56 protein-coding genes and 2 pseudogenes are annotated in these 55,335 nt (G+C 65.6%); 26 read left to right on the top strand and 32 right to left on the bottom strand.

The window, feature by feature from the left end:
* Positions 1-202: 202 nt before the first annotated feature.
* The gene (locus C477_RS06875; protein WP_008893731.1) at positions 203-1,624 is read right to left on the bottom strand and encodes a sulfatase family protein; all 1,422 of its coding nucleotides are present in this window, start codon (positions 1,622-1,624) and stop codon (positions 203-205) included.
* Positions 1,625-1,788: 164 nt separating this feature from the next.
* Here C477_RS06875 and C477_RS06870 point away from each other — a divergent pair, with 164 nt between their 5' ends.
* Together C477_RS06870 and C477_RS22820 are read left to right on the top strand one after the other, a co-directional pair.
* A complete protein-coding gene (locus C477_RS06870; RefSeq protein WP_193366254.1) occupies positions 1,789-3,315 on the top strand; it encodes a sulfatase in 1,527 nt (508 codons plus the stop codon).
* A gap of 547 nt (positions 3,316-3,862) precedes the next feature.
* Positions 3,863-4,810, top strand: a complete 948-nt coding sequence (locus tag C477_RS22820; protein WP_083870254.1) for a halocin C8-like domain-containing protein — start codon at positions 3,863-3,865, stop codon at positions 4,808-4,810.
* An 891-nt stretch (positions 4,811-5,701) separates the two neighbouring features.
* On the opposite strand, the gene C477_RS23435 is transcribed toward C477_RS22820, so the two are convergent.
* Positions 5,702-5,926 carry a hypothetical protein gene (locus tag C477_RS23435; protein ID WP_152423289.1) on the bottom strand — a complete coding sequence of 75 codons (225 nt, stop codon included), beginning with the start codon at positions 5,924-5,926 and terminating at the stop codon, positions 5,702-5,704.
* Positions 5,927-6,381: 455 nt separating this feature from the next.
* On the opposite strand from C477_RS23435, the gene C477_RS06865 reads away from it, so the two are divergent.
* The 3 genes from C477_RS06865 to C477_RS06855 all read left to right on the top strand — a co-directional run bounded on the left by C477_RS06865 (position 6,382) and on the right by C477_RS06855 (position 11,198).
* Complete coding sequence (locus C477_RS06865) at positions 6,382-7,047, top strand: LUD domain-containing protein (protein WP_008893729.1); 666 nt, start codon at positions 6,382-6,384, stop codon at positions 7,045-7,047.
* Positions 7,048-7,178: 131 nt separating this feature from the next.
* Positions 7,179-8,579 (top strand): WD40/YVTN/BNR-like repeat-containing protein, encoded by a 1,401-nt coding sequence (locus C477_RS06860; protein ID WP_049914382.1) that lies wholly within the window; start codon positions 7,179-7,181, stop codon positions 8,577-8,579.
* Between the two features lie 84 nt (positions 8,580-8,663).
* Positions 8,664-11,198 (top strand): heavy metal translocating P-type ATPase, encoded by a 2,535-nt coding sequence (locus tag C477_RS06855; RefSeq protein WP_008893727.1) that lies wholly within the window; start codon positions 8,664-8,666, stop codon positions 11,196-11,198.
* 341 nt (positions 11,199-11,539) lie between these two features.
* On the opposite strand, the gene C477_RS06850 is transcribed toward C477_RS06855, so the two are convergent.
* Entirely contained in the window at positions 11,540-12,901 is a 1,362-nt protein-coding gene (locus C477_RS06850) for a restriction endonuclease (protein ID WP_049914381.1), read from the bottom strand.
* A 117-nt stretch (positions 12,902-13,018) separates the two neighbouring features.
* Here C477_RS06850 and C477_RS24475 point away from each other — a divergent pair.
* Positions 13,019-13,419: pseudogene (locus C477_RS24475) on the top strand (hypothetical protein).
* Between the two features lie 26 nt (positions 13,420-13,445).
* Here C477_RS24475 and C477_RS06840 read toward each other — a convergent pair.
* The 5 genes from C477_RS06840 to C477_RS06825 form a co-directional block, all read right to left on the bottom strand.
* Positions 13,446-15,020 carry a DUF5305 domain-containing protein gene (locus C477_RS06840; protein ID WP_008893724.1) on the bottom strand — a complete coding sequence of 525 codons (1,575 nt, stop codon included), beginning with the start codon at positions 15,018-15,020 and terminating at the stop codon, positions 13,446-13,448.
* 6 nt (positions 15,021-15,026) lie between these two features.
* Positions 15,027-16,184 carry a signal peptidase I gene (locus C477_RS06835; RefSeq protein WP_049914363.1) on the bottom strand — a complete coding sequence of 386 codons (1,158 nt, stop codon included), beginning with the start codon at positions 16,182-16,184 and terminating at the stop codon, positions 15,027-15,029.
* A gap of 116 nt (positions 16,185-16,300) precedes the next feature.
* Complete coding sequence (locus tag C477_RS24705; protein ID WP_256403184.1) at positions 16,301-16,426, bottom strand: hypothetical protein; 126 nt, start codon at positions 16,424-16,426, stop codon at positions 16,301-16,303.
* Between the two features lie 3 nt (positions 16,427-16,429).
* Entirely contained in the window at positions 16,430-17,026 is a 597-nt protein-coding gene (locus C477_RS06830) for a hypothetical protein (protein WP_008893722.1), read from the bottom strand.
* 15 nt (positions 17,027-17,041) lie between these two features.
* A complete protein-coding gene (locus C477_RS06825; protein ID WP_152423288.1) occupies positions 17,042-17,581 on the bottom strand; it encodes a DUF1102 domain-containing protein in 540 nt (179 codons plus the stop codon).
* Between the two features lie 514 nt (positions 17,582-18,095).
* On the opposite strand from C477_RS06825, the gene C477_RS06820 reads away from it, so the two are divergent.
* Both C477_RS06820 and C477_RS06815 read left to right on the top strand, forming a co-directional pair.
* Positions 18,096-18,719 (top strand): DUF7344 domain-containing protein, encoded by a 624-nt coding sequence (locus tag C477_RS06820; RefSeq protein WP_008893720.1) that lies wholly within the window; start codon positions 18,096-18,098, stop codon positions 18,717-18,719.
* A gap of 1 nt (position 18,720) precedes the next feature.
* On the top strand, positions 18,721-19,650 hold the full coding sequence (locus tag C477_RS06815) for a hypothetical protein (protein ID WP_008893719.1): 930 nt from the start codon (positions 18,721-18,723) through the stop codon (positions 19,648-19,650).
* A 33-nt stretch (positions 19,651-19,683) separates the two neighbouring features.
* Here C477_RS06815 and C477_RS06810 read toward each other — a convergent pair whose 3' ends face one another.
* Positions 19,684-20,607 (bottom strand): LLM class oxidoreductase, encoded by a 924-nt coding sequence (locus C477_RS06810; protein ID WP_008893718.1) that lies wholly within the window; start codon positions 20,605-20,607, stop codon positions 19,684-19,686.
* A gap of 187 nt (positions 20,608-20,794) precedes the next feature.
* Positions 20,795-22,768 carry an aconitate hydratase gene (locus tag C477_RS06805; RefSeq protein WP_008893717.1) on the bottom strand — a complete coding sequence of 658 codons (1,974 nt, stop codon included), beginning with the start codon at positions 22,766-22,768 and terminating at the stop codon, positions 20,795-20,797.
* 241 nt (positions 22,769-23,009) lie between these two features.
* Between C477_RS06805 and C477_RS06800 the strand changes: the two genes are divergently transcribed.
* The 7 genes from C477_RS06800 (at position 23,010) to C477_RS06770 (ending at position 28,504) form a co-directional block, all read left to right on the top strand.
* Complete coding sequence (locus tag C477_RS06800) at positions 23,010-23,492, top strand: deoxyuridine 5'-triphosphate nucleotidohydrolase (protein ID WP_008893716.1); 483 nt, start codon at positions 23,010-23,012, stop codon at positions 23,490-23,492.
* A 55-nt stretch (positions 23,493-23,547) separates the two neighbouring features.
* On the top strand, positions 23,548-24,102 hold the full coding sequence (locus C477_RS06795; protein ID WP_049914378.1) for a hypothetical protein: 555 nt from the start codon (positions 23,548-23,550) through the stop codon (positions 24,100-24,102).
* Between the two features lie 79 nt (positions 24,103-24,181).
* On the top strand, positions 24,182-24,646 hold the full coding sequence (locus C477_RS06790) for a hypothetical protein (protein ID WP_008893714.1): 465 nt from the start codon (positions 24,182-24,184) through the stop codon (positions 24,644-24,646).
* A 124-nt stretch (positions 24,647-24,770) separates the two neighbouring features.
* A complete protein-coding gene (locus tag C477_RS06785; protein ID WP_049914360.1) occupies positions 24,771-25,208 on the top strand; it encodes a hypothetical protein in 438 nt (145 codons plus the stop codon).
* 295 nt (positions 25,209-25,503) lie between these two features.
* Complete coding sequence (gene gnd, locus C477_RS06780; RefSeq protein WP_008893712.1) at positions 25,504-26,403, top strand: phosphogluconate dehydrogenase (NAD(+)-dependent, decarboxylating); 900 nt, start codon at positions 25,504-25,506, stop codon at positions 26,401-26,403.
* A gap of 192 nt (positions 26,404-26,595) precedes the next feature.
* Positions 26,596-26,895 (top strand): HalOD1 output domain-containing protein, encoded by a 300-nt coding sequence (locus tag C477_RS06775; RefSeq protein ID WP_049914358.1) that lies wholly within the window; start codon positions 26,596-26,598, stop codon positions 26,893-26,895.
* Between the two features lie 118 nt (positions 26,896-27,013).
* Positions 27,014-28,504: an HNH endonuclease gene (locus tag C477_RS06770; RefSeq protein ID WP_008893710.1), complete on the top strand. Its 1,491-nt coding sequence runs from the start codon at positions 27,014-27,016 to the stop codon at positions 28,502-28,504.
* A 27-nt stretch (positions 28,505-28,531) separates the two neighbouring features.
* Here the strand turns inward: C477_RS06770 and C477_RS06765 are convergent, their stop codons facing one another.
* From C477_RS06765 to C477_RS06755, 3 genes are all read right to left on the bottom strand, one after another.
* On the bottom strand, positions 28,532-28,885 hold the full coding sequence (locus tag C477_RS06765) for a hypothetical protein (RefSeq protein WP_008893709.1): 354 nt from the start codon (positions 28,883-28,885) through the stop codon (positions 28,532-28,534).
* A 52-nt stretch (positions 28,886-28,937) separates the two neighbouring features.
* Entirely contained in the window at positions 28,938-30,185 is a 1,248-nt protein-coding gene (locus C477_RS06760; RefSeq protein ID WP_008893708.1) for a hypothetical protein, read from the bottom strand.
* A gap of 301 nt (positions 30,186-30,486) precedes the next feature.
* Complete coding sequence (locus C477_RS06755) at positions 30,487-30,675, bottom strand: hypothetical protein (RefSeq protein WP_008893707.1); 189 nt, start codon at positions 30,673-30,675, stop codon at positions 30,487-30,489.
* A 117-nt stretch (positions 30,676-30,792) separates the two neighbouring features.
* Here C477_RS06755 and C477_RS06750 point away from each other — a divergent pair, with 117 nt between their 5' ends.
* Positions 30,793-31,188 (top strand): thiol-disulfide oxidoreductase DCC family protein, encoded by a 396-nt coding sequence (locus C477_RS06750; protein ID WP_008893706.1) that lies wholly within the window; start codon positions 30,793-30,795, stop codon positions 31,186-31,188.
* A 60-nt stretch (positions 31,189-31,248) separates the two neighbouring features.
* On the opposite strand, the gene C477_RS06745 is transcribed toward C477_RS06750, so the two are convergent.
* From C477_RS06745 to C477_RS06730, 4 genes are all read right to left on the bottom strand, one after another.
* Positions 31,249-32,712, bottom strand: coding sequence for a lipase maturation factor family protein (locus tag C477_RS06745; protein ID WP_008893705.1), 1,464 nt, complete (start codon positions 32,710-32,712; stop codon positions 31,249-31,251).
* Positions 32,713-32,795: 83 nt separating this feature from the next.
* Positions 32,796-33,962, bottom strand: coding sequence for a zinc-dependent alcohol dehydrogenase (locus C477_RS06740; protein ID WP_008893704.1), 1,167 nt, complete (start codon positions 33,960-33,962; stop codon positions 32,796-32,798).
* Between the two features lie 11 nt (positions 33,963-33,973).
* Positions 33,974-34,705 carry an SRPBCC family protein gene (locus C477_RS06735; protein ID WP_008893703.1) on the bottom strand — a complete coding sequence of 244 codons (732 nt, stop codon included), beginning with the start codon at positions 34,703-34,705 and terminating at the stop codon, positions 33,974-33,976.
* 2 nt (positions 34,706-34,707) lie between these two features.
* On the bottom strand, positions 34,708-35,496 hold the full coding sequence (locus C477_RS06730) for an HpcH/HpaI aldolase family protein (RefSeq protein ID WP_008893702.1): 789 nt from the start codon (positions 35,494-35,496) through the stop codon (positions 34,708-34,710).
* A 99-nt stretch (positions 35,497-35,595) separates the two neighbouring features.
* On the opposite strand from C477_RS06730, the gene C477_RS06725 reads away from it, so the two are divergent.
* A complete protein-coding gene (locus C477_RS06725; protein ID WP_008893701.1) occupies positions 35,596-36,117 on the top strand; it encodes a cupin domain-containing protein in 522 nt (173 codons plus the stop codon).
* A gap of 10 nt (positions 36,118-36,127) precedes the next feature.
* Here the strand turns inward: C477_RS06725 and C477_RS06720 are convergent, their stop codons facing one another.
* Positions 36,128-37,342 (bottom strand): MFS transporter, encoded by a 1,215-nt coding sequence (locus C477_RS06720; protein ID WP_008893700.1) that lies wholly within the window; start codon positions 37,340-37,342, stop codon positions 36,128-36,130.
* Between the two features lie 113 nt (positions 37,343-37,455).
* Here C477_RS06720 and C477_RS06715 point away from each other — a divergent pair, with 113 nt between their 5' ends.
* Positions 37,456-38,022, top strand: coding sequence for a TIGR03668 family PPOX class F420-dependent oxidoreductase (locus tag C477_RS06715; protein WP_008893699.1), 567 nt, complete (start codon positions 37,456-37,458; stop codon positions 38,020-38,022).
* On the opposite strand, the gene C477_RS06710 is transcribed toward C477_RS06715, so the two are convergent.
* From C477_RS06710 to C477_RS06685, 6 genes are all read right to left on the bottom strand, one after another.
* Positions 38,007-39,296 carry an MBL fold metallo-hydrolase gene (locus tag C477_RS06710; protein ID WP_008893698.1) on the bottom strand — a complete coding sequence of 430 codons (1,290 nt, stop codon included), beginning with the start codon at positions 39,294-39,296 and terminating at the stop codon, positions 38,007-38,009. The two genes, C477_RS06715 and C477_RS06710, sit on opposite strands and share 16 nt — an antisense overlap.
* Before the next feature lie 130 nt (positions 39,297-39,426).
* Entirely contained in the window at positions 39,427-39,858 is a 432-nt protein-coding gene (locus C477_RS06705) for an SHOCT domain-containing protein (RefSeq protein ID WP_008893697.1), read from the bottom strand.
* 39 nt (positions 39,859-39,897) lie between these two features.
* Complete coding sequence (locus C477_RS06700) at positions 39,898-40,248, bottom strand: hypothetical protein (RefSeq protein WP_008893696.1); 351 nt, start codon at positions 40,246-40,248, stop codon at positions 39,898-39,900.
* A gap of 10 nt (positions 40,249-40,258) precedes the next feature.
* Positions 40,259-41,257 carry a polyprenyl synthetase family protein gene (locus tag C477_RS06695; protein ID WP_008893695.1) on the bottom strand — a complete coding sequence of 333 codons (999 nt, stop codon included), beginning with the start codon at positions 41,255-41,257 and terminating at the stop codon, positions 40,259-40,261.
* Positions 41,254-41,520: a hypothetical protein gene (locus C477_RS06690; RefSeq protein ID WP_008893694.1), complete on the bottom strand. Its 267-nt coding sequence runs from the start codon at positions 41,518-41,520 to the stop codon at positions 41,254-41,256. Before C477_RS06690 ends, C477_RS06695 begins: the two co-directional genes overlap by 4 nt.
* Positions 41,521-41,654: 134 nt before the next feature.
* Positions 41,655-41,939, bottom strand: coding sequence for a hypothetical protein (locus C477_RS06685; RefSeq protein ID WP_049914377.1), 285 nt, complete (start codon positions 41,937-41,939; stop codon positions 41,655-41,657).
* A 406-nt stretch (positions 41,940-42,345) separates the two neighbouring features.
* On the opposite strand from C477_RS06685, the gene C477_RS06680 reads away from it, so the two are divergent.
* Entirely contained in the window at positions 42,346-42,744 is a 399-nt protein-coding gene (locus tag C477_RS06680) for a 30S ribosomal protein S6e (protein ID WP_008893692.1), read from the top strand.
* Between the two features lie 20 nt (positions 42,745-42,764).
* A complete protein-coding gene (locus C477_RS06675; protein ID WP_049914355.1) occupies positions 42,765-43,202 on the top strand; it encodes a DUF7112 family protein in 438 nt (145 codons plus the stop codon).
* Between the two features lie 127 nt (positions 43,203-43,329).
* Here the strand turns inward: C477_RS06675 and C477_RS06670 are convergent, their stop codons facing one another.
* From C477_RS06670 to C477_RS06635, 8 genes are all read right to left on the bottom strand, one after another.
* Entirely contained in the window at positions 43,330-43,830 is a 501-nt protein-coding gene (locus C477_RS06670; protein WP_008893690.1) for a PadR family transcriptional regulator, read from the bottom strand.
* Positions 43,831-44,174: 344 nt separating this feature from the next.
* A complete protein-coding gene (locus C477_RS06665; protein ID WP_008893689.1) occupies positions 44,175-44,633 on the bottom strand; it encodes a FlaD/FlaE family flagellar protein in 459 nt (152 codons plus the stop codon).
* 118 nt (positions 44,634-44,751) lie between these two features.
* Positions 44,752-46,473, bottom strand: a complete 1,722-nt coding sequence (gene flaJ / locus C477_RS06660) for an archaellar assembly protein FlaJ (protein ID WP_008893688.1) — start codon at positions 46,471-46,473, stop codon at positions 44,752-44,754.
* Positions 46,474-46,497: 24 nt separating this feature from the next.
* Positions 46,498-48,177 (bottom strand): type II/IV secretion system ATPase subunit, encoded by a 1,680-nt coding sequence (locus C477_RS06655; RefSeq protein ID WP_008893687.1) that lies wholly within the window; start codon positions 48,175-48,177, stop codon positions 46,498-46,500.
* Positions 48,178-48,906, bottom strand: a complete 729-nt coding sequence (locus C477_RS06650) for an ATPase domain-containing protein (protein WP_008893686.1) — start codon at positions 48,904-48,906, stop codon at positions 48,178-48,180. It lies immediately after the preceding gene.
* The gene (locus tag C477_RS06645; protein ID WP_008893685.1) at positions 48,903-49,373 is read right to left on the bottom strand and encodes a flagellin; all 471 of its coding nucleotides are present in this window, start codon (positions 49,371-49,373) and stop codon (positions 48,903-48,905) included. Before C477_RS06645 ends, C477_RS06650 begins: the two co-directional genes overlap by 4 nt.
* 3 nt (positions 49,374-49,376) lie before the next feature.
* Complete coding sequence (locus C477_RS06640; protein WP_008893684.1) at positions 49,377-49,817, bottom strand: flagellin; 441 nt, start codon at positions 49,815-49,817, stop codon at positions 49,377-49,379.
* A gap of 20 nt (positions 49,818-49,837) precedes the next feature.
* The gene (locus tag C477_RS06635) at positions 49,838-50,980 is read right to left on the bottom strand and encodes a FlaD/FlaE family flagellar protein (protein ID WP_008893683.1); all 1,143 of its coding nucleotides are present in this window, start codon (positions 50,978-50,980) and stop codon (positions 49,838-49,840) included.
* 476 nt (positions 50,981-51,456) lie between these two features.
* Between C477_RS06635 and C477_RS06630 the strand changes: the two genes are divergently transcribed.
* The 6 genes and pseudogenes from C477_RS06630 to C477_RS24905 form a co-directional block, all read left to right on the top strand.
* Complete coding sequence (locus tag C477_RS06630) at positions 51,457-52,062, top strand: archaellin/type IV pilin N-terminal domain-containing protein (RefSeq protein ID WP_008893682.1); 606 nt, start codon at positions 51,457-51,459, stop codon at positions 52,060-52,062.
* Positions 52,063-52,066: 4 nt separating this feature from the next.
* Positions 52,067-52,666, top strand: a complete 600-nt coding sequence (locus C477_RS06625; RefSeq protein ID WP_008893681.1) for an archaellin/type IV pilin N-terminal domain-containing protein — start codon at positions 52,067-52,069, stop codon at positions 52,664-52,666.
* A gap of 29 nt (positions 52,667-52,695) precedes the next feature.
* Positions 52,696-53,130, top strand: coding sequence for a DUF7500 family protein (locus C477_RS06620; protein WP_008893680.1), 435 nt, complete (start codon positions 52,696-52,698; stop codon positions 53,128-53,130).
* 295 nt (positions 53,131-53,425) lie between these two features.
* Positions 53,426-54,127 (top strand): hypothetical protein, encoded by a 702-nt coding sequence (locus C477_RS06615; protein ID WP_049914375.1) that lies wholly within the window; start codon positions 53,426-53,428, stop codon positions 54,125-54,127.
* 195 nt (positions 54,128-54,322) lie between these two features.
* On the top strand, positions 54,323-54,763 hold the full coding sequence (locus C477_RS06610; protein WP_008893678.1) for a DUF5807 family protein: 441 nt from the start codon (positions 54,323-54,325) through the stop codon (positions 54,761-54,763).
* 75 nt (positions 54,764-54,838) lie between these two features.
* A pseudogene (locus tag C477_RS24905) lies at positions 54,839-55,300 on the top strand (hypothetical protein); the annotation flags it as partial.
* Positions 55,301-55,335 lie beyond the last annotated feature (35 nt).

The following is a 55,335-nucleotide window of genomic DNA, read 5'->3' as shown; positions in this document are numbered from 1 at the left end:
GTTTTCGTCCCGCTCCGCTCGAGTTATCCCGTGAATACCCTCTCAGAGGCCTGAATTCGGGTCGGTCGCGAGCGACCCCGCGACGGTCGCGGATCCGCTCGACGGGTAGGTACTATGTCCGATCGACGTTGACGCTGCCGAGACTCACGACATCGCTCATTCGCGTTCGAATTCGTCCGCGGGGGAGTACTATCGGTCGGGATCACCGTCGGATGTCGTCGCGGTCGTCCTCCAGCCGCGGGTGGACCGTCTCCCAGTTGTTCGGCAGGACCGGCCCCTCGAGCAGCGGATCGCCGGTCGCGTCCATCCACCCGAGCAGGTCCGTTCGAAGCTCGTCGCGAACGGTCTCGGTGGCCGGGTCCGTCGGATCGTCTCCCGCCGCGAGGTTATCCCGCTCGAGCGGGTCGGCCTCGAGGTCGTACAGCTCCTCGTAGGGCCGCTGCACGCCGTAGTAGTCCTCGTGGACCTCGCGACCGGCCGCGCTGCAGAAGACGTCCGTCGTCAGGTAGACCGCGGGCAGGTGCCAGAAGTTCCGGATGTACTTCCACCGATCCGTGCGGATCGACCGGATCGGGTTGTATCGATCGTGCCAGGTCATCCCCGAGAAGACCCGGTCGCGCGGCTCGTACGCGTCCTTACCGGCGGCTTCGTTCGCGCCGCCGCCGTTCCCGTCGAACAACAGCGGCGCGAAGCTCTGCCCCGCGATGTCGTCCCCGTCGGTGTCGACGCCGGGAACCGGCGCGTCCGCGATATCGAGCAGCGTCGCGAAGACGTCGACGTTGCTCACGAGGTCGTCGACGACCCGGCCCGACTCGATGGTTCCCGGCTGGGCCATCAACAGGGCCGCCTCGATGCCGGCGTCGAAACAGGTGCCCTTCGCGCGGGGCATCGCCAGCCCGTGTTCGGTCGTGAAGACGAGGAGGGTGTCCTCGGCGAGGCCCGCGTTCTCGAGGGCGGCGACGATCGCCCCGACGCCGTCGTCGATCGCGCGAACCATCCCGTTCATTCCGGCGATATCCGACCGGATTCCGAGCCGATCGGGGAGGAACTCGAGGGGCTCGACCGCGTCGGGATCGGGGGCGTCGTACCCCTCGCCCTCGAAGCTGAACCCGCCGTTTTCCTCGACGCGGTGGAGTTCGAAGAAGCCGACCGACGCGAAGAACGGGTCGTCGTGATCGCTCGCCTCGAGCCACTCCGCAACGTCGTCGGCGACGGTGCGTGCGCGGGCGCCCTCGTGGACCGACGTCGGGGTCTCGCTTGTCAGGGACTCCTCGTTGTGCGTCCGATCGTAGCCGAGTCGGTCGGGGAACTCGGTGACGTGCTGGAGGCCGAAGCGGTGGGTCTCGTAGCCGGCCTCGCCGAGGAGTTCGGGCAGGAACCGTTCGTGAGGGCCGACCTCCCAGTTGCCGTGGGCGAGTCCGAGCATCCCGTTCTGGTGCGGGTGCCGTCCCGTCATGAGACTCGAGCGACTCGGCGAACACTGCGGGGCGGTCACGAAGTGCCGATCGAACCGAACGCCGTCGGCCGCGAGCGCGTCGATCCTGGGGGTGTCGACGGCCGCGCCGTAACATCCGACGTACCGCCCCAGGTCGTGGCAGTGAACCAGCACGATGTGCGATGACATGACCGCCGTCTACGGCGACGAGGGGAGTAACGATTTGGACGCGCCCGTTCGGAAGAGCCTCTCTCGAGGCGGAGTGTCGATTGGGCGAACGCGTTCCAATATCGTGAACCACCTGCATACTCCGGGCTGATGACCTTCCCTCCGAGGGTGGGAGTAATGGCAGTATGGCTGAGTCAGTTGATTCATCCGATTCTGCAGATGTCGACGCAGCGTCGGCCAACGGACGTGATCCGAAGTCACATTCCACCGTGCGGAACGTCGCGCTCGTCGTCCTCGATACGGCGCGTTCGACGAGCACCGGTCCGGAGACGACGCCGGCGCTGAACCGACTCGCCGACGACGGTACCGTTTTCGATTCCGCCTTCGCGACCGCCCCCTGGACGCTCCCGTCTCACGCCTCGATGTTCACCGGGACCTACCCCTCCGAGCACGGCACCCACGGCGGCCACACCTATCTCGACGACGAGTTGCGGACCCTCCCGGAGTCCTTCGCTGACTCCGGATACGAGACGATCGGCGTCTCGAACAACACCTGGATCACCGAGGAGTTCGGCTTCGACCGGGGCTTCGACGACCTCCGGAAGGGCTGGCAGTACATCCAGTCCGACGCCGACATGGGCGCCGTCGTTCGCGGCGAGGACCTCCGGGAGAAACTCCAGGCGACCCGCAACCGGCTCTTCGACGGCAACCCGCTGGTCAACGCCGCGAACATCCTCTACAGCGAGGCCCTCCAGCCTGCAGGCGACGACGGCTCCGACCGGTCGACGACCTGGATCGCCGATTGGCTCGACGGCCGCGACGACCGGCCGTTCTTCCTGTTCTGTAACTTCATCGAGCCCCACGTCGAGTACGACCCGCCCCGCGAGTACGCCGAGCGGTTCCTCCCCGACGGCGCGAGCGTCGACGAGGCGCTCGCCGTCCGGCAGGATCCCCGCGCCTACGACTGCGAGGACTACCACCTCTCCGAACGGGACTTCGACCTGCTCCGCGGGCTCTACCGGGCCGAACTCGCCTACGTCGACGAACAGCTCGGACGGCTCCGAGAAGCCCTCGAGGACGCCGGCGAGTGGGAGGACACCCTGCTCGTCGTCTGTGGCGACCACGGCGAGCACATCGGCGAACACGGCTTCTTCGGCCACCAGTACAACCTCTATGACACCCTGATCAACGTCCCGCTGGTCTGCCACGGCGGTCCCTTCACCGACGGCGGCCGGCGCGAGGACCTCGTTCAGTTGCTCGACCTTCCCGCCACGCTGCTCGAGACCGCCGGAATCGACGACCCCGAACTGCGCGCGCAGTGGTCCAGCCGCTCGTTCCACCCCGCGTCAGACGACGACCCTCGAGACGCCGTCTTCGCGGAGTACGTCGCTCCCCAACCCTCGATCGACCGCCTCGAGGCCCGCTTCGGGGAGATTCCCGATCGAGTCTACGACTACGACCGTCGCCTCCGGGCCGTCCGCACGAAGGAGTCCAAGTACGTCCGCGGCGACGACGGGTACGACCGGCTCCACGACGTCGAGACCGACCCGCTCGAGCGCGACGACATCGCCGCACGGGAGCCCGAGCGGGTGCGAGCGATGCAGCGGCGCCTCGAGGAGCGGTTCGACCCGCTCGCCGAGGCCGGCGACAGCGGCGAGGTCGAGATGCGCGAGGGGACCAAGGAGCGACTGGCGGATCTGGGGTATCTCTAGGTCCGGTCGCGTTCGTTTCGGTAGCGATTGCGGCGTTCTCGAGTCCCGCTTTCGATCGGCAGTTTGTACTCGTTGATTCGGCGTACAGTGGTGCGTGCTGTCGCTCGGTCGAACGGCAGCGTACTGATCGAGACACCTCGTACGAGGATTGGTCAAGTGTACCGAGCAAATCGATTGAGAGAGATGCCGAAGACGACGGCAGTAATCTTCTAGGACTGCACGACAGAACGGTTTTTACGAATGTAATTGGTGGCGGAGTTGAAGTCCTGAGTTCGATCTCGACGCGAAAGGGAAGTATGTCGACAGAATGACCTATTCGACTGAGAGCGACTGTCGTCGAGAACTGCAGTCTCGAGTCAAGCCACTATACCTATGTATTCGATAGCAAACTGAATAACTCAAGGGAATATCATAACCATCAAAAATAATCGAATTATATAATATAAATATAGAAATTTATTCGTACGCTATATTATATAATTTATTATTTATTTAAATAAATTTAATTAGAAAATATTAAGTTGTGGCGTAATAGATTTATTCATGTATGTCAGGAGACGACATCAACAGGAGAAACGTGCTAAAAAAGATCGGTGGAGGCGCAACAGTAACTGGTGTCCTTTCAACAATGTCGCTTAACGTTGCAGCCGCCGAGGCAGTTGAAGGGGATGTCGTTGAGGAAGATCCCGTCGAAATTTTCGAAGGTGATCGAAAACTTTCGCTTGCCACTGACTTGGCTCGAACGGCAGAATTCGGTGAGTTGCTAAATAGAGCTCAGTCGGAAGGGTATTCTCTCGAATGGGAAACGAATAATATTTATGCTGGGGAAACTGAAGCTGGCTCCTTCCGACGTGAAGTTGCTTCCTACAACTTGGTTGGCGGCGATGGTGATGAGCATGCCTCGATTCATATTGGTCGCGATCTGAGCGACAATAATATAATTTTCGCTAATTTCGATATCGAGCATCTAGACAGGAACGGTATCCCCGAGGAAACTATCCGTTTCGAGATCGCCGATTCAAGCGCTGAGGCGGGGACAGAAGTGCAAGCGTTTGGAGGAAACACAGCGGATAATGCAGAACAGGAAATCGAGCGAAAAGTAATCGAATCTGATCCCCGTGTTACGGAACAATTCATTACGGAACTCGATCAGCGGTCGTCGGCTCAGGGAATCACCCCCGCTGCCAGCATTCCAGACGATTTCCCGGCTGAGTTAGATATTAGTACGTGTAACGGTTGCTATTACGCTTCGACTCTCGTCTGTCGGAACCTCTGCGGTGCAGGTGGTGGTTTCCTCTGTGGTCTCCTCGGAATCACTCTCATCGGTGGATATAGTTGCGTAGCTTTCGTCGGAGCTGTATGTTGGGTGGCCAGCAAGGCTCCGCAGTGCGCTGAACCCGTCGCTGCAACCATCTGTAAGGGAACTGGACTTGATATCTGTGGGCCCAATGAGAAGCCCGGAAGTCCGCTCGACGTCGATATTCCACAATTATAGAAACAAAACGGAGTTATAGGTTATTTTTACTATAAGACATCAGTGTATTTAATCATATTTCGCCAGATGAAATAATTAGTAACCAACCCGAAAGTTCTTAAAAAGTGAGAAATGTCGTTTTCTTATGAGCGTTTTCTGAGACCGAGATAGTACGCTGTCCCCATCACAACTCCGCTAAGGATTACTTCGAAGACGCTCAGGACCGGATTCCGTCCGATTAGGAGAAAAAATGCCAACAATACTGTCGAACTCGCGATTGCGACGATGAGTGCACCGAGTTCAATCGAGACCTCATTCCCGAATCCAGTATCAATAGTGGGCATTATTTCATCTATACGCGAACTCTGTATAAAAAATTTCTGGGGCTCCCAATCATAAATTTCCTTACTTACTATATATATATATTAGGTTCATCCTTCCTCTTATACAAATTAACGGTGCTCGTATCTTCGGTACCTTGAGTCTGCTTCTTGTTTTGCCACGAGTCGCTGGAATGTCGATAGATATAGAGTTATCGTAGGTTTGCTTAAATAACAGGGCGTAAAGACACCTCCTTCAAGGATTCGTGTCTATCACGCCAATGTCTTGGACAGTGCCTTGTTAAGTAGACAGGTAGACCCTCTCCGAAGTTGTTCAAAATCTGCTCTGTTCAACCCAACCTCGCCATGATATAAACCTTCCTATGAATTGCCGGATGAATTAGAACCACAGGCAATGCGATCGTTGGAAGGCCATGATCTTAAGCGACGGCACAATACCATGGACAAAAGATCGTGGAATTGTGCCTGTTCAACGGATGTCCGGTATTTAGTTTGAAAACACAGCCATTTTAGTTACGGATTGCGGAAAGGTAAATTAATTTTCACCAACTAATAGATGCAATTCTGGTGACTATACCTGTCCTTCGAATACCTTCTTAGCATTTCCTGAAATGTCATATAGAAGGGATAAAACCGCACAGATGTTGATTACAATTATCTCTATAATGAGGCCTACTAGCCCAATTTTATCCAATATCCAGGCCCCATTTATAAACATACCTGCTGCAATACTACCACTTATTACATATGCAACTAAGACTAGGACTGAACCATATGCTTTAACCCTTTCTCTCATATATATATATACCATGGTTCGGATGGGTTAAATAATTCATCGGTCACGCTCGTACCTGCTGCTCAAGGTACAGATTCGAGACGACAACAACGGACGCTCACCTGCGTTACAGCAAACGGCAATCAGTCACTGCATCGATAGCGATGTTCGCTGCCTGACGGTCTGTGGGTAAAGTGGTCGGAGTGACGGACGTCGAAGTCAGATAACGGTTCACGGATACCCCACGAACTGTCGATCGCTCCGCTCCTCGTGGCCTATCAAACGGCCAGTCGTACGTGCGGAGACGTTTGGCGCTCGAGTCGAACCGTCGGCGAACGCGATAACCGCTCGCCGCTACCGAGCCGCGGCGATCGAATCGCACCCGAGCACAAGTGAGCCAACTGCTCGAGCCCCGAGACCGGTATTGCAAGGCAAGGCCGGCGTTTGATCGGTCGGGCGGTCGAACAATCGGACGGATGAGCGACGACTACTACACGAAGGACGATTTCGTCGACGACCTCGAGGTGGACTCCTCGCGGTTCGATACCGCCCCGGACGAGGAGACGATCGAGACGGTCGTCTCGAACGTCGAGGACCGCAACATCGATGTCCATGTCTTCGACGACGACGACGCGGCTCGCGAGCACCTCCGCGAGCAGATCCCCGACGGCGCGACGGTGATAGACGGCCACTCGACGACCTTGGAGGAGATCGGCTTCACCGACGACCTCGAGGACGGCGACGGGTTCGAGTACCTGGGGGCGAAGGTCCAAGAGATCGCCGATGACGAGGAGCGCGCCGAGGCCCGCCGCGAGGCGACCACGGCGGACGTCTTCTTCGACAGCGTCAACGCCATCGCCGAGTCCGGCGAACTGCTCGGCGCCAACGCCCTGGGCAACGGCGTCGGCGCGTGGGCCTTCGGCGCGAAGAATCTCGTGCTGGTCGGCTCGACCAACAAGATCGTCGCGGACTTCGACGCCGCCGTCGAGCGCGTCCGAGAGTACGCCTACCCCCTCGAGGACGCCCGCGCCGAGGAGGTCTACGGGCAGGGCAGCGTCGTCGGCAAACTCGTCTCGATGGAGTACGAGCGGGTCGACGACCGGACGCAACTCGTGTTGCTCGAGGGCGACCACGGCTTCTGATCGATCGCCGTTGCCGACCGCTAAATCCGTCGGGCGCGTGCCTGCAGCACCCTTTTGCTCGCGAGTCCGATACGATGGACTCGAGCCGACCGACCGAACGCCGATCCGCCGACACCGCGACCGAACACCCGATGTCATCACAGAACGCTCGTCTCGAGACCGGCGGCTTCGTTCCCTTCTATCGGTCCTACACGAAGACGTGGGTCCACGCCGTCGCGACGGCCGGCCTGACCGCGTTCGGGACGCTGACGATCGTCCACCGCTGGTTCGCCGCGCTCGCGCTGGCGTCGTACGTCGTGCCGCCGATCGTGCTCTACCTGCGCCACGGCCGAGACGACGACCGGACGGACGCGGACCACGAGGCGTCGGCGCCCGAACGCGACGAGTCGCTGACCGAATCTGAGCCGGAACCCGACACACCGAAATCCGAATCGAACCACGCCGAACCGGAATCCGAACCGTCGGGATCGAGCCGCGCCGAACCGGACGCGACGGGCACGATAGAGACGACGGACGAACTCGAGTCACCGGCCTCGAGCGACGACGGTGAGGAATCGACCGCGGCCGATGAGACGGCAGGGACCGCGGCTCGAGACGCTCGAGAGAAACCGGAACCCGAATCCGAGCAGGCGTGGCACACAGTCGAGGCACCGACGGACGCGACGCTTCGAGACGTGGCAGTCGCCGCAGCAGACGACACGGCGGACTCGAGCGCCGCCTACGCGGTCGGCGACGGCGGGATCGTCCTCACCGACGACGGCGACGAGTGGACGGCCGTCCTTGAGGACGGTCCCGCCGCGGGGGGCAACGACCTCCGCGGGGTCGACGCGACGGCCGACGGCGCGGCCGTCTGGGTCGCGGGCGACAGCGGCGCGCTGGGACGGATCGACGCCGAGACGGGTCGTCACACGGATTTCACGGCCCCCGAGGACATCACCGACAACTGGCTGGGCGTCGCCGTCGGCGGCGCGAGCGGCGCGGAGACGATTCTCCTGATCAACGGCTCCGGCGCCGTGCTCCGCGGGACGTACGGCACTGACGGCGACGGCCGCGCCCTCGAGTGGACCGGCCCCGAGAAACCCGGCAGCGGCTCGAGTCTCTCCGGCGTCGCGTTCGCCGACGACGCGGTCGGCTACTGCTGTGACACCAACGACGGCGTCTTCGAGACGACCGACGGCGGCGAGTCGTTCGATCGAGTCGGACTCGAGGGCGCCGACGGGACGCTGACCGACGTCGCGACCGCGGGCCGGGACGACTGTCTGGCGAGCGCGGACGACGGCGTCGTCCACCGCTACGACGGCCCGACCTGGACGCCCGAGCGGGTCGCCGACGACGCGCTGACCGGTGTCGCCCGCCGCGAGGAACGGGCGATGGCGTGTGCGGCCGACGGGGCGGTCCACGAGCGCGCCGGCGCGGCCGCCGGCTGGGAACGCACCGACATCGACGCCGCCGGCGCGCTGCTGGCCGTTTCGCTCGCCGAGACGCGAGCAGTCGCCGTCGGCGAGGACGGAACGATCGTCGCTCGAGGATGAGATCGAACGACCGCGCTCGAGGTCGAAGCTGATCGTCGCCCGAGGTTGACAGCGTTATGTCCCTCGAGTCCGACTGTTCGGACAGTGAGCGAAACGCGAACGGACCGGGAGCGGTGTCGCCTCTGTGGAACCGCGCTCGAGGAGTCGCCGGGCGAGCCCGTCTCCGCGGGAGCCGACGGCCCGTTCTGCTCGACGGGGTGTCGGGATATCGCCGCGGACCTCGGCGTCGGCGAGGACGGTGCGGACGGGACGACCGACGCGGACGAATCGCTCGAGGACGATCGCTCCGCGGCCCTCGAGCGGTCGTTCTTCCGGATCGACGGGATGCACTCGGCGCAGTGCGAAGCGTACCTCGAGTCGGTCGCCGAGGGTCGCGACGGCGTCGCGGACGCGGCGGCCAGTTACGTCACTGAGACGGTCCGCGTCGATCACGATCCCGATCGGATCGCGGCCGAGGTGCTCGAGGACGCGCTGAGCACGACCGGCTACACGGCCTACCGCCGCGAGGAGGCGGCCGAGGACGACGACGCGGCGGGCGACGAGAGCACGACCCGCCGGTCGCGCGAGATGCAGGGAGTCCGGAAGCGCCGCTCGGAGAACGTCCTCGAGGTGCGCTACATCGTCGGGATCGTCTTCGGCTCGTTCCTGCTGGTGCCGTACGTCACGACGTTCTACCCGATGTACCTCGCCGCGTTCACCGACTACTGGCTGTTCGAACAGTTCGCACAGCAGTTCAACAGCGACGAGGTCAGCCTCTACGCCCCGCTGTTCATGGGGATGACCGGCGCCATTCTCTACCTGACCGGCCGGCCGCTCCTGCGGGGGGCGTACGTGAGCCTGAAGCTCCGCGAGCCGAGCACGCACCTGCTGGCGACGCTGACCATCGTGGCCGCCTACGCCGCCGGGGCGGTCGCATTCGTCCGCGGCGGGCCGGACCTCTACTTCGACCTGACGATCCTCGTCGCCGCGGTCGTGATGGGCGCGATCTTCTACGAGGAGACGGTCAAACGCGACGCCTTGAACCGGCTGACCGACCTCACGATCTCGCAGGTCGGCACGGCCCGGGTCCTCGAGTCCGACGGGGCGACGCGGGAGGTACCGGTCGCGGACGTCGCGGCCGACGACCGCCTGCTCGTTCGCGCGGGCGAGCGCATCCCGGTCGACGGCCGCCTCGCCGAGGGGACGTGTACCGTCGACGAGGCGGTCGTCACCGGCGAGTCGCTGCCCGTCTCGAAGACCGACGGCGATCCGGTGATCGGCGGTTCGGTCGTCACCGACGGGGCCGCGGTCGTCGCCGTCGACGACGAGACGACCAGCAGCATCGACCGGCTGACGCGGACCGTCTGGAACCTCCAGAGCGCGGACCACGGCGTCCAGCGCCGGGCCGACGCGCTCGCCGGCACCGCCCTTCCGATCGTCGTCGCCGCGGCGGTCGTCGCGGGACTAGCTGCCCTCGTGCTCGGGGGGACCGCGCTCGGGGTCGCCGCGGCCGTCTGTCTGGCGCTCATCGCCGCCAGCCCGTGGGCGTTCGCGTTCGCGACGCCGATCTCGATCGCCTCGAGCATCCGCGACGCCCTCGAGCGCGGGATCGTCGTCTTCGACGAGAGCGTCTTCGAGCGCCTGCGAGAGATCGACGTCGTCGTCTTCGACAAGACCGGGACGCTGACGACCGGCGAGATGACCGTTCTCGAGGCCGACGCGCCCGAAGACCTCCTGCGGGCCGCCGCCGCGGTCGAACGCCGGGCGTCGCATCCGGCGGCCGCGGCGATCGCGAACGCCTTCGGCGACTCGGCGGACACCCCGTCGGACGGTCGAGCCGACGGCGGCGTCATCGACGACGCCGAGGACGCCGCGGATGGCGAGGGCGTCGAATCCGGAACGGTCCGGGAGTTCGAGCGCCACGCTACCGGCGTCGAGGGTGTCGCCGACGGGCGGCGAATCCTCGCCGGCCACCCCGACCTCTTCCGGGAACGGGGCTGGGACCTCGAGGACGGACTGACGGACCGCATCGCCGAGGCGCGGGATGCCGGCCACCTGCCCGTCGTCGTCGGTCGAGATGGTCGCGCGGAGGGCGTCATCGTCGTCGGCGACGAGCCTCGAGAGGGGTGGGCGGAGACGGTGACGGCGCTGGCCGACGCGGGCGTCGACGTCGTGGTCCTCACCGGCGACGACGGCTCGGCGGCGGCCAGTTTCCGGGAGCACTCGGGCGTCACGCGGGTCTTCGCGAACGTTCCGCCCACGGGCAAGACCGCGGCGATCCGTCGGCTGCGAACCGAGGGGCGCGTGGCGATGGTCGGCGACGGCACCAACGACGCGCCGGCGCTGGCGGCGGCGGATCTGGGGCTCTCGCTTGGCGGCGGGACGGCGCTGGCCGCCGACGCGGCCGACCTCGCGATCGTCGAGGACGACCTCGCCGCGGTCGAGCGCGCGTTCGCCCTCGCGCGGGCCGCCCGCCGTCGGGTCGTCCAGAATCTCGGTCTGGCGCTGGGCTACAACGCGATCGTGATTCCCGTCGCGCTGGCGGGCCTGTTGAATCCGGCCGTCACGACCGGCGCGCTGGCCGTCACCGGGCTGGCGATCGCCGGCAACTCGCTGCGCGAACTGGTCGGCGACGAGTGAGGCGGTCGCTCGAGGCGGGTTCTCGGTTCCGATCGGTGAGAAGGAGTGCTCGAGTGTGCTCGAGGAAGTGGGGACGAAACGACGACGACGATTGCTGGCAACATGGAGAACACTCCCTCCCCAGCCGATTCGCTCGGTCCCCGGCTCGCGGCTTTGCCGCTCGCCGTTCCGCGGCACTTCGTGCCGCGCTTCCGGTCCCTCACTCATCCCTCACGCGAGTTCGGACTGCGGTTCGTCGTGACGCACCGCAATCCAGCGCGCGCCACCGCACGTGGATCGATCAGGCCGAAGAGAGAGAGAACAGTTCTCGAGTCTCGACTGAGACAGCCAACGGATCCGAGCTAGACGAGCCCGATCGAACTCGCGACGAAGAACGCCGCGAACAGCGCACAGAGGGCGCTTCCGACGGCCAGCGGGACGTTCTCCATGGTCTTCTCGTGGATCGGCATGGCCGCGTACTCCTCGCGGAAGGCCTCGAGGTTCGCCTCATCGTAGAAGTACTTCGTCTCGAGCGCGAACCGTTCGGTTACGGCACAGCCGGTACAGACGGGGTCACCTTCGAAGCGCTCCGTTTTCGCGTGCTCCTCGCAGTTGACGCTCCCGCAGTTGTCGCAGTAGGTGTAGGTCTCGCTCGCGCCCGCCGTCTCGCAGTGGACGCATTCGTGGAGGTCGTTTCGCGTGGTCGCCCGCGAGGGGCCGGCGGCGCGGTAGGCGTACTGGTAGTCGTACTCGCCCAGCGAGAGGCGAGACCGGGCGTGCGGAACGTAGACGGGGTCGATATCGCGAACCGAGATATCCGACCGCTTGGGCGTGCAGGTCTTCTCGTAGTCGACGTTGTTGTCGCCCGTGTAGTGGACCGTCGCCGTCTGCGCCTGCCGGAGTCGGTCGATCGCCCACTCCTTGTACTCGGTTTCGGTCTGCCCGAACCGGCGGCGTTCGACGCCGTCGAAGGTCGACTCGAGATCGGCCGCCTCGAGGTCGATGCGGGACGCCGAGCGGTTGGCGGCGAGGTCGCGAACGTCGCCGGTCGCGACCCGCGGCTCGTCGCGATCGGCGCGGATCGCGAGGTCAGTCGTCTCGTCGATCCAGTGGATGACGCCGACGGAGGTCTCGAACGTCGCGTCCGTCGTCGCGCGGACGGTAACCGTCGGCTCGAGCGCGACCGTCGTCTCGGGCGTCGGAATCGTCGCGGCCTCGAGGTTCTCGATTTCGCGAACGGCCTCGAAGACCGGGGCGTCCCGGCCGGCGGTGGGGTGGGTCGGCCGGAGCGCTTCCTCGCAGAGGATCTCGATCCGACCGTTGTAGAGATCCAGACCGATCTCCGTGCCGATCTCCCGGAGGTCCCGCCCGTCGAGGAGTTCGACGCCGCCCTCCCGGTTCGACCCCAGATTCGCGGCGTACTCGCGTGCGGGCTCGGTAAACCGGCCGGTCGTCACGACCATCCCGCGGACCGGCCCGTCGTAGTCGTAGGTCGCGACCGCCGAGTGGAGTTTCTGGATGACCGGTCGGCTGACGGTCCCCGTGTGCTTGCACTCGACGACGACCGCCCGGCGGCGGCCGTCGACGACTTCCTCCATCAGGATGTCCCGTCCCTCGTCGGCCGTCCGCCGCGACTGGCGAACGTTCTCGTAGCCGCAGTGTCGAAACACGTCCCCCATCAGGTCCTCGAACTCGTAGCCCGAGAGATCGTCGAGTATCGCCATCGCGTTCACGACTCGCTCTCGAGTCGACCGCCGAGAGTGTTGCGGCTCCAGTATCGGCCGCGAGAATCGGACGCTGTTTGGCCTAAGGGCTTTTGTCGCGGTCGGCGTCCGACCGGTATGGAACGCGACCCGGACGACCTCGAGTTGAGCGACGTCGAAGCGGACGCGCTGCACGAACTCCAGCTCGGGATCGAGTACGTCCACCGTGCTTACGGGACCTTACTCGAGTTCCACCACGAGCTGGGCCACGCGATGGACCGAATGGGCGACGCCGAGGACGCCTCCGCGAGGCCGGCCACGAGGAGTGGGCCGACGCCCTCAGAGACGACCACCTCCCGGCCGGCGCGGTCAGCGACCAGTGGACCTTCGAACTCGTCGAGGAGTTCTCCGAGGAGTTCGTAGCGGAGGTCGACGCCTTCGAGACCGAGGTCCGCGAGGAACTGGCCGACGGCGTCGATCACGTGACCGAACGCCGGCAGAAGCGACAGCTTCGCGATCGCGCGGACGGCGAGGATTGAGCCGATGGCCGCCCGATCCCTCCCTATCAGTGATCGGGCCCGCCTTCGGATCGATCCGCCCGCTCCTCGTCGCCGCCTCCCGTCGACTCGAACAGGGGAGGCTCCGAAAGGTCCCTGGGCTCGAGTCCGGCGAGTGCGAGCAGCTCCTCGTCGTCGATGCCGGCAGTCGAGTCGGACGCCGGCTCCGACGACTCCGCCGGCGACTCGATCGGCGGCTCGCGGGTCGTCTCGCTCGACCGTCCGCGGGGCGCTCTTGCAGCGGATTCGACGGCGGGCTCAGTCGGTTCGACAGCGTTCCCGGTCGTCTCCCGACGCGCCGATCGGTCGGAGTCCGCGTCGCGACCGTCGGGAACAGTCACCGGCGCGGACCCGGTATCGGAGTCGGTCGGCGACGCGGCGGATCCGTCGGCCTCTCCGACTGCGAGTCCCTCGCGGCCGGTGTCGGTATCGTCGTCCGCCGTCGAATCGGCCCCCATCGTCACGGGGGCGAGCAGATCGTCCCCGGTCGGCGGCCGCGGCGGCTCGAAGACGTATCGGACGCCGTCGCCGCGGACGACGTAGCGGTTCTCGTCCGAATCGAAGAGCACCGCTGCCTCGAGATCGATTCCGAGGCGCGCGAGCGCCGCCAGCGAGTCGACCGTCGCACGAGGCTCCGCAAGCTCCGATGCGGGCAGACTGACCGTCGTGATCACCTCCTCGAACTCCGAGCGGTCGGCCCGGTAGGCCAGCCACTCGCGTTCGGTCTCCGTCAGCTCCGGGAACCGGCGCGTTACGACCGCCACGGCACCGATACCGACTGCGCCCAGCCCCAGCAACAGGGGTCCGCCGACGGATCGAAGCGGCCCCGCCGAGACGGGAACCTCGACGGACTCGTACTCCTCTCGTGGCTCGTCGTACGAGCCGTCGGCCTCGAGGCGGTACGCCTTCCCGTCCGTCGTGATCGGCACCTCGTAGCTGTGGTTCGCCGAGCGGCGCTCGCCGTCGATCCGGCCATCGACCGTCCGCTCGAGGTCGAGGACGATCTCGGTCTCGCCGGGGCCGGTCCCGACCTCCCGCTCGATCTCGGCGATCGACTCCCTGACCGCCGTGACGTTGACGGCGAACGACGCGGTGACCCCCTCGCCCGGCGCGACGTCCGTCGCCGTCGCCGACTCCAGTTCCTCCCGTCGGCTCCAGTAGACGCCGTCGCCGTTCGGGTCGACCGAACGATAGACGAGGTCGACCGCGACCGAGACGCGGACGTCCTCGCCGCCGCCGGCGTCGTATCCGCCGACGAACTCGCCGTCGACCGTCGGCGCGATCCCCTCGTAGTACAGCGACTCGTTCTCGAGTCGCGTCCCGTCGGGATGGACGGGGTTGGACTCGGTGACGACGGCACCGTGGGAGAACTCCCCCGTCGCCGTCCAGCGGTGCCCGGGCTGTTGCTCGGTCGCCGTCTCCGAGGTGGCGTAGGCGCCGTAGCTCAGCCACGCGCCGAGGCCGATCAGGACGACGAACGCGATCAGTAGCACCGTCCGATACTCCGCGAACAGGGCGCGAAGCCGCAGCCGTCGCTCCCGCCCCGTCTCGTCGCCGTCGGCGTCCGTCAGTAGCGATACCATGTATTACTAGCGTCTCCGGATGAGCGAGCGCGTCTTCGTCCGCCGGTCGCGAGCCGCGTCCCGCCGCGAGCGCGGATCGCGGGGGCCACAGAGCCAGCGGCCGACACCGTACGTGAGCCCGCCGAGCAGCGAGACGATGACGACGACGGGCGACCACGGATGGACGTCGTGGAGGGCGTCGATCACCGGCAGCGGGAGCACGTGCAGGTACCGGTACTCGGTGACGTAGGCCGGGTAGTGGCCGGTCTCGGCGGGCGCCGAGATCGACAGGGGAACCTCGGCGTCGTCCCGCGGACCGACGGTCGCCGGACCCTCGTCGATCGCGACGTGGTCGCTTTCCGTTTCGACGTACGAGACGACGGGGACGATCCCGTCGTTGGCCACGACGTACGGCACCGTCTCGGTGGTTCCCCGTTCGATCACCAGCGCCTGCTCGGAGTCGAACTCCGCACTGACGACGCCGTACGACTGGGTACCGGCGGGGACGAGCATCGCTCCCGCGGCGGCAACGATGACCAGCAGCGCGAAGGCGCCACAGAGGAGTCGCGGATCGAGCGCCGTCCCGTCGTCGCCGCCCAACCGCGACTCGTTGGACACGCTGCGGCGCTCGCGGACCGTCTCGATGGTGTAGAGAGCCCCTGATAGCCCGATACCCAGATATGCGATCCCCGACGTTCCCCGGATGGATCCGAGCCCGAACGCGACCGCCAGTCGGCTCTGGGCGGACTCGACGGCGTCGCCGACCGTCATCACGGCGGTCCCGAGATGGGGGACCGTGACGACCTCGCCCGTCGGTCGCCAGGCGCTCGCGACGATCTGCCCGTCCTGAACGGGCGGTTCCCCCGAGTCCTGATCCGTAACCGGGTTGGCGTCGCCCTTCGTGACGTACCCTCGCTCGGTCTCCTCGACCACCCGGTGAGTCGTCAGCCCGCCGCCGTCGATCTCCTCGGCCTCGAAGACGATCACGTCGCCGGGCTCCGGATCGTCCGTCACGACGTCCGGAACCGCGACGAACCCGTGACCGGTCTCGATGGTCGGCTCCATGCTGCCGGTCTCGACGAACCCCAGCAGGATCGGCTGGCCGAGTATCTGCCCCGCGAACAGGGCGAGGATACTCGCGAGTACGAGCCCCTGGAACACCCGCGTCACCCCCCGGTGAATCATTCGTACACCTAGACTAATTTTATAAAATTACTTGTATATTTCGATTTATAACATGTGTTTGCGGTATCGGTGGCAGTCGAACGCGGCTCGCTACGGCGAAAATCGACGTCGCGTCGCTACGCGGAGAAGAGCCGCTCTAACTCCGCGTTGATCGTTTCCCGGTCGAGTTCCTCGTCGGATAGGTCGAATTCGATACCCGCTACCGTCTCGTAGTCGTCGAGCGTCGGTGTCGTGTCCGTCATCTCTTAGACCTCCTCCGCGGTGATTTCGATCTCGTCGTTGACGGCGACCGAGTCCACCGCCGTCTCCGGGAGGGCGAACGCCGCCAGACTGAACTCGATCTCCTCGCCGGGCGACAGCGTCGAGATCGAGACGAAGTTGCTCTCCCACGGCGGCCACTCGAGGTCAATCTCGATCCCGCCGGTCTGGGGCACGAGCAGGACACCCAGCACGCCGTCGAAGTCCTGCCAATCCACGTCGCCGAACGCCAGCGGCGTGACCCGGAGTTCGACCTCCTGAGTGCCCTGGTTCTGGATCTGGAAGATGTCCTCGATTCCCGTGACCGCGTTGGCGTTCAGGCCCTGGCCGCCGGCGATGCCGTCGCCGACGTTGGCGTTGTCGCCGGTCAGGTTGATCGCGAGCGCGTCGCTGTCGGTCGTGTCCGCGTAATTGCCGTTCGGCCCGTCGCCGGGCTGGATGCCGAGGTACGCGCTGGCGTCCTCGGAGACGGTGACGGCGACGTCGCGCTCGGCCTGGACGCTGCTGAACGCGCCGGTACCGAGGGCGAGCCCGCCGCCCGCCGCGAGCGTGCCGATACTCAGGACGAAGTTGCGTCGTTCCATCTGTTATCCACCTGATTACGCGGTCGCGCTGAAGGTCACCGAGTCGAGCAGTTCGTCGCCGTCGCCGAGGCCGCTGTCTTCGGTATCGATTTCGAGACAGATCGTCGTGCTCTCGCCGGCGCCGAGCGTGACCGCGCTGTCGGTCAGCGAGTCGCCGTCGTAGGCCTCGCCGTCCGGATAGAACGCGACGAGGTCGGCGTTATCGCCGTGTTTAGCCACGGTGACGTCGACTTCCTGCGTCCCCTGGTTCTCGATGTCGAACAGGTTCCCGATCTGCGTGACCGCATCGGGGTTGACGCCCTCGCCGCCGCCCGCGACGCCGTCGTTGCTCGGGCTGAGGTCAATCGTCAGCGTACCGTCGTTCCCGTCGTCGGTGACGTAGTCCGCGTTGTCGCCGCCGGTGCCCTCGAGTCGCAGGTAGGCCGAAGCGTCGTCGGCGACTTCGACGTCGATGTCACGATTCGCGCTCACGCTCGAGAACGCCCCCGTCCCGATCGCGGCGGCGGTTCCGGATGCCAGTGCGCCCATTCCGATGACGAATTTGCGTCGTTGCATGGTTGGTAGTGTGGTGAGCGGAACCTCGCGGACGACCGTCCGCGAGACCCCGTCGCCCCGCTTCTCGCGGGGACCACGATTCAGCGATGGACATCGGGGGATATTGTAATACAGCCGTGGAATTAATTCTGCCACTGGTTTCCCTTCTATCAACGAGCGGTGGAGCGAACGTGGTGTGTCGCATGGAGGCGATTGACTCGAGTCGCGTGCGAGTCAGCGGTCCGTAGACTGCGATCGACGCATCGGTGGCTTTCGGTCAATCGACCCCTAAGTACGATTCGGAGGCGGTCTCGATCCGATTGACTCTCGGTCAACCGGTGACTGAACCCGCATCGCGGGAGAATCGAGCGACGACGACCGTTCCGGGAAACTCCCGAAATCGGGTCCGTGACCGCCGATCTGCGGACGGTCGAAGCGTATCACGGGAACAAATATATCTCCTGCAATATAATTTAATCAATGAAATTCAGGATTTCAATAGTTTTATTTCTGCACGCGTCCCACGTTAGATTGAATGGGGGGATGCCACGCGGAACAGACTCGGGACCGGAACGTCCCGCGACGAAACCGAGACGAATTGACCGAAGACGAGCTCTTCGAACTCCTGTCGAACCGACGACGGCGACACATCCTTCACACGCTGATGGACGAGGCGGAGACGGTCGACATCGGCGACCTCTCGCAGGAGATCGCCGCGGCGGAGGACGGGCTCGCCTACGAGGAGGTCTCGAGCAGCGATCGAAAGCGAGTCTATACGGCGCTCCAGCAGTCGCATCTACCGAAGCTGGATAAGGCCGGCGTCGTCGAGTTCGACCGCGATCGGGGGGTCGTCGAACCTACCCCGGCGCTCGAGAACGTCGAGATCTACATGGACGTCGTTCGCGGGCGAGAGATCCCGTGGAGCGACTACTATCTGGGGCTGACGGCGGTGGCCACGCTGTTGCTCGGGGCGACCGTCGCCGGCTTCCCGCCGTTCGCCGACCTCCCGTCGTACGCGTGGGGCGTGTTCGTCGTCGTCGCCTTCGGCGTCTCCGCGCTTGCACACCGCTACTACGCGCGGCGCAACCGGCTCGGTATCGCCGACGAACCGCCGGCCGTGGAACTCGAGTACCGGGACCGAACGGAAGGGGGGCGATGAGATGAAGCGAACCAGACGCGCAGCGCTGCTGTTGATGGCCGCCTCGAGCGGTACCCTTGCCGTCGAGACGCTCGGCCTCTCGCGGTCTGCGGCCCGGCGAGACGCGGCCGTCGACGCCGCCGGCGATGCCGCCGCCTACCTGGGACTGACCGAGGACGGCGTCGAGGCCGGCGGTACCCTGTTCGAAGACGGCCCCCGGCCGTCGCCCGCGACGTTCTCCGTCGTCAACGGGCTCTCCGCGCCCATCGCGCTCACCCTCGCGTCCGACCAATTTCGGCTTCGGACGACCGACGAGGCGGCGGCTGTCGACGGAGACAGACTGCTCGTCGGCGGTGACGCGGGCGATCCGCTGGACCCGGGCGACCGCCTCGCGGAGATTACGGTCGAGCCGACGCCGGCAGCGATCGGATCTCTGGTCGGCTCGACGATAACCGGAACCGTCGACGTCACGGCGACGGGCGCGGGGACTCGGATCGACGCCGAGCGCGACCTCTCGCTTTCGGTTCCCGGCGTTTCGGTCGAACGGGCGCTGCTGTCGGTGTCCCAGCGAGGCGGCGGCGTCTTCGAACACCGGTGGCTACTGGAGGGCGTCGACACCACGACGCACGGCCTCGAGGCGCTCCGACTCGATTACCGCGACGTCGAGACCGCCGGCGCGATCGACTTCACCGACGCGGACGGGCCGTCGGTCTCGGTCACTGCCGACGGCGCCGACCGTTCGGCAACGATCGAGACGCTGGAGCCGAACCGACTCACCGTCGCGCTCGCGGACGCGCTGGCACTTGACGGAGCCGCTGTCGAACTCGTACTCGCGGAACCCGGCGGACCGGCGAGTCCGGGCGGTCAACCCGGTCGCCCGACGGGTGCGACGGTCGAACTGTTCGATGCCGGATTCAGCGCCACCGCCGAGGCGACACGGGACCGCCCGTGATCGGTCGCTGCGTCGCGACTGCGGACCCGAATCCTACAGCGGTTCGATGATTTCGTCGGCGAACGTCGACAGCGCCGCCTCGCGATCCTCGTTTTCGAACCCGATGATGGCGTGGTCGAGGCCGTACTCCTCGAGTCGCCGGAAGTAGTCCCGGAACCATTTGACGCCGGCCCGAAAGCCCAGGTGCAGCGGTTCGGCGTCGGCCGTCGGATCGTCGGCGAACTCGACGCGAACCGCGATGGCGAACGGTTTCTCGCCGGCCGACTCGCGCCACTCGACGAGGTACTCCTCCAGTGTGCGTTCCGGGAGATGATAGAATAACCAGCCGTCGCCGTGCTCGGCGATCCACTCGCGGGACTGACGGGCGTTGCCCGTCGGGAGGAGCGGAACCGTCTCGGTCGTGGGGTCGGGGACGACCTCGAGGTCGCCTGATAGGGAGCCCCACTCGCCCTCGACGGTCGGAAAGTTCTCCCGCCAGACGGTGCGGACGGCCTCGAACCGGTCGCGAAACGCCCGGCCCCGCTCCTCGCGGTCGACGCCGAAGGCGGGGTACTCGGGGTCGCGGTCGCCGGAGGCGACGCCGAGGACGAGCCGGCCGTCCGAGAGCCGGTCGACGGTCGCGGCGGATTTGGCGACGTGGATCGGGTGGCGCAGCGTGAGGACGATACTCGAGGTGCCGAGCGCGATCTCGTCCGTGTGAGCCGCGACGTGGGAGAGCCACGGCCACGTGTCGAACGTCTGGCCGGCGTCGCCGAACTTCGGCCAGTAGGTCGGGACGTCCCGCGCCCAGAGGCCGTCGAAGCCGACCCGCTCGGCGTGTTCGGCGAGGCGTAGTTCGGCCTCGATATCGGGGGTCGAACGGTTCGCTCCCGTCAGCGGGAAGCCGGCGCCGAAGGTCAGGCCGTCGCGGTCGAACAGACGGCGGTAGCCGGTGTTTTCGTGTCCTGCCGGTGGCATTCGCTCGTGTTATCGGCCGCTCGCCCAAGACGGTGACGCTGTCGACCCGCGGGGTCGCTTTCGGAGCCGGATCCGTGGTGTCACTCGACCCGGAACTCGCGGAGAGCGCTCACGCTCGAGCGACGAGGTCGCGCATCGAAAGAAAGAGGAAGTCAAACGGCTGGTACGGCCGTGTCGTCGCGTCCGATCAGTCGTCGGCGGGCGCGGCGCCGCTGCCGCCCTCTGCCTGTTCTTTCGTCCAGGCGAGCTTGCCGCCGGCCGCGAGGATGTCGCGTTCGCGCTCGGAGGCGTCGAGCGTCGCGGTGTACTCCTCGTCGCCGTTGACGCGGACCGTGAACTCCTCCTGGCCGGAGGTGACGGCGTCGTAGACGTCGTCGACGATTTCGACCTCGTCGCCCTGGTCGATGTCGGCGTAGGTGTCCTCGTCGATCGTCAGCGGGACGATACCGAAGTTGAAGAGGTTCGCGCGGTGGATCCGGGCGAAGCTCTGTGCGAGGACGGCCTCGATGCCGAGGTACATCGGACACATCGCAGCGTGCTCTCGCGAGGAGCCCTGTCCGTAGTTCTCGCCGGCGACGAGGACGCCGCCGTCGGCCTCTCGAGCGCGCTCGGCGAACGTGTCGTCGACGCGGGAGAGGGTGAACTCGGAGAGCTTGTCGATGTTCGACCGGTACATCAGGATGTCCTGGGTCGCCGGGATGATGTGGTCGGTCGTGATGTTGTCCTCCATCTTCAGGAGGGCCTCACCCGCGATATCGGCGTCGAGCTGGTCCTTCAGCGGGACGTCGCCGATGTTCGGGCCCTTGACGAGCTCGTCGTCGACGGCCTCGTCGGGCGTGATGAGGTCCGTCTTCGAGCCGTCGTACTCGTCGGGGAGCTCGATGCCGGGCGCCTCGAGGTCGCCGAGTTCGTCGGCGAGGTCGCGCGGGTCGACGATCTCGCCCTTGATCGCCGCGGCGGCGGCGACCTCCGGCGAGCAGAGGAAGACGTTGTCGTCCTCGATGCCCGAGCGGCCCTCGAAGTTGCGGTTGAACGTCCGCAGCGAGACGGAGTCGCTGGCGGGGACGTGTCCGATGCCGATACAGGCACCGCAGGTGGCCTCGGAGAAGTTGACGCCAGCGGCCATCATCTCCGCGACCCAGCCCTCGCGGGCGAGCATCTCGGAGGCCTGCTTGGAGCCGGGTGCGACGATCATCTCGGTCTTCTTGTTGACCTCGCGGCCCTCGAGCATCTTTGCGGCCGGGAGGATGTCCTCGTAGCCGCCGTTGGTACAGGAGCCGACGATGACCTGATCGACGGACTGGCCTTCGACCTCGCGGACGGGAACGACCTTGTCCGGCATCGAGGGCTGAGCGATCAGCGGCTCGAGGTCGGAGAGATCGACGACGATCTCGTCGTCGTACTCGGCATCGTCGTCGGGCTGGAGCTCCTCGTACTCGTCGGCGCGGCCGACGCGCTCGAGGTAGTCCTCGGTCTGCTCGTCGGTCGGGAAGATCGACGAGGTCGCGCCGAGTTCCGTGCCCATGTTGGTGATGGTCATGCGCTCGGGTGCGGTCAGGGTCTCGACGCCCGGACCGGTGTACTCGAGGATCTTGCCGACGCCGCCTTTGACGCTGAGTCGGCGGAGCAGCTCGAGAATGACGTCTTTCGCGGTCGCCCAGTCGGGGAGCTCGCCCTCGAGGCGGACGTTGACGACCTCGGGCATCTCGATGTAGTACGGTGCGCCGCCCATGGCGACGGTGACGTCGATCCCGCCGGCGCCGATGGCGAGTTCGCCGAGTCCACCGGGCGTGGGCGTGTGGCTGTCCGAACCCAGCAGCGTCTTGCCGGGGGCCGCGAAGTTCTCGCGGTGGACGTTGTGACAGATGCCGTTACCGGGGCGAGAGAAATATGCGCCGTAGGTACCGGCCGCAGAACGGAGGAAACGGTGGTCGTCAGTATTCTTAAAGTCGAACTGGTACGTCTGGTGGTCACAGTACTGGGCGGCGATTTCGGTCTGGACCTCGTCCAGTCCCATGGCTTCGAACTGGAGCCAGACCATCGTGCCGGTCGTGTCCTGTGTGAGCACCTGGTCGATCTCGATCCCGATCTCCTCGCCGGTCTCGAGTTCGCCCTCGACGAGGTGGTCGTCGAGAATCTTCTCGGTGAGAGTCTGTCCCATAGCACCCAAAACTCGGCTTTCCGTCGTGATAAATCCAGCGTGTTTCCACGAGCCAGCGCAGGGGTAAGAGGAGCAAACACGACAGTTTTCCCGTAAGTATTGCCGAGCAAGCAGACGGACAACGCGGGGTGCGCGGCCGCGTCCGTCGGGGCCCGATACCGCCCGGCATGGGACGCGTGGCCGTCCCGTACGGGCCGTCCCGAACGGTACGCTTTTCTCCGTCCCGAAGCGTCTGGAGTACATGTTCCGCTCCGGTACGTTCGTCGCCGAGCACGTCTCGCCGACGGCCGCCGATCAGATCCAGCCCAACGGCGTCGACCTCACGCTGGACGTCGTCTTCGAACAGCTCGAGCCGGGTCGAATCGGCCGGGATGGCAAGCAGGTCGGCGACCGCGTCGCCCGCCCCCTCGAGGAGCTCGAGCAGAAGGATCCCGACACCTACTACCTGCCGCAGGGCGCTTACGTCGCCCGCTACGGCGAGCGGATCGAAATTCCGGAGGGCCACATCGGCTTCGTCTACCCTCGCTCGTCGCTGATGCGCAACTCCTGTATGCTGAACACGGCCGTCTGGGACGCCGGCTACGAGGGCCGCGGCGAGGGCCTGTTGCAGGTCCACCACGATATCGAGATCGAACGCGGCGCCCGGATCGCCCAGCTGGTTCTCGCGGAAGCCGACCACGAGGGCGTCTACGACGGGAGTTATCAGGGCGAAGGCCTCGAGTGAATCGATGGCGGCGGCGTGCCGGTTCGCGTATCTGTTTGCGATCNGGCTAGTACCGATGATGGCGACGACGCACGTCTTCGCGGGGCTCGCCGCCGTCGCCCCGGTCGCCTACCTGCTGCCGGAACTGGCGACGCCGCTGGCCGTCGGAGCGATACTCGGCGGACTCGCCCCCGATTTCGACCTCGTCTTCGACCACCGACGGACGTTTCACTTCCCGGTGGCGGGCGCCGCGGTCGCCGTTCTCGCGGTCGCCGTCGCCGTCGCCGTCCCCGGCTCGCTCACGGCTGCGCTCGCTGCCTTCGCCGTCGCCGCGTGGCTCCACGCGGCCAGCGACGCCGCCGGCAGCGGCCCTGAGATGGACCCGTGGAACCACCGACACGACCGAGCCGTCTACGACCACGTCCGCGGCCGGTGGCTCCGACCGCGGCGCTGGATCCGGTACGACGGCGCCCCAGAGGACGCCGCGCTCGCCACCGTCCTCGCGGTGCCCGCGTTGGCGGTCTTCGACGGGCCGATCACCGTCGTCGTTCTCGTCGGCGTCGTCCTCTCGATCGTCTACGCGATCCTCCGGCGACGGCTGGTCGCGTGGCTCCCGGACTGGCTCGAGTGACGGGACTCGTCGCCCGAGTCGACGTCGCGCTCGGTCGCGAGTCGGAACGCTGATACTCCATCCCTCCGAGGCAGTCGGTATGGTTGATGCGTTCCTCGCCCAGACGATTCACCTGATCTTCGCCGGGATCTGGGCCGGCAGCGTCTTCTACGTCGCGTTCGTCGTGTTGCCCCTCGCGCGGGACGGCGCGTTTAACACGACCAAGCCCCTCGAGGCGATTTCCGGGAAACTGACCACTATCTCGCGCGTGAGCGCCCTCGTCTTGCTGCTCACCGGCGGCCACCTCGCCGGCCAGCGCTACACGTCGGAAACGCTCTTCCAGTCGACCAACGGTCACCTGGTGCTCGGGATGGTGGTCCTCTGGGCGCTTCTGGCCGGTCTCGTCGAGATCGGCGCGAAGCGACTCGAGACGGGACTCAACGGGAAGAAACTCCGCGAGCCGGCGGCCAACGCGCTCCCCGTGTACCGGGCGGGGGCGGTCGTCGCCATCGGATTGCTCGTCGTCGGCGGCGCGATCACGTCCAACGCCGCGGCGCTCCTCTGAAGTCCGTCGAACGGCGACCGCCGACCGAACGGGACGGTTCGCGCCGCAATCCTGTCGTTCGGACGCCAACGGAAACCGGACATTCTTGCGAAAGATACTTAATCAGTTACTGTAAGGTACTCCCATGATGATCAGGGGCAAAGAAATGGCGCTGTCGCTGCTGGCGGTCGGAACGGCCGCAGTCGCCGGATACGCACTTCGCTCGGGTCAGCGCACCGATTCGCCGTCGCGATCGAAAGCGAACCTCGGCGCACGAATCATCGGCCGCAACGAGGTTCCCGACGGTGCGACCGTCGTCGACAGCACCTCCCAGCGACTGGGCAAGATTCCGGGCGCGCGACGCGCCATCGACCGCGCAGTCCGCAACGACGCGCGCGAGGAATGGGAACACGTGACAATCGACCGGGACGGTGCCTGGTCCGTCGTCGACACCGTCCGCGGCTCGCTGCCCTACTACAGCGGCTCCGCCGGGGAGTACAACGGCGTCTACGTCCGCCACAACGATCGCATCATCGTCCTCGACGCGATCGGCTGGGCCCGACTCGAGGAGCCGCTGCACTGATCGGCCGGCTGACTCGGGTCACTACACCGGTTGCGAGCGAAACGGGACGCTAGCGGTACGTTGCAGTTCGTTCCTTCTCCGCCGACAGCGTCGGGTAACGATATCAGCGGTCGCACGGAGGCGGTGCCGGCGCGCTTCCATCGAGAGCGACGCTACGTCGCGCGCTCGAGTGAGCGATCGAACGGGAGAACGCGCTCGAACGGGGCCGTCGAAACGCGCACGAGTCGACGCACCGGGAGACGCTACAGCCCGCGAAATCACAACCACTACCTCGCAGCCCCGCCGAGTGGTCCCCATGCAACTGGGCGTAATCGGACTCGGACGCATGGGACAGATCGTCGTCGACCGCACCCTCGAGGCCGGCCACGACGTCGTCGCCTTCGACCTCGATGCGGCGGCCGTCGCGACGGCCGCCGACGCCGGCGCCGAGCCGGCGGAGTCGATCGCCGACCTCGCCGATCGACTCGGCGAGGAGAAACGAATCTGGCTGATGGTGCCCGCCGGGGAGGCCGTCGACGCGACCCTCGAGGAACTCGAGAGTCACCTCGACGGCGACGACGTGGTCGTCGACGGCGGCAACTCCTACTTCGAGGACTCCGTGCGCCGCGCGGAGTCCTGTCCCGCGGCGTATCTGGACTGTGGCACCTCCGGCGGCCCCGCGGGCGCGGAACTCGGCTTCTCGCTGATGATCGGCGGCCCCGAGTGGGCCTACGACGAACTGACGCCGGTCTTCGACGCGGTCGCGACCGGGCCCGACGGCCACGAGCACATGGGACCCGCCGGCTCGGGTCACTACGTGAAGATGATCCACAACGGCGTCGAGTACGCCCTGATGCAGACGTACGGCGAGGGCTTCGAGTTGCTCCACGAGGGCCGCTACGATCTGGACCTCGAGTCGGTCGCGTCGGTCTGGAACAACGGCGCCGTCATCCGATCGTGGCTGCTCGAGCTCTGCGAGGAGGCCTTCCGCGAGGAGGGCAACGACCTCGGAACCGTCGCCGATTGCGTCGAGGGCGGCTCGACCGGCACCTGGACCGTCCAGGAGGCCTTAGAACAGGAGGTGCCGCTTCCCCTGATCTACACGGCGCTCTCCGAACGGTTCGGGTCGCGGGCCGACGACGGTCGCTTCTCGCGGCGCCTCGCGAACCGGCTCCGGTACGGGTTCGGCCGCCACGAGGTCCCGCGACGCGAGTGAGGCGATCGGACGAACGTGGTAACCGGACGGTCGACTCGACGACGCGATCCGACCGTCGCTAACGGTTCGTGCGATCGAGGCCGTCCAGCGACGGTCACGACGTACCGTCTTGTCGAACTGTGATTTTGCCTGGCCCGCGCGGTGCGAAAAATTGAGTCATTTTCTTTACTCCCGGTCCCAACAGAAACAGTCATGAACTCGCAGAACCCGACAGCGGTGCCGGAAGCGGACGAAGATCTGAGTATGGCCGTCATCGAACTCGTCGCCGACGCCTCCGGAATCGATCCGATCGAACTCGATCCGCTCTACAACGTTATCGATCCCGAAGTCATCGACACCCTCTCCTCGAGTTCCGGATTCTCGTCCCTCGAATTCGAGTACGCCGGCCACACCGTCGTCGTCGACGGCACGGGCAGGGAAATCGAGATTTCGCTCGAACCCGTCACGATCGGCTCCGATCGATCCTCCGGCGTTTCCGGACCCTCCCTGTAGGCCGTTTTCGCGGTCGGAGACCGACGTTCGGTCGACGGCCAGTCGCTACGTTCGACTCGTCCGCTCTCGAGAGAGTCCAGACCGTTTATCTCTCGGGAGACCGACCGATAGCGAGTGGATGGGTGAAGACAAACTGAACATCGCCGTTCGGTTCTTCGGCGGTGCGGGGAACTACACGGCCGTCCTCGAGGAGTGCTGTCATTACGTGCTCACCGAGGAGCCGGACCTGTCGGCGCTGCTCGAGTGGGTGAAAGCCAACACGCGGGCGACCAGCGACGCGGGAATTGCCAGACGATTGCAGTTTCTCGAACGGATCGGACTGCTCGCGCTCGAGGAGGAACGGGTCCGGCTCACCGATCGGGGCGTCCGGTGGGTCGCGGAGTCGGACCCCAAGATCCTGTTCGAGGCGCTCGTCGAGAACGTCCGCGGGTTCGAGACGCTTCTCGAGGCGCTGCTCGACGGGCCGAAGACGGACGCCGAACTCGGCGCGGCGATCGCAGCCGACCACTCGACGGTCGAGTGGACCGACCCGTCCGGTCCCGCACAACATCGGGGCTGGCTGCAGAGTCTCGGCTACGTCGAGCGATCGGACGGGCTGAACTCGCTGACCGAGAGCGGCGAGCGACTGGCGCGGCGGGTCGCGTCCGGTCTTCCGGCGCTCGAGCGCGGGACCGAGTACTCGCAGTCGGAACTCGAGGCGGCGTTCGACACGAGTTTCGGCTCCTACATCAAGGGGATCAACCCGCGCACGGACGGCGGCGGAGACCTGGCGTACATCATCGTGAAGGCTCGCGAGGACGGCCCGTATGGCGACGACCTCGAGGGCGAGCGGTTCACCTACATCGGCGAGGGCGTCCCCTCGAAAGGTGATCAGCAGTTGACGCCCGCGAACGGGGCGCTGGTCAATCACGCCGAAGGGGCCGTGGTGCCGGTCTATTTCTTCTATCAGCCGGCGGATGAGGACCGGCTCCGGTACGAGGGGTTGGTCGACATCGTCGACGCCGAGTACGTGACCGATTCGGACGGCGAGCGGCTGGTGTATCGGTTCACGCTGGAACGACTCGAGGTCGACGACCCGGCCGAGTTCGAGGCGCTGGCCGACTCGGTGGTCGGCGACGGCACCGAAACCGGTAGCGTGTCGGCCGAGACCGACGCCGGCGGCGGAGGCGATGCGGACGAACCCGCGCTCACGGCCGACGAGGAGGAGTTCACCGCGACGCAGCGTCGCGTCCGCTCGAGCGCCTTCGCGAAGCGGGTCAAAACCGCCTACGACCGGCGCTGTGCGATCTGTGGCGCGTCCCGCGAGTCGCCCGCCGGAACCGTCGACATCGAGGCGGCCCACATCTACCCGAAGAAGGAGAACGGCCGCGATACCGTCAGGAACGGGCTCGCGCTCTGCCGGCTTCACCACTGGGCGTTCGACGCCGGGTGGCTCGCGGTGACCGACGACTACCGCGTGCTGGTCGCCGACCGTCCCGACCTCGAGGGGTACGAGGAGTTCGCGCGGCTCGAGGGCGAGGAGTTGACGCTTCCCTCGGAAGAAGCGAAACGGCCGCACGCGACGTTCCTGGCCGCCCACCGGGAGCGACACGGGTTCGAATCGCCGTAGGACCGCCGGCGAGAGACGCGTCCGGGCTCAGTAGCCGCCCCGTACCTTGTCGATCTGACACTGGACGCAGAGGTCGTCGGGGAAACAGGAGACGCTGTCGTGCGGACAGTCGTGGTCTTCGACCTGCACCGACTGCCGGCGTTTCTCCCGTCGCCAGACGCGCTCCCAGTCGTCGATCTCCATGTCGGCGGAGGTAAACACGACGGAGCCGTCGCCGGCGACGATCTTCGCCGCCGTGACCGCGTGCTGGCGTTCCTTGACGCGCTCGATCGCGTCCTCGTAGGACGAACAGCGGATCTCTTCGGTTCCCGACCGGTCGTCCAAGAGCCGCACCGTGATCGAGCCGTCGTACTCCTCCGTCGGCTCCAGCCCGTGGGTCATGGTTGATACTATCCGAACGGGGTGAAAAATGGCGGGGAAGGACCCCTCGCGTTCAGACCGGCTCGCGAAGCGCCCAGACGTCCTCGAGTGGCTCGAGGCGGTGCGGTTCGGCGCCGCGTTCGGTCAGGATCCCGGTGTGGTACAGCATCGCTTTCAGCTGGAAGACGGTCGGCGCGTGGTAGACGGTGCCGTCCGCGAGCACCTCGCGCCGCAACTCGCCGTCCTCGGTCAGCGCCCGCCGCCGAACGTCGTCGTCTCCTCGGAGGAACAGTTCCACCGCGAAGGTCGGCCGCACTTCGTGCAGGTGCGTGAGGAAATCGACGAGCGACGGCTCGGGTTGCCAGTCGTCGTGCATGGCCTGGAGTTCCGCGACGAGCAACTCGGTCGCCGGATACTCGAAGACGACGCGGCGGGCGAGTTGCCCCCAGCCGGGCGCGAGGTCGACGAACCGTTTCCGTGATCGATACCAGTCCTCGAACTCCGTGAGGGCCGCCTCCACGGAGCCACACCGTCCAGTCGCGAACCGCACCACTTCCTGGCCGAGCGAGGTCAGTTCGACGCCGCGCGGCCTGTCCTCGATCAGTCCCAGGAACGCGGCCCCCTGTCTGGCGCTGTCGACGGCGCCGACGACCTTGTACTCAGACAGCAGGGTTGCCGTGTCGCCGTCGGCGTAGTGAGCCAGCGGGTAGCCGAGGTAGTTCTTCGGATGGTTCAGCCCGAACGACTTGTCCGCCACGCCCTGCGCGCCGGCCTGAAACCGCAGCGCCGTCGCCTCGCTCGAGGTCCGATTACCGACGATTCGGGGCACCTCGAGCGCCTCGACGTCGCCGGCGGCGTCGACGCCCAGCACGCCGACGTTCAGCTCCCGGGCCAGCGTCCGATCGGTTTCCGAGATCGCCGCCGCCGGCGCCGCGAGGTACGCCGCGTTGGCCTCGTGGAGTCGGTCGTAGGCCTGTACGATGCCGCGTTGGGTGTCCACGCCGCCGCTGGCGTACCCCTTCGCCTCGATGGCGATCAGCGGCGGTTCCTCGCCCAGCCGTTCGACAGCGAGCAGGTCCGACTCGAGGTCGCGAACGCCCACGAGATCCGGGTAGCCGCCGCCGATCCGCACGTGGTTGAACGGCGCCAGCCGGTCCAGGATCGCCGGCTCGATGGGGTGTCCGGGCAGCCACTCGTCCTGCGAGAACTGCGTGTCGGCCACGACGTACGATCGCTCTGCGCCCCCCTCGGTCGGAAAGAGCCGCCGCTTGGTGTGGGCCAGCACCTGCGGTTCGGAGAGGGTTCCGGCCGCGCTACTCATGGGTCACGTTTCGTCAGTGCCGTCAATAATGTTCCGGCGGAGTGATGGATCGACAGCCGCGATAGTACTGCCGACTCGGGGATCCACCGCCGGGCGGGGCTGAAAGGGGCTGAGCCGCTCGGCTAGCGGCCGAGCGGCTCAGGGGCTTTCGGCGGGACTGAAAGGGGCGAGGGCTCTCGAGGAAGGCGGGCGACGCAAGGACCGGAACCGAACGAAGTGAGGTGAGGACCGCAGCAAGCCCTCCGACTCGGGAGTCCTCGGGGCTTTCGAGGCGTTCCCGCGAACGTACCCGCGTTCGATGCTACTCGACACTGAACGCACCGGACTCGAGTTCGCTGAAGATCCCGGCCATAACGCCGACGAACCCCAGAATCGCGAGCACGATGCCGACGAGCCACTGCGGCGAGCCCCGCGCGAACAGGTCGACGAGCCAGAGCGCGCCGACGAGGACGAGGCCGCCGGCGACGATCAGTCGGACGAACCGCTCCATACGCTCGCGTTCACCGTCCCGGCTCAAGTATCCGGCCGTTCGACGGCCCGGCCTCGCGTGCCGTCCCGGCGGCGAATCCGAGTCAGCGGTTTGTGTCTCGAGCCCGTACCGCTAGCTATGCTCGAGCCGACCCTCGTCTACGACGACGACTGCGGTTTCTGTACCTGGTGGGCCGACTACTTCGACGAGCGGACGGACCTTCGTATCGTGGGCTTTAGCGACCTGCCGGACCACCCCGAACTCCGCGAGCGGTTGCCCGAGTACTACGAGGAGTGCTCCCATCTCGTGACCGAAACCCGCGTCTACTCCTGCGGGGCGTCGATCGAGGAGGCGCTGCGCCGGTACGACAGCGGCGGCCCCGTCGCCGAGACCCTCGGATTCCTCCGGAACTTCGAGGACTACGCGCGGATCCGCGAGTGGGGCTACCGACAGGTGGCGGACAACCGCGACAAGTGGGGCCAGTTACTGTCGAAGACGCCGCCGGCGCGCCAGCAGTCGGACGACGAGCGGTAAGCCGGCCGACGAACACTCGAGCGGGCAACTTCGGTCTCAGCCCGCATGGAGTCCCGCCGCTCACAGCCCCGGCCCGCGGAGCCGCAGTTCCTCGAGCGACGCGGGCGCGACGTAGGTGCCGACGCGCTCGCGTTCCCACCACCGGCCGGTCTCGTCGCGCTCCTCGGGCGTCGTGAACCGATACCGGTACCGGACCGCGCGAATATGCGTCGGCGACTCCTCGCGCCCGGCGAAGGGGTCCGCGGCCAGTAACGCCCGCGTTTCGTCGTCCTCCTCGAGCAGTTTTGCCAGCAACCGGTGAAACCACGGGTGGCGACGCGGCGAGGGCGCCATGGCGGCGAACCACAGCTGCCAGTCCAGCCGGAGGTGATAGGGCGCGATCTGGGGCGGCCGCCGCTCGAGGTCGGTCGGCTTCCCCTTGAACCGGTAGGGCACCCACTCGGTCTCCTCAGTTACTTCTTCGTCGCTGGTACCCTCGATGACGATCTCGTAGCGATCCCGCGTGATCGAGCCGAACGCGCCGTAGGTGTTGACGAGGTGGAACGGATCGTATGCGGTGTTCATCGTCTGGCTCTCCGAGAGCATGTTCTCGAGCGGCCGGATGCTCATCGCGACCACGACGATCGCGACCAGGATCGCCGCGCCCTCGAGGTAGAGCGGCGTCGCGACGGTCTCGGGCGCCGTCACGGGTAGCGCCCACTCGAGGGCGCCGTCGCTGAACGTCGCGATCGCCAGCACGATCGTCAGCGCGTTCAGCCACGCGAAGTTGCCGGTGAGCATCAGCCAGCCCATGAACCCGATCGTGACGGCGCCGGCCAGCGACGAGGCCGGCTGGGGCGCGAAGTAGAGGAACGGAATCAGCAGTTCGACGACGTGGTTCCCGAACGTCTCGAACCGGTGGAATCGATCCGGGAGGTGGTGGGCGAACCAGCTCAGCGGGTTCGGAATCGGCTGGGTCTCGTAGTGGTAGTCCATGCTGGAGAGGTCGCGCCAGCAGTCGTCCCCGCGGAGTTTGATCAGGCCCGCGCCGAACATGTTGCGGAAGAGCACCCACTGTAAGAGCAAGAGGATGACGACCGGCGGTGCCACCGCGCCGGCGCCGAGGAAGATCGCGAGAAAGCCCGTCTCGAGCAGCATCGACTCCCAGCCGTAGCCGTAGAAGGTCTGCCCGGCGTTGACGAACGATTGATAGAGCAGCCACACGACGGCCCAGAGCGCCATCGAAACGGGCGTCGGATAGGGCTCTGGCAGCCAGTAGGGCAGCCCGATCAGCGCCAGCGCCGAGAGGACGACGCCGGACCACGCGACAACGGCGATCGCCCGATCGCTCGGGACGAAGTAGAAGAGGCTCGGCCGCTCGCGGAAGTCGTCGCCTTCGGCGTACCACTCGAGGGGTAACAGGCCGTCCTCGCCGGCCAGCGGCCGGAACTGGAACGCGGCGACGAGAAACGCCAGCAGATACAGCAACGCCAGCCCTCGCTGGAAGCAGAAGCGAACGAGCCAGAACGCCTCGCCGTGGAACATAGTCGGCCCTCAGTCCGCGAAGCGCCAAAGGAGTGACGCGTTCCGCGTCGAACGGACGGGCGCGAACGGATCGCCGCCCCCTGCTACGGCGTCATGACGACCTTGATACAGTCGTCCTCCTTGTCGTTGAACGTCTGGTACATCTCCGGCCCGTCCTCGAGGCCGACCTGGTGGGAGATGATGAAGGAGGGGTCGATCTCGCCCTCCTCGATCTTCCCCAGCAGCGGGTCGAGGTAGCGCTGCATGTGCGTCTGCCCCGTCTTGACAGTCAGCGCCTTGTTCATCAGCGGGCCGAAGGGGACGTTCGCGCGCCCGAGGTAGACGCCGGGAACCGAGAGGGTGCCGCCCTTCCGGCAGCACTTGATCGCCTCACGGAGCACGTACGGGCGGTCGTCCTGCAGTTTCGCGCCCTCCTTGACCCGGTCGGAGACGCCGTCGAGGCCCGTCCCGTGGGCCTCCGTCCCGACCGCGTCGATACAGCGGTCCGGGCCGCGGCCGCCGGTCATCGACATCAACTGGTCGTAGACGTCTGCGTGCTCGTAGTTGATCGTCTCCGCGTCGCCGTGTTCGCCCGCCATCTCGAGGCGTTCGGGCACGCGGTCGATGGCGATCACCTGATTCGCGCCCATCATCTGTGCGCTCTGGACGGCGAACTGGCCGACCGGACCACAACCCCAGACGGCGACGGTGTCCTCCGGTTCGATATCGGCGTTCTCGGCGGCCATGTAGCCCGTCGGGAAGACGTCGGAGAGGAACAGCACCTGCTCGTCGGGAATGTCCGACTCGATTTTGATCGGGCCGACGTCGGCATAGGGAACCCGCAGGAACTCCGCCTGTCCCCCGGCGTAGCCGCCCAGCAGGTGGGAGTAGCCGAACAGGCCGGCCGGCGACTGGCCCATCATCTTGCGGGCCATCTCGGCGTTGGGATTCGAGTTGTCACACAGCGAGTAGAGCTCCTCCTCGCAGAACCAACAGGAGCCACAGCTGATCGTGAACGGGACGACGACCCGGTCGCCGACCTCGAGGTTCTCGACCTGGTCGCCGGTCTCGACGACTTCGCCCATCGGCTCGTGGCCGAGGACGTCGCCCTCGCGCATCCCCGGCATCCTGTCGTTGTAGAGGTGGAGATCGGAGCCACAGATCGCGGTGGCCGTGATCTCGACGATCGCGTCGGTCGGCTCCACGATCTCGGGCCGGGGAACCTCGCTGACTCGAACGTCCTTTTCGCCGTGCCACGTGAGCGCTCGCATCGTTTCGTCAGTCATAGCAGATCACCCCGTCCGCGAGCGGACGGTCTGTGTTCGGTCGTCGGCACCGTGCCCGTCTCCGCGAGACTCTTGAAGCGGTCCAGCGCCGTCCCGACGAGCGACTCGGGGACAACGTCGAGTCGCTCCGCGGCCGCGCTGCCGGCCGTCCCGCCCGGCGGGTCGAAGCGGACCTCGAGGGTCACCGTCGTCCCGCGGTCGCCCGGCGCCGGATCGAACGACAGCGACCAGGAGTCGAACAGCGCGCCGATCGATTCGTCGTCGACCGTCTCCCAGCGGAGCCGCTCGCCGGACTCGTCGGCCGCGATCTCCATCTCCCACGACAGCTCCCGGGCGAGCGGGCCGCCCGCGCTCCACCGGTAGCGGTCGTCGCCGACCGCGGAGACGTCGGCGAAGTGGCCGACGATGCGCGCCAAGCTCTCGGGGTCGCGCGCGAGGTCGGACAGTTCGTCGGCCGGTTTGTCGATCGTGATGGAGCGTTCGACCGGCTCCATCTCGCCGGCGTCGGTCAGGTAGTCGCTGAGCGTTCGGTAGGAGAGTGCGCCGCCGACGAGCGCGAGTACTGTCCCGCCCAGCGAGCGGCGCCGGAGGCCGAACACGACGAGGGCACCACCGAGGGCGACGGTACCCGCTCGTTTCCACCGGGATCGGTTCGGTTCCGCGGACGCTCCCGGGTGCATCGAGTTCGGTACGTCCTCGACCGCCGAATCGAACGAGTGTTCGGACATGATCAGGTACCTCCGTATTCGTTCAGCCACGAGCGCACGGCGCCGCCCAGCGCCCCGGTCGTACTCCCCAGATTGAGGATCTGGTAGCCCGACTCAGCTTTCTCGTTGACGTCGTCCATCCCGAAGCCGAGTCCGCCAAGCGGAACCTCGGCCTCGAGGGCCGCCTCTCGAATCTCCTCGATTCGCTCCTCGACCTCGTCGTGGGTCGGCTCGCCGGGGTGGCCCAGCGACACCGCGAGGTCGAGCGGGCCGGCGAAGACGAACCCCAGTCCCGGCACCTCGAGGATCTCCTCGATGTTGTCGACCGCGGTCGGGTTCTCGATCGTCACGCCGACGACGATCTCCTCGTCCTCGGTGCCCGCGTAGTCGTCGGTCGTCCCCCACCGACTCGCGCGGGGGCTCGCGAAGCCGCGCTTGCCGGGGTCGCCGTCGTACTCGAACCGCGAGGCCTCGACGGCGCGGCGCACCTCGTCGGCGGACTCGATCCGCGAGACGAACAGCGACCGGACGCCGGCGTCGAGCGTCTTCCGGACCATCCCGGGGTCGGGTTCCGGTAATCGGACGAGCAGTTCCGTCCCCGTCACGTTCGCGGCCCGAGTCAGCTCCTCGAGTCGGTCCCCGTCGAACGGGCTCGGCCCGGCATGCTCGAGGTCGATCCAGACGAAATCGAGGCCGAGTTCGCCGTAGAACTCGACCAGCGTCGGACCGTACGCGTTCTCGAGGACGCCGAGCGCGACGTCGCCGTCCGCGAGCGTCTGCTGTAGGAGATTGGTTCGTGGCGAGGTCGCCATAGGCCATCGACACGAACCGAATGGATAAAGCTTCGCGCTGAATTAGAAGTCCCGCTCCGCTCTCGAACGGTTTTGTTCTGACGCGTTGAACGGCGGCCCATGCGACACCTCGCGATCGACGACGTCGACTCCGATCCGTACGACGAGGAGCTCCACACCGATCGCCGCGCCCTCGCCGACCCCCTCGGGACGAACCACCTCGCGATCACGCGCTACGTCCTCGAGCCCGGCGAGCGGTTCAGCGGATCCGTCCACGCTCACGCGGATCAGGAGGAGGTGTTCGTCGTCCTCGAGGGGGAGGCGACGTTTGAGACGCGGGCTGAACCGAGCGAGGAAAGAGCCGATCCCGTCGACGAGGTGACAGTAACCGAAGGTGAGGTTATCAGGTTCGCTCCCGGAGAGTTCCAGTCGGGACGCAACGCCAGTGACGAGCGCGTCGTCGCGCTGGCGCTGGGTGCGCCGCGGGACAGCGAGGACGTTCGCATCGCCAGAATTCCCGCCCTCAACGACAGGAATATCGCGTGTCCCGACTGCGAGTGCGATCACATGCGGATCTCGAGAACCGATGAAACGGACTTCGAGTGTCCACAGTGTGGGGCGACGCTGGTGCTCGAGGAGTGAGGACTCGGGCTCAGTGAGCGAGGCACTGCAGAGTGGCGCCCGCGAGGACCACGACGAGCGCGCCGGCCGCGAGGACGGCCAGTCCGGGGACGAACGAGCCGGTCGCGTCGCGTAACGCTCCGACGAGCATCGGGCCGAAGAAGCCCCCGATCTCCCCGACGGCGAAGATGAAGCCAACCGCGGTGCCGGTCAGGCGAGCGCCGATCCCCTCGAGGTCCGGCGGAATCGCGCGGACGAGCGGCGAGATGCCGCCGACGCCGATCCCGGTGACGACGATGCCAACGAGGACCAGCGGGCCGGTACCGCCGACGATCACGCCGGCGACGCCGACGAACGCGACGGCACCGCAGGCCATCAGCGCGGGCCGCCGGAGTCCGTACCGGTCGGCCAGCTCCGGGACGGTGAGCACGCCGACGACGTAAGACGCTACCAGCAGGCTCGTGGTTTGGCCGGCCGGACCGGCCGCGAGCCCCCGGGACTCGAGCAGCGTCGGGAGCCACCCCTGCAGGCCGTGGTTCAAGAGCAGGTACATCGTCCCGATGACGACGACCAGCTGGAGTTCGCGGTGGGAAAGGACCAGCCGGAGGTCCTCGCGAATCGACTCGAGGGAGAAGCCGCCGTCGCCGTCCATCCGCTCGTCGATTCCCGCCAGGAGGGTGACGACCAGCCAGACGAGCCCGTAGGCGACGGCGACGACGCCGCTCCAGAAGAACAGCGGCCGCCAGCCGCCGAGCCACGGCCCCAAGATCGGCCGTCCGACGGCGAAGACGAGCGCCGAACCCGTCGACGCGCCCACGAGGTAAACGGCCGACGGGCGGCCGGTCCTCTCGGGCGGGAACAACACGCCGACCAGTTTCGGGAGGCCGAAGGTGATCGCCGTGGCACCGACGCCGAGCAGCAGCGTCACGACGAACAGCGACGGAAAGCCGGGCGCGAAACTCCGGGCGATCTGTGCGATCCCGTAGATCAGCACGCCCGCCGCGAGGCTCCGACCGGGCCCGATCCGGTCGACGGCGACGCCGGAGAACAGCGCCAGCGGGATGTAGGTCAGCGGCACCGCGCCCGTGAGAATCCCCGCCTGCGTGCTCGAGAGCCCCACGTCGTCGATGATCACCGACAGGTACGCCGGCAGCGAGAACCAGACGAACATCAGGCAGGTGTAGCTCAGCGCTCCGAACGCGACGAGTCCGTACTCCCGACGATAGCCGGCGCTCGAGCGACTCATTCGGACGAAGTGAGTGTCGGGCCACTCGAGTAGTTTGCTCTTCCGGTGGATAGCCCCGGGTTCGGGCGACGGGCGCCACCGACCGTTTTCCCCGTCGGCGCCGTTCGTTCGGTATGACGCCCGAAGAGCGAGCCGTCCTCGAGCGCGCCCGCGTCGCGACGCTGGCGACGGCCGACGGCGACGGTCGTCCCCACGCGGTCCCGATCTGCTACGCGGTGCTCGACCGCGAGGACGCCGGCGGCGACTCGACGTCCGACTCCGGTCACGACCTCCGACTCGTCTCGGCGATCGACGAGAAACCGAAGTCGACTCGCGACCTCCGGCGCGTCCGCGACGTACGGGCGAACCCGCACGCGACCGTGCTCGTCGACTACTACAGCGAGGACTGGTCTCGGCTCGCGTGGGTTCAGGTCCGAGGCCGCGCTCGCGTCGTCCCGCCCGACGGGGACGCCGAGGCGGGCGACGCAGAACGACGGACGGACGCGAGCAGCCACGACGCCGCCGTCGCCGCCCTCGAGTCGAAGTACGACCAGTACGCCGGCCACGACCTGTCAGAGCGCGCGGTCATCGAGATACGCGTCGTGCGGACGCTCTCGTGGGGAGCGCTCGAGGAGTACGCGGAGGGCGGCGAGGACGCGGCGGACGGTCGTAGCGCAGCGGAAGACTACGATGCGGAGTGAGGCGACACCGAGACGGTATCGCCGCGCTCGGGCGCCGTCGCGTCGAATCCGTCCGACCGCAGTTCCTCGGCGAACGCCTCGCAGCGGTCGCCGTGGTTGATCAATACCTCGTCGTCCCGATACGAGGCGAGGAACCCGAGGATCCCGTCCCGGTCCGCGTGCGCGGAGAAGTCGTACTGTTCGACCCGGGCGCTGATCGGCATCCGGCGGCCGTCGATCTCGGCGCTCCCGGTTTCGAGGAGGTCGCGGCCGGGGGTGCCCTCGACCTGGTAGCCGGTCATCGCGATCTTGTTCATCGGATTCGCCCGGATTTCCGGAATATAGGTCATGGCAGGGCCACCGGACAACATCCCGCTGGTGGTGATGATCGCGGCTTTCTGGTCGGTGATGCGCTTTCGCTGACCGTTTCGGCCGGTGACGAACCGCGCGTGGGAGATCGCCCGCCGGAACGCGTCGGCGTCGCGGACGAAGTCGGGGTACTGGCGCAGCATCTCGGTCACTCGCTTGCCCATCCCGTCGACGTAACAGGGAATGTCGTGTGCGTCGCAGACCAGCATCAGCTCCTGGGTGCGGCCGATCGCGAACGCGGGGACGACGACCGTGCCGCCCTCCCAGAGGGTCGTCTGCACGCTCTCGGCGAATCGCTCCTCGACGACGGCCCGGTCGTCGTGTTCGACGTCGGAGTAGGTGCTCTCACAGAGAACGACGTCGGCGTCGGGCCGCGCGGTCGTTCCCGAAACGAGCCGCTGGCCGCGCGGGGACGTCGTCTCAGCCGCGTCGCCCCGATGATCGTCGACGTGGAAATCGCCCGTGTAGAGCAGACGCGTCTCGCCGTCGTCGACGAGGACGTGCGCGCTCCCCGGGATGTGGCCCGCGTTGTAGAACGTCACCTCGTGGCCGGCCGCCTCGAACGTCTCCCGGTAGCCGTGGGTCTGCGAGACCTGCGTGACGCGCTGGACGTCCGTCTCGGTGAACGGACACTGCATCGTTCCGCCGTGGAGGTTCAGCGTGTCCTGAGCGAGCGTCAGCGTCAGTTCGTACGTCGGAGGCGTCCAGTGGATCGGCGGCCGCGCGTCGCCCGAGAGCAGCGCCGGTACGGCGCCGACGTGATCGAGATGGCCGTGGGAGACGACGACCGCCTCGGGCGTCGGCGTCTCGACGGGAAACTGCGGCGGGTTCGCCGTCAGCATCCCGAAATCGAGCAGCAGGGCGTCGTTCACGAGGATCGCGCTGCGACCCACCTCGCGAGCGCCGCCGAGAAATCGAAGCTCCATCGTTCGCACTGCGGCCTCGAGTCGAATAAGGGGTTTCAAAATCGACGCGGCGGCAGGGCTGTGGCGGATTCACGACGGCGAGATGCAGCGACCGAGGACAGGGCGGCGACGGAACGGCGCGGGACCGCGGCTACCGATCCCAGAGGCGCGACCGATCGGTCGTGGTCGTCGAATCGCGTGAGCGCCGCGCGTCGAGACCGTCGGTTCGACCGTGCCCGTCCTCGAGGACGCGATCGAGTTCCCGTTCGAACTCGGCCTCGCTGAGTTCGCCGTCGACGTACTGCGAGCGGAGGCGTTCCTCGCGGTCGTCGGACGACCGGGCGCCGTCGCGTCCGTACTCGGTCTCGAGATCGCCCCCTCCGCCGTCGTCTCGGAGCAAGGAGATGAGGCCGACGGCCGCGAGGACGACAACGGCGAGCATCGCGAGCGTCGCGACGGCCGTCACGACGGTCGCGACGACCGAGAGGACGATGCCGACGACCGTCGCGATGACGCTGAGCACGATGAACGCGAGCAGGAGGGCGCCTGCACTCTTGAGCAGGAGTGATCCGTGTCGGGGCATACCTGTAATTCGACGCACACGCACAAAAACCTACAGACGCTACGAGCCGTTGGAACGCGCCTCGCCGGAGACGGCCGCGAGCGGGGCCGTTCGCTTCGTGAGCCCGATGAGATAGACGTCGAGCAGGCAGATAATCAGAACGGCGAGGGGAACGGCGACGTCCAGGTAGCTGACGGAGTCGAACTGCAACGCCGTGACGAAAAACGGCTCGCTCACGGTGAATGCGCCCGACAGCGTCCGGGCGGAGAGGAACGCGATCGCGAGGACGTACAGCCCGAACCAGCTCGCCCCGCGTTTCCACTCGCCTAGATAGCAGTGGCCGAGCCCGGCGACGAACGCCGAGAGCGGGTACGCAGGCCAGATCGGACGCGAGAGTTCGCCGTCGCTCATCGGTCGTGACTCACCCGGAAAACGGCAGCCGCGTCGCCCGCTCGAGTCGGTCCAGCGGCGTCGAATCGGAGCCGGTCGTCACGACGGCGTCGGCCAGCGATTCGAGCGCCCCGCGGGCTCGCTCGAGGTGGGACTCGACGGCCGGACCGACCGAATCGGCTCCGTCGCACGGCGCCGTCCCCGCGGGCGTCTCGGCCTCGCCGGCGAGGATGCGAGCGGCGCGCGACCGGAGATCGGTGTCGGACGCGACCGAGGTCCGGGACGTGAGTGCGGTCATCACTGCGTGACTATACGTCCGCAGCGCCGTCCGTGTTTCGGTCGGCGCGCCGACGACGGCCGCGCCGAGCGCACCGGCGGTCTCGGCGAGCGTCGCCTCGACGGCCGCGGAGTCGATGGCGCCGCGTCGTTCGTCGACCAGCGCGGCGTCGGACAGGAGCAGGAAGCGACGCGCGAGCGCCGAGGACCCCTCGGTCAGCAGGCGGTACAGTTCGAGCTGGCGCTCCGCCGGAAGCGGCGCGTCGGCGACCGTCGCGTAGGCGCCGGCGTGGAGGTGATCGCTCGCCAGGAGGACGGCGTCCCGGTCCGCCGGGAACCGAACGTGCTCGAGGAGGACGGACAGCCACTCGGGCGTCGCGTCGGCCGTTTGGATTCGGGCGTCGTGATCGCCGCCGTCGGCGCCCGCCACCAGCGCGAGCCGGAGCCGAACGTACCCCTCGAGGAGGACGACGGACGTAGCGACGGGCTCGAGGAGGCGACCCAGTCGGTCCGAATCGGGTCGCGTGTGGGAGTCCGCGGTCTCGAGCCCGACCTCGCCGGCGCTCGTACACAGCGTCGCGGGCAGCGATCGGTCCTGGGGCGGCAGCGATGCGGTGGCCAGCGCTCGGATCGGCGCTGCGAGGCCACCGGTCGGCTCGGCGTGGCGCTGACGCTGGGCGTTCCGAGCTGCATCACCGGCGTCCTGCCGCGTCGCGAACTCGTCGGCCGTGGCGGGGTCGCTGTAGTCGGTCATCCGGAGGAACCACCGTCCTGTACCGAACGCGGTTCGCCGCCGGTCGACGAGTCGGCGGCGCGAACCGAGAGCCGCTCGGCGTCCGCTTCCGGGCGGATCCAGTCGACGACGGCCGCGAGCGAGTCGGAGCGGGCGAAGGGCGCGGCCGTGCTGCGATCGGTTCGATCGGCGGCGATCGGGGCGGTGAGGTCGGTGTCGCCGACCTCGCAGCGGGGCTCGTCTGTCGCATCCGCGATCGCACCGCGAGCGTCTGTGCAAGTCACTTACCGAATAGTCAGTCAGGGTCGAAAAAGTCGTTTCGGTTCACAGAAATGCAAGGAGAAAGCCCACGGGTTTCGCCGTGGGCGGAATCCGACACGAATACAGATGGTGCGAGGGGTAACCCCGACGCTGGCCGCTACTCCTCGTTTCGATACCGCCGGATTCCGAACTGCCCGTAGCCGCCGTAGGCGATCTCGAGCGACCCGATCCACCAGTTCCACCGGTCGGTCGGCGGCCCGTCGGGTGCGTCCGCGAGTTCGTCGAGGACCACCTCGTTCGTCAGCGGCACCCCGACGTCGTCCTCGTACCGGCCGGCGTCGGCGAGGTCGACGGCCTGTCGAACGACCACGCGGGACTGGCCCATCGTACCGCCGAACTCGTCGCGCAAGCGGACCTCGAGTTTCCCGGGATCGATGAACACGGGTTGTCGTAAGCGTTGCAAGTACTTGACTGTTCGAGCGGCGGCGATCGCGATGCTCGACCGATCCGTTCGATAGCGGAACCACACCGATCTCGATGGCCGGGAGGACGGCTCGAGCACCGCGAGAGCCGTCCGACCTACGGAAGAGCAAGCTCTTCCGAGTATCGCGGAAGCGAGCTTCCGCTCAACGGGGAAGGGCAGGTGTTCATCGATACCGACCGCGAGTGAGCGCCGCAGGCGCGAACGAGCGGGCCGACGACCGATGTGGAGTGAACGCAGTGAACAGAACGGAGGGAGGAGTGCTTTTCATCCAAGTTTTGCCGAGGGCGCGACGGAGTCGCGCCCGCAGTGCAAAAGTTGGGTGACGATCGATGTTCTTTTGACCGACGGTCCTCTTCCGTCGGGTATGGCAAGTTTCACTGTCGTCGTCGGCGACCCCGACTCCGGGTCGTCCTATCAGCTCGAGGCGGAGGAACAGGACGCGAATCGGTTTATCGGCAAGTCGATCGGCGAGGAAGTCGACGGCGGCGCGGTCGGTCTCGACGGCTACACGCTCGAGATCACCGGCGGCTCGGACGACGCCGGGCGACCGCTGAACCCCGAGGTCGCGGGCTCGAACCTCAAGGAAGTCCTGATGAAGGAACGCCAGACGGGCTACAAGCCGTCCCGCGACGGCGAGCGCCGCCGTATCACGGTTCGCGGCCGCGAGGTCTCCGACGCCGTCGCACAGATCAACGCCTCGATCGTCGACCGCGGCAGCACCGACGTCGACGAGCTGCTCGGCGACGCCGAGGACGGCGAGTAACAGACGAGTTTTTTCGGCTTATGGCAGATCGAATTGCGAGCGACCATCCGTCAGTGCAGACGGTTCGGTCGACCTGCGCGGAGACGACGACGGGCGTGCGCCTCGAGATCCCGGCCGACGACCGGGAGGCGTTTCCGACCGACGAGGTCGTCCGGATCGTCATCGAGGGCGAGGAACTGTTCGGCCGAGTCGAACGGGCGTTGACCGGCGACGACCTGTCGATTCCGGGCGTCTACGAGACGCCGGACGCGGCGCGCGATCCGAGCGGGGCGACGGATCGGCTTACCGAGTGGGTCGAGACGGGAAGCGTCTCGAGGGGCGGCTCGGTACTGATCGACGTCGTCGAGCCCGACTTCCTCTACGGGCTGCGTGCGCCCGGCGAGACGACCTACTACGACGCGTACGAACCGCCGAGCAACAGCTTGAGCGACATCGCGAAAGACCTCGAAGAGCAGTAACGGCTCGAAGCCGTCGTCAGCGAGCGGATATCCGAAGGGGAACCAACGATCGACAAACGGCGTCGCTACTGCGTTCTGATATCGGTGCGATCGGTGAAAATTCGATAGCGCGGCGAGTGGCCGCCGCTCAGAGCCGCGGCAGGAACGCGTACAGCAACAGCCCGAAGGCCAGATGCTGGACCATCGTTCGCTCGACGGTCGATCTGACGAACTCCTCGTCCGTGATGGAGTACTCCTTGGTTCGAACCTTCGCGTGCATCGACAGCACGCCCTCCTCCTCCAGCGCGTGGAGGCACGGATAGACGGTGCCGGGACTGAGTTGGGCGCCGAAGAGATGAGTCAGATCCGAGAGGAGTTCCTTGCCGTGGGTCTCCTCGTGCAAGGCGATCAGCATCAGGAGAATCTCGTCGAGATTCTCCTTGATCAACGCCTCGTCGAACGTGACGTCGTCGGTCGGCAGCGCCGCGTTGACCTGCTCCATTAGCTCGTCGAGCTCGCGCTCGACGTCCTTGGTCGACTCCGCCGTCGTTCCAAGCGAGATATCGTACGATTCCGACTGTGAATCCGCAGTCGCCGCCCTCGACAGTTCGTCGAAGACGGACTCGGTATTGTGGGTTTCCTCACGCATTGACGATCACCAGTGGGGGGTCCGTGAATGGAACCAGTAACGCCACGCGTCGGCCACGCACTGCCGCCGGTGACAGCGGCCCCAGTCACGACTACTGTGACCCTGGCACTGATACATATTAAACGACAGGGAACGGAACAGACAGCATCTTCGTAATTAGAACATATCTTGAGTTATAAAATAACTGTTTTATCGACTATTGGATATTACTGCGGCCTGTGCGGACTCAATAACGATGCGTACGACGGCAGATTTTCGGAATAGGTTGCATAGCTCTGATTTTATCTCAAAACGGACTAGTTCTTGGAAATTCTATCAGAAACCGAAGAGGGGAGGAGGGGAGATCAATACGTCGACGGGCCGTCCCGGATGATGCTCACCATCTCGTCGGGGTCTCCGTCCTCGTCGTCCTCGTCGATCTGCCGTTCGACGCGTCGTTCGGCCATCCGGGCGATCATGACGTGTTCCTCGAGATCGTCGCCGCGGATCGTCGCGATGTACTCGAGACTCTGAGCGTGGGTGCTAAACAGCGTTCCGCTGAGCGACTCGAGGGGGTATTCGAGGGTCGTCGGTTCGTCGTACCGCTTGTTGTGAATCTCGCCCAGGGAGAGGCCCCGCAGATAGGAGACCATCTGTTTGCGCACGAGCGGACTGATCCAGCCGAGGTTCTCGTAGTAGCGCAGGCAGTTGAGTGCCCCCGTCGTCCCGAAGGTTTCACCGAGAAAGCGGGCCCACTGGATGGTCGCGTCGGTCCGCCCGGCCGATTGTTCGAGCGTCTCGAGGTACGGTTTTGATCCGATCATGATGAGTGGCCGGCGTCTCCGGTCTATACGGTCAGCAGTCGCGGTAGTATCAAGAAGGTTCGGCCGATTACGAGCGATGAGTCGCCCGTCTCGACGATCGGTCACAGGTCTGTTGAGGTTACATCACGAAGTTGACCACGTACTGCGTGCTGGTCGCGACGAGCGCGCCGAGCCACGTGAGGAAGACGAAGTGGACCAGCCCGCTGAGCAGGTGGCCGCGGTCGGTGATCCGGATCATGATCGCCGACAGCGCGGCGTTGACCAGGACCGTCCCGAGCAGCAGATACTCGATGGTGACGAGGTCGTACTGTTCGGTGTGCATGAGGTCCCCCGCGACTCGGCTCTGCTCGCCCAGGTCCATCTCGCCGGTGATGTCCATCATGATCTCGACGACCTCGAGGCCGATGAAAAACGAGAAGACGCTCGCCGCGGTGATCCCGTAGAGGACGCCGATCAGCGTCGTCGTCGCCTGCTGGCGCTTCTCGCGGACCTTGAGCACCTCGTTCTGGTTCTTGCTGATCACGTTGCCCAGCACCTGCGGGTCGCCGCCCATCTGTCGGCCGACGACGTACATGTCGCCGAACTTCTGGATGAGGTACGACCCGGTCTCCGCGGCGAACAGCCGCCACGAGCGAACGTTGTCGATCCGCATGTTGAGTCGCTTGTAGAGGGCGTCGACGTTCGCGGTCAGCGCCCCGAAGTCCTTCTTGCGTAAGCTCTCGAGGACGCTCCCCGTCGAGGTCTGCTTGACGCTCTCGACGGTCCCCAGCGCCCGGATGAAGCTGGGGAACTCGCTGTCGCGGTCCTTGACTTTGCTCTCTTCCTCGCGGATGCGCCAGCCGGGCAGGAGGAGCGGCGTCACGGGGATCGCCGCGAGGATCGGCAGCGGTACCCGATCGGCGACGAATGGGAGATAGCCGAGGATAACGAGGAGGACGCCGATCGCGAGGAGGAGGGTGCCGCCGATACCGATCGCGAGCGCGCGCGGGATTCGTTTCATCGGCCCCTCTCCGTCCGTCTCCTCGATGTACCACGTCGGATCGTACGGCGACACCACGTGGATCGCGTAGACGAACCCGACTTGGACGATCGCGAACATGGCGATCGTCCCGGAGATGAGCAGCGTCGGACTCGTCCCGATCAGGATCGGCAGGACGATCGCGAACACGAGCACGAACGCCACCGACAGCATCATCGACATGTACAGCTCCTTCATCACGTCGAGTTTCGCCAGATCGGCCTCGTACCTGGTGACGAACTGCTGGATGATCGTGTCCTGTTCGTCCATCAGGAACTCGCTGATCTGCTGGCCGCCGCCGACCGTGTAGGCGAGTCGCTCGAGGAAGTCGGTCAAGAGCGGGCTCGGCGTCTGCTTGGCGCGGATCCGGCAGGCGTCGTCGAGACTCTGGTTCCACGTGTCGACCAGCGCGACGAGGTAGCCCATCTCCTCGGCCAGCGCGTCGTACTCGTCTTCCTCGGCCAAGGTGCGGAAGATTTCGACGCGGTTGATGTTCGTCATCGAGAGGACCGTGATGTGGGTCAGGAAGAGGTGAAAGCGCTGGCGGACCTGCTTTCGCTTCCGATCCTGAGAGAGTTTCGGGTAGACGATCGCGACGACCATCGCCAGCAGACTCAACAGGACGACCGGCAGGCCGACGAACAGCGGCAGCCCCAGCGCGATTATCAGCGCTACCCCGCCGATGAAGATCCCAAACGCCGGCGTGATCGCGAGGAGGAGATACCGCCCGGAGGACATCTCCATGGACGCGTACGCCGAGGTGAGCGACTCGAGGAACGATCGAGCGCTGGTGTCCGGCGCGGATTGGGTCTCTGTGGACATATACGGTGAGAAGCGGTGCGGTACTCAGGCGAACTGGTTGAGGTTGCGGATCCGGATCGGGAGGCCTTCGATGCCGTCGCGCTGGAAGTCGGCGATGGCCTTGTTGACCTCGTGGTAGCCCAGGATGTCGGCGTCGATCAGCTGTCGGATGATCTCGGCGCGCCGATCGAGTTCGTCGTAGATCTTGCGGGTGTCCTCGTACCCCAGCAGCGTCGCGATCTGCTCTTCCAAGACGTAGGAGTTGTTTCGGCCGGTAAAGGAGACGTCGTCGTCGCGGGGGTCCCACTTGAACGCCTGCCGGGTGACCACGCCGCCCTCGTAGTCGGAGTAGCCTTCGATCTCCTGGACCGAGGTAACCCGGCGGAGGACGTCGTCGCCCTGTTTGACCCGGTTCTGGAACAGGGCGACGTCGCAGTTGTCCATGAACGTCTCGGGAACGTTGATCGGGGCGCCGGTAAACCGCTGGATCATCGAGACGATGTCGCTGGCGTGGAAGGTCAGCATGACCGGGTGACCGGTCTGGGCCGCCTGGAACGCCATCTGCCCCTCCGCCCCGCGGACCTCGCCCACGATGATGTAGTCGGGACGGGAACGGAGCGCGGCCGCGACCAGGTCGAACATGTCGACGTCGGCCGACTCGTCGCCCGATCCCTCGCGGGTGAGCAGTTGCTGCCAGGTGTCGTGGGGCGGAATGACCTCGGCGGTGTCCTCCGCGGTGTAGATCTTCGCGTCTCGAGGGATAAACGAGAGCGCAGCGTTCAGCGTCGTCGTCTTCCCCGATGCCGTCTCGCCGACGACGAACACCGTCTGCTCGTTCTCGAGACAGAGCCAGAGGTACGCCGCCAGTTCCGGCGAGATCGTCCCCCACTTCGTGATCTGGAAGACCGACAGCGGGATCTCCTCGCCCTGACGGATCGTCAGCGAGGGCCCCTGCACGGAGACGTCGTCGGAGTAGATGATGTTGATACGCGAGCCGTCGGGCAGCGTCGCGTCGATCACCGGGTCGGAGTCGCTGACGGGGTGGTTCATCCGCTCGCCCATGTTTCGCAGCCACTGCTCGAACTCCTCGGGCGTGCCGAAGTCGACCGTCGCCTCGATCATGCCGTAGGTGCCGTGATCGAGGTAACACTGCTTTGGTCCGATGACGTGGATGTCCTCGTTCGCCGGGTCGGTCATCACGGGCTCGAGCGGCCCGAGCCCGACGATGTCCCGCTGGAGTTGGTAGCGCAGCCGGTCGAACTGGTCCTGCGAGAGGGAGATCTTGCTGGTCCCGAAGGACTTGAGTCGACCGATCGACTGGCCGGTGATCCCCGACGTGACCTCGACGACGTCGTCGAGGAGTTCGTCCAAGTGCTCCTCGAACTCCTCGTTGTCGCCGGGCGCCGGTCGCGTGACGCTCTTGTCGAGGATCCGGCGACGGATGCGGTCGTACAGCTCCTCGTCCTCGCCCTCGAGTGTCGGCTCGACGCAGTAGTAGGTCGTGCTGATCCCCAGATCGCCGTAGACGTGACAGAAGATCGGTTCCTCGGCCACGTAGATGACGTTAGGCCGGTGGGATTCCCACTCGCTCGAGGGTTCGTCGATGAGCTTCGGGTACTCGTTGTACTCCTCGTAGAACCACTCGAGATGTTCCCGGAGATGGGGGTACTCGTCGGCCAGCGCGTCCAGTTTGTTCTCGAGTCGCGCGGTTCCGAAGTCCGACATTTACGCCACCGTCCTGCTGACGATCGAGATGCCACGGCCCTGCTGAACGCTGAAACCGATGGAGTCGTCGACCGGGCTCTTCATGTTCTGGAACCGTCGCACCAACACCTTCCGTCGGATCTCCTGACCGACCGTGTTCGTCTCGATCTCGAAGTAGACGTCGGCTACGTTCCGCAGCGGCCGTAACGCGTCGTCGCCGACGCTCGACGGATCGACCGTCAACACGACCGTCTTGTCCTGCATCGTCACCTGCCGGAGAAACGAGACCAGCCGCTGAATCACGTGGTCCTCGTCGCCGTCGTCGATAACCGCCTCGTAGTTGGGGTCGTTGCGCAACAACGCCGAGAGCGTGTCGACGTAGACCACGTCGGCCTTCCAGAGCGTCTTCGCGCTCGCAAAGCGAGCGAGCAGTTGGCGCTTTTTCCCTTCGTCGTGCGTGTCGACGTTTGCGTGGAGGAACAACAGCTGTTCCTCTAATAGGAGGTCGACGACGTCGTAGGACAGCGAATTCATCTGCTGGACGAACTCCCAGGACTCGAGTTCCGTCGAGATGTAGGTGACGTAGGTCCCTTCGGTGGCCATCCCGTAGGAGAAGCGCTGGGAGAGCGCGCTCTTGCCGGCGCCGTCGACACCCTCGATGAGCACGACGCTGCCCTCGGGGATGCCGCCGCCGATGGCGTTGTTCACGCGGTCCCGCCCTGTCAATCCGATGGAGTGGTAATCGGTCATGGCACGTAGAATCGGAGCGTTTCCTCGTCGCCGTTGACGATGACGACGATCCGGTGCTCGGTCCCCGGTTCGAGTTGCTGCTCGAGTTCGAGTTCGGCGACCTCGCCGCGTCGCCACGTGTTCGAACTCCCTTCGCGGACGGTGAACGTAGCCGACTCGCTCGAGACGTACGCACCGTCGATCAGTACGTCGAGTGCAGAGCCGTCGCTGGCAAGGGTCTTTTGGCCGGTGTTCTTGATGAGCACGGAGACGGTTCCGTTCCCGTCGCTCTCGTTGTAGATCGCATCGCTACCTGGATCGCTGATGATCTCGATGTCGGTGTCGATCTGCTCTCTGACCTCGCCGCTGTAGGTGTCGATCGAGCCGCTGATCTCGGTGACGTTGGTCACGAGGGTCCCGGCGACGCCGGCCGCGACGAGCATCGCCGCGATAAAGAGGATCAGCGACGAGACGGAGTCACTCGCCATCGATCACACCCCCGTCTCCGTCGCGGCGACGCCGTGTTCGGTCACGAGCTTTACTCTGTCCGGTCGATCGGCGGTCGAGACGACGATCGACAGCGTTTCGCCGGGCTGCCACAGTTCCCGGCCGGTGGTGCCGTTGACTCGAACCTCGAGCCACTCGTCGTTGGGCTCGTACGCGCCGTCGACCAGCAGGTCCGTGTCGGCGACCGCCAGCGTCGTCGAGCCGACGTTCGTCGCGTTCACGGTGAGATTGTCGCTTGAATCGTTGTAGGTCGTCGCCTCGAGTTCGATATCGGTGTTGCGCAGGTCGAGCGACCGGTCGTCGCGGTCGTCGATCGCGGCCCGCCGGTCCTCGTGGGCCGTCTGGATAACCGGATACGCGATCCCGACGGCGACGAGCACGCCGACGAAGAGGATCGCGGCCGCGCCACTGGTACTGAATCCCATTCCTGGTCACCTCCGATCGGTCACGAGGTCGACCCCGCCTCCGCCGGTTCGTCGGTTTCGACCTCCCGCCTCGTCTCGTGGATCTCCTGTAGCTTCATGATGTACGTGTAGCTGTCCGCGTGGTCCTCGGCGGTCAGCTCCTCAGGCGTCGAGCCGGGATCGACGTTCATATCGAGGTCCGGCCCGCTGAGCACGCTCTCGAGGTGCGTCTTGACCTCGTCGTCGATCCAACCGATCTCGGCGTAGTAGGAAATCGCCCGCAGGGTCGCGGCCGATCCGCCCGTCCTGACTAACTGGGTGAGCCACTCGAAGACGATGATGTCTGTCGCGTACGTGTCCGCGAGCGTCGTCAGCGTCGCGTCGTCCGGCTCGTCGCCCGTCGACTCGTCGTCGTGCTCGCCGTCCGCGGCCCCGGACGACGCGTCCGAATCGTCGACGCTGTCCGTCGCCTGTACCTCGACGTGCGTATCGTCTCCGTCGGCTGCCTCCTCGTCGAACGTGATCGTCTCGCCGTCCGACGGCTGGGCCGCCGCGGCGTCCTCGATCACGCCCTTGAGGTCGTCGAACGAAACCGTCTCGTCGCCGTCGGCGTTCGACTCCATGCTGGCCTGGATCCCGGATCCGTCTGTCGCCCGCGTCTCGGCGCCCGCTTCGTCCTCGCCGAAGACGCCGAAGCCGTTCTGGGCTTCGCCCTCGCCGGTGAACGGGTTCACGTCGTCCGTAACCTGATCGTAGACGCCCAGCAACTGCTGGACGCGCTCATTCATCTCCTCGACCTGCTCCGCGACGTGTTGCTGTGAGTCCTGGACCGACCCCAGCTCGTTTTCCTTGTCCTCGAGTTCGTCCTCGAGCTCCTCGATTCGGTAGTAGAGGTCGTCGATATCGTCCTCATCGTCTCCGTCCGCGGAGCCGCGTCCGAACAGACCGCTCCCACCGCTGCTCTCTTCCTCGGCGTCGGACTCGATGTCGTCGTCGGCAGCTAGATCAGCGGGGGCTCCCGCGGATTCGTCGCCGGATTCCGGCGCGCCGGCCGTCCCGGCGCCCTCATCCCCATCGAACTCGTCGCTCTCTCGGTGCTGCTCGCGCTGGCGGCCGCGACGGCCGCCGCTGTTACTGAGGAAGTCTTCGATGAGTTCGCGGAGGGTTGCGAGTCCGAAATTCATAGGCTCCTACACGAAGTCCCGACGCGGCGGGCTCGTCGTCGCGGGCGGCTCGAGCGCGAGCTCCGGCTCGCAGACGCCAGCGACAACGGACGATGGTTCCCCTGATACACGTCGCAGACTCATACTACTCCTCAGTAGCGGGCAAGGTCCTAAAGGTGTACGCTCGAGTTCGCGCCGCGTTTCGAATCGTGAGTCGAGTCTCGATACGCCGACTGAAGTGATACAGAGCTTGATAGTCCGACTATCCGTTGTCCCGGCTGGGGTGCATCCCCAGATACTGTGATGCCACCGATCTCGCCACACGCCGGCCTTCGACGGGACAGCGATCGAGTCCCGTCGCCACGCCCCTCGAGGGAGCGACGGGCTCGCCCCGTCAGGTCGGCGATCGACGTCCACGATATGGACGGCCGGACGCGTCGCACGCGGTGTAATCGCGACCCGTCGTGGGCGAGCGCGGCACGCAGGGTGTACGCACTATGTTCGAAACTATAACAGAAACCGAAGACCGCGGTCAGGTGGGTATCGGTACCCTCATCGTGTTCATCGCGATGGTCCTGGTCGCAGCGATTGCAGCAGGAGTATTGATCAATACGGCCGGAACGCTACAGAGTCAGGCGTCCGACACGGGTTCCGAGACGCAGGAAGCAGTTGCGAATCAGGTTGAAGTCGTTCACGCGAGCGGAAATGTTGACGCTGCTGGTGACTATGTTGATCAAGTCAATATGACGATCATGAAGTCGGCAGGTTCCGGAGCGATCGACCTGTCCTCAATGACCGTACAGTATACCAGTGACAAGGACGACGTGACACTCACGTACAACGATAGTGCAACGCCGGCAACGCTATCCAGTGGGACGGAATTCGCCACCGCAAATATCACTGGATCTGGCGATGATACTGAACTACTAAACACAAACGACCGCGTCAAACTTTCCATCGACGTTGCGTCGATCAATGGCGGTAACGGTCTCGCTGGTGGCGGCAGCGCGACAGTTTCGCTCGTCGACCAGTCCGGTGCACAATTCACGTACGGTATCAGCGTACCGTCGACCTTCGGCGACAAGCAGGTCGTGGAGGTCTAAACTGATGTTCGAGAAAATCACAGAAGCTGAAGACCGCGGTCAGGTGGGTATCGGTACCCTCATCGTGTTCATCGCGATGGTCCTGGTGGCGGCGATTGCAGCGGGCGTATTAATCAACACGGCTGGGACACTGCAGAGTCAGGCCTCCGAGACTGGCTCCGAAACCCAGGAAGCCGTCGCCAACCAAGTCGAAGTCGTTCACGCGAGCGGGAACGTTACGGAGATTAGTGGTGCCGATTACGTCGACAAAATCAACCTTACTGTCATGAAGTCGGCAGGGTCGAACGCGATTGACCTATCGTCGATGACTATCCAGTACACCAGTGACAGTAGTGATCAGACGCTTACTCACGGTGGGGAGGGCTCTCCAGCAGATGGAACAGTGTTCGGCACGCACAACATCACTGGTTCTGGTACGCATGAAGAGCTCCTCAATACCGACGACCGGGTTAAAGTCGAGATCAGCGTCGGCGATATCGAAACGAATGGGCTCGAAGGTGGCGACAGTGCGACAATCAAACTCATCGACCAGTCCGGTGCACAGTTCAGCTACGGGGCCAGTGTACCGTCGACCTTCGGTGACAAAGAGGTCGTTGAGGTCTAAGCACTTCACAGCAACTAGCTAACTGACACATGACCCCGGAGCCGACGCAGGACGACAGCGTGCTCACCCCTGACGAGTTGCAGTTAAACGACGAAACTGTCGCCGACCTCGGTGAGAACCGCTATCTCGTTCGCTCGGACGAATCGCCCGCCGCGGACGCAGTCACAGGGACTGCCGACGCCGCGAGTACCGACGACGACTCGAGTCGCCTCACGCAACTCGAGTCCGAATCGTCCGATCACGCACACGATCCACGCGAACGACTGTCCGACGCGTCCGAACCGCATGGGGTCGATATTACGTTAAAAACCGACGGAGAGATTGCACATCACCACGCGGCGTCCCACGACGTCCGCGAAGTGTTCGTCGATCTCTTAACGTGGTACGCCGGCCAGCTCGACGACGACATGACGCCCAGCGAAGCGCTGCAGGTCATGCTGGCCGCATCCGATCTCGAGACCTGATCACCGTCGGCTCGAGACGGTCATTACAGGGAATACAGCAGACGGCGTGTCTCATTTTCGGCGGTCATTGTACTCTGCCGCTCTCATCTCCATAGCAGAGTCGGTCTAATTCGGTTCGTTGCGACCGGATTCACACGTACCGCGCCCAACGGAAACGATTCAATACGGCAGATCGGTTCGTGGGTATTACGTACTACAGCAGCTGAGTCACACGCCACCCGAGCACACCGGGAGACACGACTCAGTGTTCGATATCATCCGCGTCTTTTTGCGGGTGCCGTTGCGACTGAACGGTATGCAACACGAGTCCTCCCCGTCCAGACGACGGTTCCTCGGCGCGGCTGCCGGGAGCCTCGCGACGGTCGCGACCGCCGGCTGTCTCGGCTCGCTGGTCGGTGGCTCCTCGTCGGCGACCGTAATCGAACCCGTCGAACCCTCCGAACCCCGGGAGGGTTCGCCGGGCGAGTTCTACTACTTCCTGGAGGAGAACGGGATCGCGGTCGACGAACTCCTCGAAGACAGCGGCGAACTCTACCTGACCTATCGATCAGACGCGGAAACGGTCGACGAGTCTAACGAGGAAATCCAAATCATCTACGAGGTCTACAGGCAGGCGCTGATCGACCGCGGTTCGGATATCTCCTTCCTCTACTCCGAGATCGCGAACCCCTTCGACGAACAGGCGCTTGGCTGGGGGATCAATTCCGAGTGGCTCACCGCGGCCGATAGCTCCAATACTGGCGGGAATACGTCGGCCGGCAACGAGACGCCTGACGGCTCGGCCGAGAACGAGACTGCCGAGAACGAATCGGCCGCTAACGGGGTCGATATGGTCGAGGTGATGATCTGGAGCAACATCATGAACTCGAAGGTATACGAGGAGGATCTCGAGAACGGCAACTCCGACCTCAAAGAGGAAGGGAAGAACGTCGAGAACGGCGACGACCTCGAGAACGAGAGCGCTGATCCCGGTACGAACGAGTCCGACGAGCGCTGACTACGTCGTAACTGGATCCTCCGAGCCGTTTTCGTCGTCTGGGCCGCCACCGTCGGCCGTCGATCTACGACCGTGGATGAGACCCGTGTTCCGCAGTTATCGCGGCGACCAAATCGGAGTTGGACTCACAGCCTACGATCCCACGTCCACCCGGATGACGCGTCCTTTTTCCACCTCGAGCGACAATCCCGGTCTATGACCGACCCACGCGAGGAGTTTCTGGCCGGCGAGCGGCCCGACGACGTCGCACTGTTTCTGGCCGACTCGTACGTCTCCGACGACCGCTTAGCTGAGTTCGGCGAGCGCGTCGAGGACGGCGTTCTGATCGTCGTCGACGGCGAACGCGGCCGCAACGCCTTCGAGGCGGCGACCGGCACGCAGGCGATGCAGTTCGCCAAGTCCGCAATGGAACTCGAGGGAATCATCGAGGACGACCTCACCGGCGGGCAGTGTCCAGAGGCGCCGGCCGATGAGGACCATTCGGTACAGTTCGTCTTCGCCTTCGCCGAGGAACAGAACGAGGACGTCGGCGGCATCTACGCCGAGGGCGATGTCGTGCACGCGTACGCGAAGTGTACGTGCGGGACGGCGTACTCGGACAAGTGGAACGTCCCCGACGCCGACGTCGACGACTGACCACGCGGGCGGACCCGAACGCAGGTTTCAGCGGTAGGGCGCAGGCTTTTGCGGCCCGCACGGCTAGTTCGGGCTATGAGTTCGTTCGAAACGCCGCGCGAGACCCGTCGAGGATTCGGCCTCTCGAGTCGCGAGGTACAAGTGATCGGCGGCGCGAGCGTCCTGATGGCGATCAACGTCGCGGTGATGTACGCGATCGCGACGACGCCGCTGACGCAGGTCAACGAGTACCTGTTCGCGGCCCCGATTATCGGCGCGGTCGTCTACGGCGCGGCGATCATGGCCGGTCAGTACGTCGCCCAGCGAGGCGTCGAGGGCGGGGATATGGGAATCGCCTTCGTCGGGATGGTACTCTTGCAACTCGCGTTCGGAATTTTCGGCGCGGGCGTGCTCCGTTTCGCTCCGCGAGAGAGTCAGCTGACGATCCTCGGGATAACGGCGGTCGTCGTCGCGCTCATGACGGCGGTGATCTCCGGCTACGTCTACGCGCGCTCGAAGACGTTCGAGAGCTGGGGGACGTACGCGGGCTACGCGTTCATCGGCCTGTCTCTTATACACATCTCTGATGGCGC

Origin of the sequence: Haloterrigena salina JCM 13891 (assembly GCF_000337495.1) — an archaeon.
GTDB lineage: Archaea > Halobacteriota > Halobacteria > Halobacteriales > Natrialbaceae > Haloterrigena > Haloterrigena salina.
This window is presented reverse-complemented; position numbering and strand designations above follow the sequence as displayed.

What these genes read in the sequence shown, in the direction of transcription:
- C477_RS06875 (WP_008893731.1), bottom strand. Translation starts at nt 1,624, where the DNA reads ATGTCATCGCACATCGTGCTGGTTCACTGCCACGACCTGGGGCGGTAC.
- C477_RS06870 (WP_193366254.1), top strand. Translation starts at nt 1,789, where the DNA reads ATGGCTGAGTCAGTTGATTCATCCGATTCTGCAGATGTCGACGCAGCG.
- C477_RS22820 (WP_083870254.1), top strand. Translation starts at nt 3,863, where the DNA reads ATGTCAGGAGACGACATCAACAGGAGAAACGTGCTAAAAAAGATCGGT.
- C477_RS23435 (WP_152423289.1), bottom strand. Translation starts at nt 5,926, where the DNA reads ATGAGAGAAAGGGTTAAAGCATATGGTTCAGTCCTAGTCTTAGTTGCA.
- C477_RS06865 (WP_008893729.1), top strand. Translation starts at nt 6,382, where the DNA reads ATGAGCGACGACTACTACACGAAGGACGATTTCGTCGACGACCTCGAG.
- C477_RS06860 (WP_049914382.1), top strand. Translation starts at nt 7,179, where the DNA reads ATGTCATCACAGAACGCTCGTCTCGAGACCGGCGGCTTCGTTCCCTTC.
- C477_RS06850 (WP_049914381.1), bottom strand. Translation starts at nt 12,901, where the DNA reads ATGGCGATACTCGACGATCTCTCGGGCTACGAGTTCGAGGACCTGATG.
- C477_RS06840 (WP_008893724.1), bottom strand. Translation starts at nt 15,020, where the DNA reads ATGGTATCGCTACTGACGGACGCCGACGGCGACGAGACGGGGCGGGAG.
- C477_RS06835 (WP_049914363.1), bottom strand. Translation starts at nt 16,184, where the DNA reads ATGATTCACCGGGGGGTGACGCGGGTGTTCCAGGGGCTCGTACTCGCG.
- C477_RS24705 (WP_256403184.1), bottom strand. Translation starts at nt 16,426, where the DNA reads ATGACGGACACGACACCGACGCTCGACGACTACGAGACGGTAGCGGGT.
- C477_RS06830 (WP_008893722.1), bottom strand. Translation starts at nt 17,026, where the DNA reads ATGGAACGACGCAACTTCGTCCTGAGTATCGGCACGCTCGCGGCGGGC.
- C477_RS06825 (WP_152423288.1), bottom strand. Translation starts at nt 17,581, where the DNA reads ATGCAACGACGCAAATTCGTCATCGGAATGGGCGCACTGGCATCCGGA.
- C477_RS06820 (WP_008893720.1), top strand. Translation starts at nt 18,096, where the DNA reads ATGGGGGGATGCCACGCGGAACAGACTCGGGACCGGAACGTCCCGCGA.
- C477_RS06815 (WP_008893719.1), top strand. Translation starts at nt 18,721, where the DNA reads ATGAAGCGAACCAGACGCGCAGCGCTGCTGTTGATGGCCGCCTCGAGC.
- C477_RS06810 (WP_008893718.1), bottom strand. Translation starts at nt 20,607, where the DNA reads ATGCCACCGGCAGGACACGAAAACACCGGCTACCGCCGTCTGTTCGAC.
- C477_RS06805 (WP_008893717.1), bottom strand. Translation starts at nt 22,768, where the DNA reads ATGGGACAGACTCTCACCGAGAAGATTCTCGACGACCACCTCGTCGAG.
- C477_RS06800 (WP_008893716.1), top strand. Translation starts at nt 23,010, where the DNA reads ATGTTCCGCTCCGGTACGTTCGTCGCCGAGCACGTCTCGCCGACGGCC.
- C477_RS06795 (WP_049914378.1), top strand. Translation starts at nt 23,548, where the DNA reads ATGATGGCGACGACGCACGTCTTCGCGGGGCTCGCCGCCGTCGCCCCG.
- C477_RS06790 (WP_008893714.1), top strand. Translation starts at nt 24,182, where the DNA reads ATGGTTGATGCGTTCCTCGCCCAGACGATTCACCTGATCTTCGCCGGG.
- C477_RS06785 (WP_049914360.1), top strand. Translation starts at nt 24,771, where the DNA reads ATGATGATCAGGGGCAAAGAAATGGCGCTGTCGCTGCTGGCGGTCGGA.
- gnd (WP_008893712.1), top strand. Translation starts at nt 25,504, where the DNA reads ATGCAACTGGGCGTAATCGGACTCGGACGCATGGGACAGATCGTCGTC.
- C477_RS06775 (WP_049914358.1), top strand. Translation starts at nt 26,596, where the DNA reads ATGAACTCGCAGAACCCGACAGCGGTGCCGGAAGCGGACGAAGATCTG.
- C477_RS06770 (WP_008893710.1), top strand. Translation starts at nt 27,014, where the DNA reads ATGGGTGAAGACAAACTGAACATCGCCGTTCGGTTCTTCGGCGGTGCG.
- C477_RS06765 (WP_008893709.1), bottom strand. Translation starts at nt 28,885, where the DNA reads ATGACCCACGGGCTGGAGCCGACGGAGGAGTACGACGGCTCGATCACG.
- C477_RS06760 (WP_008893708.1), bottom strand. Translation starts at nt 30,185, where the DNA reads ATGAGTAGCGCGGCCGGAACCCTCTCCGAACCGCAGGTGCTGGCCCAC.
- C477_RS06755 (WP_008893707.1), bottom strand. Translation starts at nt 30,675, where the DNA reads ATGGAGCGGTTCGTCCGACTGATCGTCGCCGGCGGCCTCGTCCTCGTC.
- C477_RS06750 (WP_008893706.1), top strand. Translation starts at nt 30,793, where the DNA reads ATGCTCGAGCCGACCCTCGTCTACGACGACGACTGCGGTTTCTGTACC.
- C477_RS06745 (WP_008893705.1), bottom strand. Translation starts at nt 32,712, where the DNA reads ATGTTCCACGGCGAGGCGTTCTGGCTCGTTCGCTTCTGCTTCCAGCGA.
- C477_RS06740 (WP_008893704.1), bottom strand. Translation starts at nt 33,962, where the DNA reads ATGCGAGCGCTCACGTGGCACGGCGAAAAGGACGTTCGAGTCAGCGAG.
- C477_RS06735 (WP_008893703.1), bottom strand. Translation starts at nt 34,705, where the DNA reads ATGTCCGAACACTCGTTCGATTCGGCGGTCGAGGACGTACCGAACTCG.
- C477_RS06730 (WP_008893702.1), bottom strand. Translation starts at nt 35,496, where the DNA reads ATGGCGACCTCGCCACGAACCAATCTCCTACAGCAGACGCTCGCGGAC.
- C477_RS06725 (WP_008893701.1), top strand. Translation starts at nt 35,596, where the DNA reads ATGCGACACCTCGCGATCGACGACGTCGACTCCGATCCGTACGACGAG.
- C477_RS06720 (WP_008893700.1), bottom strand. Translation starts at nt 37,342, where the DNA reads ATGAGTCGCTCGAGCGCCGGCTATCGTCGGGAGTACGGACTCGTCGCG.
- C477_RS06715 (WP_008893699.1), top strand. Translation starts at nt 37,456, where the DNA reads ATGACGCCCGAAGAGCGAGCCGTCCTCGAGCGCGCCCGCGTCGCGACG.
- C477_RS06710 (WP_008893698.1), bottom strand. Translation starts at nt 39,296, where the DNA reads ATGGAGCTTCGATTTCTCGGCGGCGCTCGCGAGGTGGGTCGCAGCGCG.
- C477_RS06705 (WP_008893697.1), bottom strand. Translation starts at nt 39,858, where the DNA reads ATGCCCCGACACGGATCACTCCTGCTCAAGAGTGCAGGCGCCCTCCTG.
- C477_RS06700 (WP_008893696.1), bottom strand. Translation starts at nt 40,248, where the DNA reads ATGAGCGACGGCGAACTCTCGCGTCCGATCTGGCCTGCGTACCCGCTC.
- C477_RS06695 (WP_008893695.1), bottom strand. Translation starts at nt 41,257, where the DNA reads ATGACCGACTACAGCGACCCCGCCACGGCCGACGAGTTCGCGACGCGG.
- C477_RS06680 (WP_008893692.1), top strand. Translation starts at nt 42,346, where the DNA reads ATGGCAAGTTTCACTGTCGTCGTCGGCGACCCCGACTCCGGGTCGTCC.
- C477_RS06675 (WP_049914355.1), top strand. Translation starts at nt 42,765, where the DNA reads ATGGCAGATCGAATTGCGAGCGACCATCCGTCAGTGCAGACGGTTCGG.
- C477_RS06670 (WP_008893690.1), bottom strand. Translation starts at nt 43,830, where the DNA reads ATGCGTGAGGAAACCCACAATACCGAGTCCGTCTTCGACGAACTGTCG.
- C477_RS06665 (WP_008893689.1), bottom strand. Translation starts at nt 44,633, where the DNA reads ATGATCGGATCAAAACCGTACCTCGAGACGCTCGAACAATCGGCCGGG.
- flaJ (WP_008893688.1), bottom strand. Translation starts at nt 46,473, where the DNA reads ATGTCCACAGAGACCCAATCCGCGCCGGACACCAGCGCTCGATCGTTC.
- C477_RS06655 (WP_008893687.1), bottom strand. Translation starts at nt 48,177, where the DNA reads ATGTCGGACTTCGGAACCGCGCGACTCGAGAACAAACTGGACGCGCTG.
- C477_RS06650 (WP_008893686.1), bottom strand. Translation starts at nt 48,906, where the DNA reads ATGACCGATTACCACTCCATCGGATTGACAGGGCGGGACCGCGTGAAC.
- C477_RS06645 (WP_008893685.1), bottom strand. Translation starts at nt 49,373, where the DNA reads ATGGCGAGTGACTCCGTCTCGTCGCTGATCCTCTTTATCGCGGCGATG.
- C477_RS06640 (WP_008893684.1), bottom strand. Translation starts at nt 49,817, where the DNA reads ATGGGATTCAGTACCAGTGGCGCGGCCGCGATCCTCTTCGTCGGCGTG.
- C477_RS06635 (WP_008893683.1), bottom strand. Translation starts at nt 50,980, where the DNA reads ATGAATTTCGGACTCGCAACCCTCCGCGAACTCATCGAAGACTTCCTC.
- C477_RS06630 (WP_008893682.1), top strand. Translation starts at nt 51,457, where the DNA reads ATGTTCGAAACTATAACAGAAACCGAAGACCGCGGTCAGGTGGGTATC.
- C477_RS06625 (WP_008893681.1), top strand. Translation starts at nt 52,067, where the DNA reads ATGTTCGAGAAAATCACAGAAGCTGAAGACCGCGGTCAGGTGGGTATC.
- C477_RS06620 (WP_008893680.1), top strand. Translation starts at nt 52,696, where the DNA reads ATGACCCCGGAGCCGACGCAGGACGACAGCGTGCTCACCCCTGACGAG.
- C477_RS06615 (WP_049914375.1), top strand. Translation starts at nt 53,426, where the DNA reads ATGCAACACGAGTCCTCCCCGTCCAGACGACGGTTCCTCGGCGCGGCT.
- C477_RS06610 (WP_008893678.1), top strand. Translation starts at nt 54,323, where the DNA reads ATGACCGACCCACGCGAGGAGTTTCTGGCCGGCGAGCGGCCCGACGAC.